This is a genomic window from Arthrobacter pascens (assembly GCF_017052465.1).
Taxonomy (GTDB): domain Bacteria; phylum Actinomycetota; class Actinomycetes; order Actinomycetales; family Micrococcaceae; genus Arthrobacter; species Arthrobacter pascens.
The window spans coordinates 57,479-115,149 of sequence record NZ_JAFHKT010000141.1; the positions used below are offsets into that span (position 1 = coordinate 57,479).

At 63.2% G+C, this 57,671-nt stretch carries 40 protein-coding genes and 3 pseudogenes (1 of these 43 cut by a window edge); 22 read left to right on the forward strand and 21 right to left on the reverse strand.

Annotated features, from left to right (window positions below):
- Window positions 1–3: 3 nt before the first annotated feature.
- The 3 genes from JYA52_RS12450 to JYA52_RS12460 form a co-directional block, all read right to left on the reverse strand.
- On the reverse strand, window positions 4–2,955 hold the full coding sequence (locus JYA52_RS12450; RefSeq protein WP_205653503.1) for a phytase: 2,952 nt from the start codon (window positions 2,953–2,955) through the stop codon (window positions 4–6).
- A 1-nt stretch (window position 2,956) separates the two neighbouring features.
- Window positions 2,957–6,616 carry a discoidin domain-containing protein gene (locus JYA52_RS12455; protein ID WP_205653504.1) on the reverse strand — a complete coding sequence of 1,220 codons (3,660 nt, stop codon included), beginning with the start codon at window positions 6,614–6,616 and terminating at the stop codon, window positions 2,957–2,959.
- Window positions 6,617–7,025: 409 nt separating this feature from the next.
- Window positions 7,026–7,472, reverse strand: a complete 447-nt coding sequence (locus JYA52_RS12460) for a YybH family protein (protein ID WP_205653505.1) — start codon at window positions 7,470–7,472, stop codon at window positions 7,026–7,028.
- Between the two features lie 226 nt (window positions 7,473–7,698).
- On the opposite strand from JYA52_RS12460, the gene JYA52_RS12465 reads away from it, so the two are divergent.
- The 7 genes from JYA52_RS12465 (at window position 7,699) to JYA52_RS12495 (ending at window position 15,258) form a co-directional block, all read left to right on the forward strand.
- The gene (locus JYA52_RS12465; RefSeq protein ID WP_205653506.1) at window positions 7,699–7,962 is read left to right on the forward strand and encodes a type II toxin-antitoxin system Phd/YefM family antitoxin; all 264 of its coding nucleotides are present in this window, start codon (window positions 7,699–7,701) and stop codon (window positions 7,960–7,962) included.
- Window positions 7,959–8,348 (forward strand): type II toxin-antitoxin system VapC family toxin, encoded by a 390-nt coding sequence (locus tag JYA52_RS12470; RefSeq protein ID WP_205653507.1) that lies wholly within the window; start codon window positions 7,959–7,961, stop codon window positions 8,346–8,348. Before JYA52_RS12465 ends, JYA52_RS12470 begins: the two co-directional genes overlap by 4 nt.
- 85 nt (window positions 8,349–8,433) lie before the next feature.
- On the forward strand, window positions 8,434–9,900 hold the full coding sequence (locus JYA52_RS12475; RefSeq protein ID WP_205653508.1) for a DUF3375 domain-containing protein: 1,467 nt from the start codon (window positions 8,434–8,436) through the stop codon (window positions 9,898–9,900).
- Window positions 9,897–10,541 carry a DUF4194 domain-containing protein gene (locus JYA52_RS12480; RefSeq protein WP_205653509.1) on the forward strand — a complete coding sequence of 215 codons (645 nt, stop codon included), beginning with the start codon at window positions 9,897–9,899 and terminating at the stop codon, window positions 10,539–10,541. Before JYA52_RS12475 ends, JYA52_RS12480 begins: the two co-directional genes overlap by 4 nt.
- Window positions 10,538–11,131 carry an ATP-binding protein gene (locus JYA52_RS12485; RefSeq protein ID WP_205653510.1) on the forward strand — a complete coding sequence of 198 codons (594 nt, stop codon included), beginning with the start codon at window positions 10,538–10,540 and terminating at the stop codon, window positions 11,129–11,131. Before JYA52_RS12480 ends, JYA52_RS12485 begins: the two co-directional genes overlap by 4 nt.
- Window positions 11,115–13,931, forward strand: a complete 2,817-nt coding sequence (locus JYA52_RS22950; protein ID WP_205653511.1) for an ATP-binding protein — start codon at window positions 11,115–11,117, stop codon at window positions 13,929–13,931. Before JYA52_RS12485 ends, JYA52_RS22950 begins: the two co-directional genes overlap by 17 nt.
- Before the next feature lie 37 nt (window positions 13,932–13,968).
- Complete coding sequence (locus tag JYA52_RS12495) at window positions 13,969–15,258, forward strand: Wadjet anti-phage system protein JetD domain-containing protein (RefSeq protein WP_205653512.1); 1,290 nt, start codon at window positions 13,969–13,971, stop codon at window positions 15,256–15,258.
- Between the two features lie 28 nt (window positions 15,259–15,286).
- On the opposite strand, the gene JYA52_RS12500 is transcribed toward JYA52_RS12495, so the two are convergent.
- From JYA52_RS12500 to JYA52_RS22820, 4 genes are all read right to left on the reverse strand, one after another.
- Entirely contained in the window at window positions 15,287–15,613 is a 327-nt protein-coding gene (locus JYA52_RS12500) for a type II toxin-antitoxin system PemK/MazF family toxin (RefSeq protein ID WP_205653513.1), read from the reverse strand.
- Window positions 15,610–15,813, reverse strand: a complete 204-nt coding sequence (locus tag JYA52_RS12505) for an antitoxin MazE family protein (protein ID WP_205653514.1) — start codon at window positions 15,811–15,813, stop codon at window positions 15,610–15,612. The genes JYA52_RS12500 and JYA52_RS12505 overlap by 4 nt, the downstream gene beginning before the upstream one ends.
- Window positions 15,814–15,900: 87 nt before the next feature.
- Window positions 15,901–16,056, reverse strand: a complete 156-nt coding sequence (locus JYA52_RS12510; RefSeq protein WP_205653515.1) for a hypothetical protein — start codon at window positions 16,054–16,056, stop codon at window positions 15,901–15,903.
- Window positions 16,053–16,178, reverse strand: a complete 126-nt coding sequence (locus tag JYA52_RS22820) for a hypothetical protein (RefSeq protein ID WP_276208573.1) — start codon at window positions 16,176–16,178, stop codon at window positions 16,053–16,055. The genes JYA52_RS12510 and JYA52_RS22820 overlap by 4 nt, the downstream gene beginning before the upstream one ends.
- 180 nt (window positions 16,179–16,358) lie before the next feature.
- Between JYA52_RS22820 and JYA52_RS12515 the strand changes: the two genes are divergently transcribed.
- On the forward strand, window positions 16,359–16,733 hold the full coding sequence (locus JYA52_RS12515; protein ID WP_276208574.1) for a PH domain-containing protein: 375 nt from the start codon (window positions 16,359–16,361) through the stop codon (window positions 16,731–16,733).
- A gap of 104 nt (window positions 16,734–16,837) precedes the next feature.
- Complete coding sequence (locus JYA52_RS12520) at window positions 16,838–17,620, forward strand: GntR family transcriptional regulator (protein ID WP_205653516.1); 783 nt, start codon at window positions 16,838–16,840, stop codon at window positions 17,618–17,620.
- 188 nt (window positions 17,621–17,808) lie between these two features.
- Here JYA52_RS12520 and JYA52_RS12525 read toward each other — a convergent pair whose 3' ends face one another.
- The 5 genes from JYA52_RS12525 to JYA52_RS12545 all read right to left on the reverse strand — a co-directional run bounded on the left by JYA52_RS12525 (window position 17,809) and on the right by JYA52_RS12545 (window position 23,711).
- Window positions 17,809–18,657 (reverse strand): esterase/lipase family protein, encoded by an 849-nt coding sequence (locus JYA52_RS12525; protein WP_205653517.1) that lies wholly within the window; start codon window positions 18,655–18,657, stop codon window positions 17,809–17,811.
- A gap of 543 nt (window positions 18,658–19,200) precedes the next feature.
- On the reverse strand, window positions 19,201–19,785 hold the full coding sequence (locus JYA52_RS12530; RefSeq protein ID WP_205653518.1) for a hypothetical protein: 585 nt from the start codon (window positions 19,783–19,785) through the stop codon (window positions 19,201–19,203).
- A gap of 84 nt (window positions 19,786–19,869) precedes the next feature.
- Window positions 19,870–21,168, reverse strand: coding sequence for a S8 family serine peptidase (locus tag JYA52_RS12535; RefSeq protein ID WP_205653519.1), 1,299 nt, complete (start codon window positions 21,166–21,168; stop codon window positions 19,870–19,872).
- Window positions 21,169–21,218: 50 nt separating this feature from the next.
- On the reverse strand, window positions 21,219–22,232 hold the full coding sequence (locus JYA52_RS12540) for a nucleoside hydrolase (RefSeq protein WP_205653520.1): 1,014 nt from the start codon (window positions 22,230–22,232) through the stop codon (window positions 21,219–21,221).
- A gap of 42 nt (window positions 22,233–22,274) precedes the next feature.
- Window positions 22,275–23,711: an MFS transporter gene (locus JYA52_RS12545; protein WP_205653521.1), complete on the reverse strand. Its 1,437-nt coding sequence runs from the start codon at window positions 23,709–23,711 to the stop codon at window positions 22,275–22,277.
- Between the two features lie 141 nt (window positions 23,712–23,852).
- Between JYA52_RS12545 and JYA52_RS12550 the strand changes: the two genes are divergently transcribed.
- From JYA52_RS12550 to JYA52_RS22500, 4 genes and pseudogenes are all read left to right on the forward strand, one after another.
- Window positions 23,853–24,725 (forward strand): ribokinase, encoded by an 873-nt coding sequence (locus JYA52_RS12550; protein ID WP_205653522.1) that lies wholly within the window; start codon window positions 23,853–23,855, stop codon window positions 24,723–24,725.
- Window positions 24,722–25,261, forward strand: a complete 540-nt coding sequence (locus tag JYA52_RS12555; RefSeq protein ID WP_205653523.1) for a GNAT family N-acetyltransferase — start codon at window positions 24,722–24,724, stop codon at window positions 25,259–25,261. Before JYA52_RS12550 ends, JYA52_RS12555 begins: the two co-directional genes overlap by 4 nt.
- Before the next feature lie 23 nt (window positions 25,262–25,284).
- Window positions 25,285–25,918 (forward strand): annotated as a pseudogene (locus JYA52_RS12560) (DeoR/GlpR family DNA-binding transcription regulator); the annotation flags it as partial.
- Window positions 25,915–26,260 (forward strand): annotated as a pseudogene (locus tag JYA52_RS22500) (YciI-like protein); the annotation flags it as partial. The pseudogenes JYA52_RS12560 and JYA52_RS22500, both read left to right, overlap by 4 nt.
- A gap of 204 nt (window positions 26,261–26,464) precedes the next feature.
- Here JYA52_RS22500 and JYA52_RS12565 read toward each other — a convergent pair.
- The 5 genes from JYA52_RS12565 to JYA52_RS12590 all read right to left on the reverse strand — a co-directional run bounded on the left by JYA52_RS12565 (window position 26,465) and on the right by JYA52_RS12590 (window position 34,416).
- Window positions 26,465–27,598, reverse strand: coding sequence for a Wadjet anti-phage system protein JetD domain-containing protein (locus JYA52_RS12565; RefSeq protein ID WP_205653524.1), 1,134 nt, complete (start codon window positions 27,596–27,598; stop codon window positions 26,465–26,467).
- Window positions 27,595–31,029 carry an ATP-binding protein gene (locus JYA52_RS12570; protein ID WP_205653525.1) on the reverse strand — a complete coding sequence of 1,145 codons (3,435 nt, stop codon included), beginning with the start codon at window positions 31,027–31,029 and terminating at the stop codon, window positions 27,595–27,597. Before JYA52_RS12570 ends, JYA52_RS12565 begins: the two co-directional genes overlap by 4 nt.
- Window positions 31,026–31,724 (reverse strand): DUF4194 domain-containing protein, encoded by a 699-nt coding sequence (locus tag JYA52_RS12575; protein ID WP_205653526.1) that lies wholly within the window; start codon window positions 31,722–31,724, stop codon window positions 31,026–31,028. Before JYA52_RS12575 ends, JYA52_RS12570 begins: the two co-directional genes overlap by 4 nt.
- Window positions 31,721–33,193: a DUF3375 domain-containing protein gene (locus JYA52_RS12580; protein ID WP_205653527.1), complete on the reverse strand. Its 1,473-nt coding sequence runs from the start codon at window positions 33,191–33,193 to the stop codon at window positions 31,721–31,723. The genes JYA52_RS12575 and JYA52_RS12580 overlap by 4 nt, the downstream gene beginning before the upstream one ends.
- Window positions 33,194–33,789: 596 nt before the next feature.
- Window positions 33,790–34,416 (reverse strand): DUF4230 domain-containing protein, encoded by a 627-nt coding sequence (locus tag JYA52_RS12590; RefSeq protein WP_205653528.1) that lies wholly within the window; start codon window positions 34,414–34,416, stop codon window positions 33,790–33,792.
- 251 nt (window positions 34,417–34,667) lie between these two features.
- Here JYA52_RS12590 and JYA52_RS12595 point away from each other — a divergent pair, with 251 nt between their 5' ends.
- From JYA52_RS12595 to JYA52_RS12615, 4 genes are all read left to right on the forward strand, one after another.
- Window positions 34,668–35,990 carry a hypothetical protein gene (locus tag JYA52_RS12595; protein ID WP_205653529.1) on the forward strand — a complete coding sequence of 441 codons (1,323 nt, stop codon included), beginning with the start codon at window positions 34,668–34,670 and terminating at the stop codon, window positions 35,988–35,990.
- Window positions 35,991–36,079: 89 nt separating this feature from the next.
- Window positions 36,080–36,307, forward strand: coding sequence for a hypothetical protein (locus JYA52_RS12600; protein ID WP_205653580.1), 228 nt, complete (start codon window positions 36,080–36,082; stop codon window positions 36,305–36,307).
- A gap of 671 nt (window positions 36,308–36,978) precedes the next feature.
- Window positions 36,979–38,805 (forward strand): hypothetical protein, encoded by a 1,827-nt coding sequence (locus JYA52_RS12610; RefSeq protein WP_205653530.1) that lies wholly within the window; start codon window positions 36,979–36,981, stop codon window positions 38,803–38,805.
- Window positions 38,806–38,814: 9 nt separating this feature from the next.
- Entirely contained in the window at window positions 38,815–40,464 is a 1,650-nt protein-coding gene (locus JYA52_RS12615; protein WP_205653531.1) for an Hsp70 family protein, read from the forward strand.
- Here the strand turns inward: JYA52_RS12615 and JYA52_RS12620 are convergent.
- The 4 genes and pseudogenes from JYA52_RS12620 to JYA52_RS23105 all read right to left on the reverse strand — a co-directional run bounded on the left by JYA52_RS12620 (window position 40,457) and on the right by JYA52_RS23105 (window position 44,964).
- On the reverse strand, window positions 40,457–43,813 hold the full coding sequence (locus tag JYA52_RS12620; RefSeq protein WP_205653532.1) for a DEAD/DEAH box helicase: 3,357 nt from the start codon (window positions 43,811–43,813) through the stop codon (window positions 40,457–40,459). The genes JYA52_RS12615 and JYA52_RS12620 overlap by 8 nt on opposite strands.
- A 138-nt stretch (window positions 43,814–43,951) precedes the next feature.
- Entirely contained in the window at window positions 43,952–44,164 is a 213-nt protein-coding gene (locus tag JYA52_RS23100; protein WP_372433834.1) for an alcohol dehydrogenase catalytic domain-containing protein, read from the reverse strand.
- Window positions 44,071–44,430, reverse strand: coding sequence for an alcohol dehydrogenase catalytic domain-containing protein (locus JYA52_RS12625; RefSeq protein WP_372433835.1), 360 nt, complete (start codon window positions 44,428–44,430; stop codon window positions 44,071–44,073). The genes JYA52_RS23100 and JYA52_RS12625 overlap by 94 nt, the downstream gene beginning before the upstream one ends.
- 64 nt (window positions 44,431–44,494) lie before the next feature.
- Window positions 44,495–44,964, reverse strand: a pseudogene (locus JYA52_RS23105) (DUF4230 domain-containing protein).
- 1,206 nt (window positions 44,965–46,170) lie between these two features.
- Between JYA52_RS23105 and JYA52_RS12635 the strand changes: the two are divergent.
- The 5 genes from JYA52_RS12635 to pglX all read left to right on the forward strand — a co-directional run.
- Window positions 46,171–46,920 (forward strand): hypothetical protein, encoded by a 750-nt coding sequence (locus tag JYA52_RS12635; protein WP_205653533.1) that lies wholly within the window; start codon window positions 46,171–46,173, stop codon window positions 46,918–46,920.
- Between the two features lie 28 nt (window positions 46,921–46,948).
- Entirely contained in the window at window positions 46,949–49,552 is a 2,604-nt protein-coding gene (locus JYA52_RS12640; protein WP_205653534.1) for a hypothetical protein, read from the forward strand.
- 128 nt (window positions 49,553–49,680) lie between these two features.
- The gene (locus JYA52_RS12645) at window positions 49,681–49,995 is read left to right on the forward strand and encodes a hypothetical protein (protein WP_307869367.1); all 315 of its coding nucleotides are present in this window, start codon (window positions 49,681–49,683) and stop codon (window positions 49,993–49,995) included.
- Window positions 49,996–50,169: 174 nt separating this feature from the next.
- The gene (pglW, locus tag JYA52_RS12650; protein ID WP_205653535.1) at window positions 50,170–54,396 is read left to right on the forward strand and encodes a BREX system serine/threonine kinase PglW; all 4,227 of its coding nucleotides are present in this window, start codon (window positions 50,170–50,172) and stop codon (window positions 54,394–54,396) included.
- A protein-coding gene (pglX, locus tag JYA52_RS12655; RefSeq protein WP_205653536.1) for a BREX-2 system adenine-specific DNA-methyltransferase PglX crosses the window boundary here: on the forward strand, window positions 54,393–57,671 show its 5' portion. 342 nt of this gene lie beyond the right edge of the window; the window shows 3,279 of its 3,621 coding nt (coding positions 1–3,279); its start codon is at window positions 54,393–54,395; its stop codon lies beyond the right edge, outside the window. Before pglW ends, pglX begins: the two co-directional genes overlap by 4 nt.

Below are 57,671 nucleotides of genomic sequence, written 5' to 3' on the forward strand. Positions count from 1 at the left end.
CGCTCAGCCGGCAGGCTTGAGGGCAGTACGCCAGGCGGCGACGGCTTTGGCGCTGCTGAAGGTCCAGGTGGCGGTGCCCGAGGAGCCGGCAGTGGGCTGGGTCCGGTCCGCTTGTTGGGCGACCTGGCCGCCGCTGGTTTCCCAGCGTTCCGTCCAACCAGCGGGTGGCGTGGCAGCGGGGCTGGAGCTGTCGAAGCCGAAGCCGCCGATCAGCAGGGCCCCGTTGCGCGTTGTGGTCACGCTGGGCACGGCGATGCTGGTGGCCGAAAAAGTGGCGTTGACGGCGGTGGCCACGGTGCTGTCCAGCGGCGTGCTGGTGTTGACGCCCGTATAGGCCGTGATGCCGCCGCCCCACTTCACCGCGGTGCTCAGCGTCCACGTGTAGGTCGCGGGATCAGACGCGCCGGCAACCCGGTAGTAGGCGAACGCCCGCGCGCCGCTGCCGATCGAGAGCCCGTTGGTGATCGCGGTCCAACCGGCGGGGACAGCGGCGGTGGGGTTCTTGTCCGCGGTGAACGAGGCGACCAGGACATCGCCGGCGGCCCGGCCGGCGGGTGCGGGCAGGGCGACGGTGGTAGTCACAGTTTCCGTGGACGCGGTCCTGAAGCTGCGCATCGCGATCCCGGGTGACGTGCCACCGCCCGGATCCACGGTGATCGTCCGGGTGCTGGACGTCGAGCCGGCAGCGTTGGTCGCCGTCAGCCTCGCGGTGTAGCTCCCGGCCGAGGTGTAGGTGTGGGAGGGATTCTGCGCGGTGGCCGTGCCGCCGTCGCCGAACTCCCACGCCCACGACGTCGGGTTGCCGGTGGAGGTATCGGTGAAGTTCACCGCCAAAGGCACCGTGCCCGACGTCGGCGACGCAGTGAAGGACGCCACCGGCGCAGTGCCGCCCGGCGGGTCCACCGTGATCGTCCTGGTGCTCGACGTCGAGCCGGCAGCATTGGTCGCGGTCAGCCGTGCGGTGTACGTCCCGGCGGTGGCATACGTGTGCGACGGGTTCTGCACGGTGGCCGTCTCGCCGTCGCCGAACTCCCACGCCCACGACGTCGGGTTGCCGGTGGAGGTATCGGTGAAGCTCACCGCCAACGGCACCGTGCCCGACGTCGGCGACGCGGTGAAGGACGCCACGGGGGCGGTGCCGCCCGGCGGGTCCACTGTGATCGTCCTGGTGCTCGACGTCGAGCCGGCAGCGTTGGTCGCCGTCAGCCTCGCGGTATAGGTCCCGGCCGCGGTATACGTGTGCGACGGGTTCTGCACGGTGGCCGTCTCGCCGTCGCCGAACTCCCACGCCCACGCCGTCGGGCCGCCGGTGGAGGTATCGGTGAAGTTCACCGCCAAAGGCACCGTGCCCGACGTCGGCGACGCAGTGAAGGACGCCACCGGCGCAGTGCCGCCGGGCGGGGGCGCCGTGGCAGGCACGTCCTTGAGCGGGACATACTTCAGGTTTGACGAAGTCCCTCCGGAGTTGGTGTCATCGTGGACTACGAGCAGCCCCTGCTCGAACTGCGGCCCGGCATTCAGAGGGGTGACGTCGACGCCGTCGGAGCCCGTCACCGCGTCGATGGTCCCGTTGGCACCGAGGCTGAACTTCGTGAGAAAGGCGTTGCCGCCCGCACGGTCATAGACGGCTATCGTGGAATCGCCCTGGCTGGAGACGAACAGGCGCCCCGTACCGTTCGGACCGTACTCGATGCTCATCCCCTCGATGTCAGCCACGAGCCGGCCCCCGCCGGCGGTGTCGACAGAGACGCGGGTCTCCCCGGTGTCTGGTTCGGCCCCGTATTTCCAGAGAGCCACGTCCTCCTCACCAACGTAGAGGTGGCCCAGGTCGTCATCAGCGACACAGCCCTCGGTGCTGCTGCCGATCGGCAGCGTCCTGACAAGGGCGGCGTCGACCTGGCCGGCCCCGTTGTCGAACAGTTCGAATTGCTGGATGGTCCCTGACACGAAGGGCGTGACGAATGCATAGAATTTGCCGCTGAGCTTGCTGTGGTAAAGGCAGAAACCATAGTTGGGCGCAAAGGTCGAGATGCTGCGGGCAGCCACCGGCGACAGGGTTCTGGTCACAGTATCCAGGGAATACAGGGCCAGAGTGTTGTTCGTCCGGTTGTTTGCCCCGACCAGCACCATGGACGCCCCCGACGACGGGAAGCCCGTTCTCAGGTCAACGTTGCCGATGTTCCCGTCCCCCCGGAACTGGATCAGACTGCCGTCCATGCCGAACACTCCGATACCGCCGCCCGACGGCACCTTCTTGTCGGCAACCACCACACTGTTGGCCGGATTTTCCGGATCTATCCAAATGGCAGAGTCATCCGAGGTGTCCCCCGAACCCGAAAAGCCAACGGTCTCGACTACCGGCAGCACAGTCGGGATGGTGGGCTGCGGCGGCGAATCGTAGGTAATAACGAGTTGAGGTCGCTGGGAAGCCTCACGGGAGGCCAGGCTGCCCTGTATGCCGGGGGTCGTGTTGAGCCCGAAACTGACGCTGCCGGAACTGGGAACAGAACTGGCCGGCAGGGTTGCACTGATGTACTGGCCCGAGCGCAGCACACCTGACCGGGAAAGCTCCATATCCTGCCACGGAGGCTGGTTTGCCGAAGTCACGGTCGTCTCGCCCCAGTCGTTGCTGGCCGGGTGCACAATCAGGTTCCCGTTCTTCGAAATTCTCGAGTAGACCCTCAGGACCACATTGGTGATGCTGCTCCCCTCTGGCAGTGAAACATTGAAACGCACCAGCACACGGTTCGAGTTCTGCGAGACCGTCAAGGACGTAGCGGAACCAAAGTTGCTGTTGGGCGACGACGTCGACAGATACGTGTCCGCGGCCGCGTTGAGGATAACGGTGGTGGGCGCGGCGACGGCCGTCCCGGGGCCGCCGAGCAAGGCCACGACGGCGACGACGGCCAGCGCGAGCAGCGCCGCCACAGACGTTCTGGTACGGGTGGTGGCCATGTCAGCTGGCCGGCTTCAGGGCGGTGCGCCAGGCGGCGACGGCCTTGGCGCTGCTGAAGGTCCAGGTCGCGGTGCCGGTGGCGCCAGCGGCGGGCTGGGTCCGGTCGGCCTGTTCGGCGACCTGGCCTCCGCTGGTTTCCCAGCGTTCGGTCCAGCCGGTGGGCGCGGTCGCCGCGGGGCTGGAACTGTCGAACCCGAGGCCGCCGATCAGCAGCGCCCCGTTGCTCGCCGTGGTCACGCCGGGAACGGCGATGCTGGTCGCGGTATAGGTGGTGTTGACGGCGGTGGCCACGGCGCTGTCCAGCGGCGTCGTGGTGTTGACACCCGTATAGGCCGTGATGCCGCCGCCCCACTTCACCGCGGTGCTGAGTGTCCAGGTGTAGGTCGCGGGGTCGGAGGAGCCGGCAACCCGGTAGTAGGCGAAGACGCGGGCGCCGCTGCTGATCGAGAGCCCGTTGGTGATCGCGGTCCAGCCGGCCGGGACGGCGGCGGTGGGGTTCTTGTCCGCGGTGAACGAGGCCACCAGCACATCCCCGGCCGTGATGCCGGCAGGCGCCGGGAGGCTGACGGTGGTGGTGGCGGTTTCGGTGGACGCGGTCCGTGAGCTGCGCAGCGTGATCCCGGGTGGTGGTGTGCCGCCGCCGGGATCGACCGTGATGGTCCGTGTGCTGGACGTGGAGCCGCCCGCGTTGGTCGCTGTCAGCCGGGCCGTGTACGTCCCGGCCGCAGTGTAGGTGTGGGACGCGTTCTGCGTTGTCGCCGTGTCGCCGTCGCCGAAGTCCCAGGCCCACGACGTCGGGCCGCCGGTGGAGGTATCGGTGAAGCCCACCGGCAACGGCACCGTGCCCGACGTGGGCGTGGCGGTGAACGAAGCGACCGGGGCCGTCGGATCCGGCGGTGGCACTACGGTCCCCGCGGGCTTGAGGGCGGTCCGCCAGGCGGCAACGGCCTTGGCGCTGCTGAAAGTCCAGGTGGCGGTACCGCTGGCGCCGGCGGTCGTCTGGGTCCGGTCGGCCTGTTCGGCGATCTGGCCGCCGGCGACGGTCTCCCAGCGCTCCGTCCAGCCCGTCGGCGGGGTGGTCCCGGGTGTGGAACTGTCAAAGCCGAGGCCGCCGACCAGCATCGCGCCGTTGCTCGCGGTTGTCACGCTGGGGACCGCAATGCTCGTGGCTCTGTAAGTTGTGCTGACGGCGGTGGCGACCGCACTGTCAAGAGGGGTGGTGGTGTCGACGCCGCGGTACGCCGTGACCCCGGCGCCCCACTTCACCGCGGTGCTCAGCGTCCAGGTGTAGGTGGCAGGGTCAGCCGAGCCGACGACGCGGTAGTAGGCGAAAACCCGTGCGCCGCTGCTGATCGAGAGTCCGTTGACGATCGCGGTCCAGCCCGCCGGAACGGCCACCGTGGGGTTTTTGTCCGCGGTAAAGGAGGCGACCAGGACATCGCCGGCCGTGGCACCGGCGGGCTTGGTCAATGCCACGGTGGTGCTGGCTGTTGTTGCATTTGCGGTGGTTGAGCTGACCGCCGTCACCGTCCCGGAGGACGGAGGCGGAGGCGGTTGCTGGGCAGCGATATTGATGGTTGAGGCGACGCTGGGCACCCCGGTGGCGTCCACGGCAAAGAGCAGGTAATTGCCCGGCACCAGCACACCGGTATCCGCCGGCAAGGCCAGCGACGCGGTGTTGCCCGAGACGGCGGTTGCGGTCAGCGGGATCCGCCGCTGGTCGGTGTTCACGGTGTGGGTCACCGTACTCATCCGCATCAGCGAGAAATTGGTGGTCGGCGAACCTGTGGTCACGGAAATCGTGCTGCCGGGCGCGGCGGTGGCCGGTGCGCTCACAATCTCCGGCCGGACACGCGCGCTGCCGTCGGCGTTCAGCAGGTAGGGCGGGGTGAAGATCTCTCCGTCGAGATGGTTGGTGGTGCACTCGCCGTCGCACAGCCCGCCGCCGCCGACGAAGACCCGGGCGTCCGGGAGCAGCACGGCCACACTGTGGTACGTCCGCGGAATGGCCATCTGGGCCAGGGTCGTCCACTGCCCGGTCTCCGGGTTCCAGATTTCCGGAGCCATCCTGGCACCCGTGTCGGTGAACTGGACGGGGGTGGCCTGGCCGCCGACCACGAGCACCTGGCCGTCGGGCAGCGCGACGCCGTTCGCGAAGGAGCGGCTGAAAGCCATGTCCGCGGTCCGGGCCGCGGTGGCTCCGTTGTTGATGTCGATGGTGTACGCCCGCGCCGTGGCAGGGGTGTTCTTGTAGGCGGTCGCCCCGCCCATGGTGAGGATCTTGCCGACGTCGTACATCACGGCGTCACCGTTCATCGCGTGTGCACTGTCGGACCGCAGCCCGGCTGAGGCGATGCTGCCGGCGCCGGTGGTGGAGATCCAGTTCATCTGGCGGCTCGGCCCGGCGTGGAACACGCGGCCGCCAGGGGCGGCGAACAGCCAGGGGTGATTGTCGGCATGGTGTTCTGCAGGGTCATCGGTAACGATGTTGTCGACCAGCACGTTCGGCAGAGTTCGCCAGCCGCCGGCCTCGGACCATACCTCGCCGTGCTTGTTGCCGATGCCGCCTGACCATGACCCGCCGATGGTGAACACCTCATTGCTGGACGTGGTGACGTTGGACTGGTAGCCCCGGGCGATTTTCATGGCCGGCCCCGCGGTCCAGGTGTTCGTCCCCGGGTTGTAGAGGGTGGTTTTGGAGCTGTTGCTGCCGCCGCTGATCAGGATGCGCCCGTCCGGCAGCATCGAGGTCCCGGGGCAGAACATGTCGTGGCCGGTGTTGGCCACCTGGGTCTGGCTCACGGCTCCGGTGGTGAGGTTCAGGATGGACGTCTGGGTGTATCCGTTGCTGCCGCCGAAGGTGGTGGGCGAATAGGCGGACCAGGTCAGCAGCTTGTTGCCGGGAAGCAGCGCCGCCGCGGCCGGGACGAGCGGGAAGTTGATGGTCGGACCCCAGGATCCCGACGACCCCGTTGCCACTGCCTGGGTTGTCAGGTTGCCGCTGCCCTGGCCGACCAGGTTGATCTCCGTGGCGCTGCTCCAGGAGCCGCGGTTGCCGGCTTCGGTGGTGGCCCGCAGCCGGACGTAGCGCGCCGACGCCGCCGCGAACGTCGCAGTTTTCTCGGCACTGCTGTCCGCCCAGGTGCCGTGGGCCACCGGGGCGCCCCACGTGGTGCCGTTCGTGCTCACCGTGATCTCGAAGCTGCCGATCCGCCCGTTCTCGACGTCGGCACGTGGGAGATAGCGGAAGCCGGTGATGTTTTGCGTCACCTTGGTGTCGATGGTGAGAGTATGCGGCAGCGGTACAGCAGGCGCCGAGCCCTTGCTCTGCCAGAACGTCACGGGGTCCCCGTCAAGGACGTTGGCGGCCCGGCCGCTCCCGCCCGAAACCTCTTCGTCGCTGGCCGCAACCGTCCATCCGTCCCGGGGCAACGGAGGCGGAGCCGGCTCCATCGCGGCGGCCGGTAGTGCAGGGTTGTGCTCGTGTGTGCCGTTCGCAGTCGAGGAGTCGTGCGCCACCAAGTGCGCGTCCGTCCGGCTCCATGCCACGGATCCTCCGAGCAGCAGGGACGCCGCCACCACTGCGGTGACCGGCGCCGTCAGGGCCGACCTGCCGCTCATCCTGGAAACGGCGGACCGAACACGGCTCACAACAGACATAGTCTTACCCCTCAGACGGTAGGCCAATACTGGAACGCATAAGCCGTGTCTGCTGAGCCCAGACGTGGTGGATCGGAGCTTACGGAGTCAGCGAGGCATCGGGCCAGAGTACTCACTACCTGTGTTCGCTCCACCAGCTACTCGCAGATCAGCGTTTCCTACCTGTCGTCGTCCAGGGGCTACTTGGCCTGCACCAACGACGACGTGATACAGCCTTATTGCCCAATTACGAGAGGATGTTCTGTTTCCGGAGCCCGCACCGAGCCCAAACAGAGCACCAAGCCGAAACGGACGTGGTCACCACGACGCGAATCGTCATCGCGGCCACGCCACCCGATTACGGCATCAGCAGTTTCGGCCGGCTCCTCGACACCGCTACCAATGACCCGGGCTTCACTTCCCCGGGCAGCTAGTGGGTAGGGCCTTCCGCCGCAGCGTCGGCAGGAGGCTCATCGGCGGGAACGTAGTCTCCGTGGCGGTGGACGATCTTCCACTCCCCCTCTTCACGGCGGTAGACGTGGGTGACACGGAGCTTCGTGGACTGGGGCGGACCGCCGTCGACCGACAGGTCCGAGCGTTCGAACCCGACAGTGTAGGCAAGATCCCCGCTGGCACCGGCCGCAACAAGTTCAAAACTGTAGGCGGTGCAGTCGGAGAATCGTGAGGCAACCCAGCGGAAGGTCTGGCTAACGGCATCCCAGCCCACATTGGACATACCCATGGCACCGAATAACGTGACGGGATCGGATTGGGACCACAAGGCTATCCGGGGCTCCACGTCACCGTTATGGATCGCCGTTTCCGCCGCTATCTGCCGATCCAGCATGGCCGTCAGGAAATCCTCGAGCTCGCCCATGTCCGCCTCCTTCGCCGGTCCACACAGTCATCGCCTTTTGGGAAGCAACGCGTTGCCGCCAGACTGGCAGGTCGCAGCTACGGCGTCAACGGGACCCAGCTGCATCGGCTCGCTGGTTGAGCCTGGGCCCTCGCCAGCAGGGTTCCCTGACCGAGCTTGCGAGGTTAGGGGGCTGGTGGGGAGCGAAACCAGAGATGCCCTTGCTACGATTGCTACGGAGGCAGCCATGACAACAATCCCGCACCGCGAGCTCCGCAACCAGAGCAGCAAGATCCTCGAGCGTGTGAAGAATGGCGAAACCATCGACGTCACCAACAACGGCGAGGTGGCAGCTACCCTGATTCCCCCTTCGGCCTCACCCTTCGAACGGCTCTTGCTATCCGGGAATGTCCGCCCCGCCTCAGGTCCTGTTGATTTCCAGGGGCTCCGCCGCAGCACGTCCCACGCGGGCACCGCAGAAATGCTGTCCGACGTGCGCGGTGACCGTTGATCATCTACCTGGACACCTCGGCTGCGCTCAAACTAGTCGTCGAGGAAACTGAGTCCTCGGCAGTTGCTGAGTACCTCACGGCAGCTGCGCACCGGGGCGACCGGCTGGTCGCCTCGATGCTCCTGTACACGGAGCTGCATTGCGCCGGGAAACGCCGCGGGCTGCCGGCCGAACTCATCACCACGGTGTTGGGCGGAATCAACCTGGTGGATGTGGCCCGCTCGGATCTCATGTACGCGGCCGCCATGCCGGGCAAGCTGCGCAGCGCCGACGCCATTCACCTGGCGACAGCAATCCGCCTGCAGACCGACGTGCTGGTCGTCTATGACCTAGAGCTGGTCACTGCCGCGACAGCGGCTGGGTTGAGGGTCCTTTCCCCGGCGTGATGCCGTGCCGCTGAAGCTGTCGCTCCGGGCGTAAACTCCTCCACAGAGTTTGTCCGCGGTGCCCTTTAGAGTGGACTGACAGAGTGTGAGCCGCCGCACGAAGGACACGATGGACTACTACGCAATCAACGCCCTGCGTGAGAACCATGCAGGCTGGTCCCTGCTGCGCGCCCAGAACGCCCCGCTCGCAGTCTCGTTTTTCATGGCGGCCTTCACCGGGCCCAACCAGCGCAACCTCGGCCGGCAGCAGCTCATCGACAGCTTGGACGACGTGCTGTTCGGCCTGCGGGATGCCTACGGCGAGGACAAATTCCCCCGGCAGGCGTCGGAGTACCTGGACGACTGGGCCGCCCCGGAAAGGGCCTGGCTGCGGAAGTACTACATCCAGGGCCAGGACGAACCCCGCTACGATCTCACCGCGGCGGCAGAGGACGTGGTGCGTTGGGTGGAGAGCCTGCGCGGCCGGGACTTCGTTGCCACCCAGTCGCGGCTCACCAGCATTTTCGCCGTCCTCGAGCGGCTGGTCCAGCAGTCGGAAACGGACCCTGAGGTGCGGCTTGCGGAACTGCAGCGGCAGCGCGATGGGATCGACGCCGAGATGCAGCGCATCCGGGACGGCAACATCCGGGTCATGACGGCACCGGAAGCCCTGGACCACTTCCAGCAGCTGACCACCCTGGCCAAGGATCTCCTCTCGGACTTCCGCGAGGTTGAGCAGAACTTCCGCAAGCTGGACCGCCAGGTCCGCGAGCAGATCGCCACCTGGGACGGCACCCAGGGCGAGCTCCTCGAATCGATCCTCGCCAACCAGCAGGACATCAGCAGCTCCCTGCAGGGCCGGACATTCCAGGGATTCTGGGACTACCTCATGTCCCCGCAGCTGCGAACGGAACTGCGGGACCTCCTGCAGCGCGCCACGCAGATCGAAGCGCTCGCCTCGATGGACAACCTGCACGCCATCACCAACCTGCACCAGGACTGGCTGCCTGCCGTCGAGCAGACCCAGGGCACTGTGCGCCAGCTGTCCCAGCAGATGCGCCGGCTGCTCGATGACAAGGTGTTCCTGGAGAACAAGCGCATCATGCAGCTCATCCGCAGCGTCGAGTCCGGCGCGCTGGCTACCCGGGAGCAGCCGCCGTCGGGGGATTTCATCGACATCGCGGCACCGTCCGTTGACATCACCCTGCCGTTCGAACGACCCCTGTATGAGCCGAGTCGGCGGGTCATGGTCGAGGACCATATCGAAACCGCCAACGACGCGGACGTGGACGCCGGTGCCCTGTTCAGCCAGTTCCACGTGGACAAGGAACGCCTCAAAGCCAATATCGACGCCGTCCTCGCCGAGGCGGAGCAGGCCACTCTCGCTGAGGTCACCGCCGCCTACCCCGTGTCGCAGGGGCTGGCCGAGATCGTGGCCTACTACCAGCTCGCCACGGAATCGGACTGGGCCAGCATCAACCCGGACGCTGAGCAACAAATAGCCTGGCAACTGGAGGACGGCAGCATCCGCGAAGCAACACTCGAGCAGATCATCTTCGGAAGGCCCGCATGAATCCGGCAGCGAATTTCCCCAGCGAAGCGGAAACGGAAGCACGGACGCCCGAGGAGCTTCCCGGCGTCGTCACCCGGCTCTTCAAGGGCGTGCTCTACGCCGAAGGAGACGAGAAACTCTGGCAGTCGCTGCTGGGCCTGACCTCTCAGGTCCGCGACTACGTTTCCGTGCTGGGGCTGGACCTGATCCTCGACGAGTCCGAGGGCTACGCGTTCCTGAAGTCGCGCGAGGACGCGGACGGCACGCTCCCCCGGCTGATCCCGCGGCGGCAGCTGACCTTCAACGTCAGCCTGCTGCTGGCTCTGCTGCGCGGCCGGATGCTGGAGTTCGACACCAACAGCAGCGAGCTCCGGCTCATCATGACAGAGCAGGACATCGCGGACATGGTGGCCGTCTTCCTGCCCGAATCCAGCAACGAAGCCCGGATCATGGACCGGCTCGCCACCGACATCAAGAAAGTGGTGGAACTCGGCTTCCTGCGCAACCTTCGCGGCCAGCCCGGCACCTACGAGGTGGCCCGCATCCTCAAGGCGTTCGTGGACGCCCAGTGGCTCGAGGAGTTCGACGCGCGGCTGGCGGACTACCGCGCGTCGCTCGCCGGGGCCGGGCTCACCAAAGCGGCGGAGGAGGACAGCAAGTGACCACTGAACTACAGGACACCCTGTTCAGCCTGGAGGAAAAGACAGACGACGGCGGCACTCCCCCAGGCTTCCGGCTGCACCGTCTAGAGCTGCTCAACTGGGGCACCTTCCACCAGGGCGTGCGGACGTTCCGGCTGGACGGCGCCAACAGCCTCCTCACCGGTGACATAGGGTCCGGGAAGTCGACGGTCGTGGACGCCATCACCACGCTGCTGCTGCCCGCGAACCGGATCGAGTACAACAAGGCCGCCGGGGCGCAGAAGAAGGAACGCTCGCTGATGTCGTACGTGCGCGGCTTCCACAAGAGCACGCGCAGCACCGGCGGCGAGTACTCCAAGCCCGTGGCACTGCGCAGCACCGGGGCCCTGACCGTTGTGCTCGCCGTGTTCCACAACGCGGTTCTGGAGAAGTCCGTCACCCTGGCCATCACGCTCTGGGCCACGCAGGAAGCGGGCCAGCCCAGCCGCTTTTTACTCACTCGCCGAGACCGACCAGACGATCGCCGGCGACTTCTCGAACTTCGGCCAGGACCCGGCCAAGCTGAAAAAGAAGCTCCGCGCGGCCGGCGCTGCCGTGCACGACACTTTTGAGCCCTACGCTGCCGCTTTCAAGCGGCAGTTCGGCATCAGCGGCAACCAGGCCATGGAGCTGTTCCACCGGACTGTGTCGATGAAGCAGGTGGAAAACATCACCTCCTTCGTGCGCACCAACATGCTGGAGGAAGACAACGTTGGCGAGCGCATTGGCAACCTGATCCACCACTTCGACGACCTGAAGAAAGCCCACGACGCCGTGCTGCGGGCCAAGGACCAAATCGCCCTGCTGACGCCGATCAGGGAGGGCGCCGCCCAGCACGCGCAGCTGAGCCGCGATGACGAACTGGCCCGCCAGCAGCGGGACCAGCTGCATCCCTGGTTCACGGACCGGAAGCTGCAGCTGAGCCTGGAACACCAATCGGAGCTGGAAAGAACCGGAGAGCGGCTTCGGGATGACAGCACCAAGCTGCGCACCGACATCACGGAAAAGCGGCACGAGCTGTCCGCCGTTCAGGAGGACATCCGCACCAACGGCGGCGGCCGGCTGGCTGCGATCGATGCGGAGGTCGCGCGGCTTGCTGACCAGTCCCGGACCCAGCGGCAGCGCTTCGAAACCTACGCTGCCGCCGCAAAGGACTTGGGGCTCCGGCCTCCGGAGGACCGGGTGCTCTTCGACTCCAACCGCGCCCGTCTCGGCGAGGTCGAAGCGGACCTCGGCGCCCAGTCCGATGAACTGCAGGAGAGCCGCACCGGGCTGACCATCGCCCGCACCGAGCAGACGGCGCGGCTGACCGAGATCGGCGTCGAACTGCGCAGCCTGCAGTCCCGGCCCAACCTGCTGCCACTCCCCCAGCTGGAGCTCCGCCGTCGGCTGTGCGACGGAACCGGCATCGCGGAAGCGGCGCTGCCGTACGCCGGCGAACTGCTCCGCGTGCGGGACGGCGAGGGCGCATGGGAGGGCGCGGCGGAGCGCACGCTGCACGGCTTCGCGCTGTCCCTGCTGGTGCCGGCCAAGCACTACGCCGCCGTGAGCAGCTGGGTGGATGCCAACAACCTGAAAGGCCGGCTGGTTTACCTGAGGATCGGGGAATCCCCCGCGGCCAGGGCGGCAGAGCAGGGCACGCTGGCCGCGAAGATCGCCATCAAGCCGAACACGCCGTTCCGCAACTTCCTGCTGGATGAGCTCGCCACCCGGTTCGACCATGTCTGCTGCGACACGCTCGCAGACTTTCGCCGCTATCCCAAGGCGCTGACGGTCAACGGACAGCTCAAGGGCGGCCGAGGCAGGCACGAAAAGAACGACCGGCGGGAGCTGACGGACCGGCGCAACTATGTGCTCGGCTGGGACAACCACGACAAGATCAGCCGTTTCCTCGCCGAGCAGGACGAGGTCAAAGGCCAGCTCGCCGTCACGCAGGCCCAGCTGACGAAGGTCGACGTGTCCCTGGGTGATCTGGGCCGGCGGAACCAGCAGCTCGGCACCGTCCGCTCGGTGGCCGACTTCAGCGAGATCAGCTGGCAGCTCACGGCCCGGCGGATCGAGGAGCTCAAGGCAGAAAAGCTCGATCTGGAGACCGCCAGCGACGTGTTGAAGCAGCTGACCGCCAAGGAGTCCGCGGTGGCAGCGGAGCTGGAGCGGCTGGAGGAACGGGCCGGCAAGCTGCGCGAGCGGCTGGGCGCCAACGAGAAGGACGCGAGGGACATCGCCGAGGCGATTGAGGAATGCCGCGGCATTCTCGCGGAGACTCCCCTGACGGACGACGGCGGGGTGCTGGCCGCCGTCGAACATCTCACCAAAGCGGCGCTCGGGGACAAGACGCTGACGTACAAGAACACCGGCACGGCGGAGAGCACGGTCCGTTCCGGGCTGACGGACACCATCGATGCGCTGTCGAAGCGGATCGCCCGTGCGGCCGAAAGCACCGTCCGGCTGATGGCTGATTTCCGCAACAAGTACCCGAACGAGACCACGGACATCGACGCCGCGCTCGAGGCCGCGGCGGACTACAACCGGCTGCTGGAGCAGCTGGTCGGCAACGACCTTCCCCGCTTCGAGGACCATTTCAAGGAGTCGCTGAACCAGAACACCATTCACGAGGTGGTAGCGTTCAACGCGTTCCTGGACAGCCGGCGGCAGGACATCGTGAACCGGATCGGCGAGATCAACCAGTCGATGGCCGGGATTGAATACAACCCGGGCCGGCACATCCAGCTGGAGCACCAGAACACCTCGGACCAGGATGTGCGTGAGTTCGGCGTGGATCTGCGGGCGTGCTCGGAGGGGACCATCGGCGACGACGACCAGTACTCGGAACAGAAGTACCTGCAGGTGGAGCGCCTGATCGAGCGCTTCCGCGGACGGGAAGGTCTGACGTCGCTGGATGAGCGCTGGACGGCCAAGGTCACGGACGTCCGGAACTGGTTCACGTTCTCGGCGTCCGAAAAGTGGACCGAGACCGGCGAGGAGTTCGAGCACTTCACGGACTCGGGCGGCAAGTCCGGCGGCCAGAAGGAGAAGCTGGCGTACACGATCCTGGCGGCGGCGCTGGCATTCCAGTTCGGGCTGGCGTCCGGCAAGAACGCGGCTAAGAAGGCGAACAGCGGCCGGAGTTTCCGGTTCGTGGTGATCGACGAGGCGTTCGGCCGCGGATCGGACGAGTCCGCGCGGTACGGGCTGCAGCTGTTCCAGCGGATGAAACTGCAGCTGCTGATCGTCACGCCGCTGCAGAAGATTCACGTGATTGAGCCGTTCGTCTCGCACGTGGGGTTCGTGGCGAACACCAACGGCGACGACTCGCAACTGCGCAACATGACCATCCAGGAGTACCGCGACGAACGGGACCGGCGTGCCTAAGCGGCGTCCCGAGGGCCCCGAACAGAGCCTGCGAGGTTTGGGAAAGGACCTCCGCGCTGACGCACCCAAGACGTGGACCACGATGGCGGGGCTGCGGGCGCTGTCGCTAAAGGCGTGGAACAGCGGTGCGTTGCTGCAGGACGTGCTGGAACCCACGGGCGCCTATCCACGCCGTCGTGCTTTGAAGCGCCCGACGGCGGCGGAACTGCTAAGCGATTACGCTGCGGCCCAGCGGTGGGCTGCTGAGCTGTTCGAAGGGGCCGGTCCCTACACGCTGGAAACAGTGGAGGTGGGGCGCCGCACCGTGGGCTCCAACCGGATTCCGGCCGCGGCGGTATTCCCGACCGTGGACGACGAGATCGGGTTTGTCGGCAAGTCCCAGGAGGCGGCGCGGTTCCGGGAGCTGGCGGCGGAGCTTGATGTGCTGGATCCGCTGCTGCCGGGCTGGGCGGCGCGGCGGCCGCTGAAGCTGCTCGAACTGGGTTCAGATGCCCTGACCTCGGCGCGGGTGGCGCTGTGGCTTCGGGACAATCCGGGCCCGGGAATCTACGTCCGGCAACTGGGACTGCCCGGAGTGCACACAAAGTTCATTGAGCGGCGCCGGCAGGTGATAGATCAGCTGTTGGCCGCCGTTGCGCCCGGCGCCGATAGTGACGAAGTGGAGGCCGACGCCGAAGCTCCCGTGGAGCCTCCCGTGGAAGCAGCCGGGCCGGAAGTTGCCCTGGACGACGGTGCCGGACGTACGCCGGCCGCACGCTTCGCCCGCCGGCACGGTTTCCTGCATCCGCCAGAGCTCGTCCGGTTCCGTATTCTGGACCCCGATATTCCTGCGCTCGGCGGTGCCCGTGACATCACGGTCACCGCCGAGGCATTCAGCACTCTGCGAGTGCCGGTTCGCACGGTCATTGCGACGGAGAACCTGGTAAATTTCCTCGCGCTGCCGGAGCGTTCCGGAACCCTGGCACTCTACGGAGCCGGCTACGGTTTTTCATCCCTCCAGGATGCGGCATGGCTGCGCGAGTGCGAGGTCCTCTACTGGGGCGACATCGACACTCACGGCTTCCGGATCTTGGACCAGCTCCGCGCGGTGCACCCGCATGTGGAGAGTGTGCTGATGGACGAGGAAACGCTGCTCGCGCATCGGGACGCGTGGGGAACCGAGCCGTCGCCGTCGCGGGCGGTGCTGACCAGACTGGCGGCGGAAGAGTCTGCGCTCTACGAAGCACTGGGCAGCGACACCTACGGCAGGTCGGTCCGTCTCGAGCAGGAGCTGATCCGCTGGGACTGGGCGCTGCGGTGGTTGAGCCTGTCGAAACCCGGTGGTTGAGTCCGTCGAAACCCGGTGACTCAACCTGTCAGCGCCCCAGCCCAAGAAAGACGGCAAGCGACTGTTCAACGGCAACCATCGTCTTGGAATCTATTCGACCCATCCGCCGCCCCAGGTTAGCGCGACGGACTGTTGTGAGTTTGTCCACCATGATCTGGCTTACGGTCTCCAAGCCGGTGAGCTGTCCCGGCTCAACCGTCAACCTCAGCAGCGGGGCGTCCGTGAGGTGGGACGTTATCGGCAGGAGGGTGACTGACTCCGACGCTTCAAACAGGTCATCCTGAATGATGAGTGCCGGTCTGCGCTTTTGCGCATATGTTCCGCCGGATACGGTCCACAGCTCACCGCGATTCACTCCGGCCAGTCTTCCGAAATCTGTTCGATGAAATCTTGGTCGTCGCCGGACCGGTCCGAAGCAGCAACCGCAAGCGCCTGCCGCCGCGCCTCATGCTTAAACTTCTCCGTGCGTATGTCTGGCACCCACATTTGAATCTGCCGGAACCCTCGCTCGCGCATGGCAGCCCGGTGCCTGGCAACACGATCCCGTACGCTCATGTGTCTATGTTACATGTAACACCTAGGCGTTGTCCGCGCGGATCGCCGCTCAGATCGCCACGTCTAGAGCCGGGTTGGTTGGAAGATTCAGCCGCCGTTGTAGCGGGCAAGTGCTTCCTTGTAGACAGCGGCGGTTTCAAGGTCGCCCCAGGCGGTGTATTTGGCGATGATGTTCGCTAGGTCGCGTTTGATGACCCAATGCGCGTCATACCGCTCCCGAGGACGGGGAACGTAATCGTTCATGATTTCCCACCCCCTTGCGCCTCTTCACGCTCCAGCAGATAGCGCAGGAATGCCGCCTGGTTGTCGATTTCCCGCTGTTTGCGCGGGGAAACCCAGTCCAGCAATTCTTGGTTGTCAGCCATGGTGTTCACTCCTTCCAGGTATGAATCGATGTTCACCCCGTTCAGGCAAGATCGGCCAAAGTTTCCGGCAAGATCAGCGAAGGTCTTATCGGCGCGAGACACGCCAAGGCGCGGAAACGCGGAGAGATGTCGACCGCCTGAGACACTGAGGGCTGGCCCGAACCAATCAAAGGAGCAGCCTTGGAGGCAGCAGCAGTAACCACGTGGATGTTCGTCGATGAATGTCCGATCCCCAATGACGTTGCGGAGCTTATGCTCCCGGGCGAGCAGCCCGTGGCCGCGTACAAGACATTCCGGGACAGCGCCGTTTTCACGACCAAGCGGATGATCGTCCGGGATGCCCAGGGCCTGACGGGTAAGAAGGTGGAGGTGTACTCGCTGCCCTACTCCGCCATCAACATGTGGTCCTCGGAGAACGCCGGAAAATTTGATCTCGACGCTGAGCTGGAGATGTGGACCCGTGCGGGGCACATCAAGATCAAGGTGGGGAAGAAGGTCGATGTGCGGCGCCTGGACATGCTGATCGCGACTTCGGTCCTCGGCGCGCAGCACTGATTTCGGATGCTCTCCTGGGCACTCTGAGGTAAGGCTTCCACCTTGTCCAACAAACGCGTAGCACTTGTTAGGCTGGATCAACCACAGATCTAAGCGAGGCAAACGTGCACGAGGACGCCGCCAGGTTCCTGTCCCAGCCGGTGGAGGCCCAGACCGGCTCGCCGCTCCGGGTTGCCGTCTACTCCCGGATCGCCGAGGCCATCCGCAACAACCTGCTCACCCCCGGCTCCATGCTCCCCACCGAGACCGACCTCGGCGCGGACATGAAGGTCAGCCGCACCGTGGTCCGCGAAGCCCTGATGCTGCTCGAGGAGGACGGCCTCATCCGGGCCCGCCGCGGCGTCGGCCGGTTCGTCTCCGACACCCTCCCTCGCATCGGCATCGAACGGATCCGCCCCTTCGAGGAAGTCCTCGGCGGCCCCGGACAGCACCTTGAAATCAAACGCATCCAGCGGGAACGGCAGCCCGCCTCCGAGTTTGTTGCCCCCGGCGTCGGCGTCGAGCCCGGCGCCGACTGCTGGCTATGGGAATCGGTCCTGATCCGCGACGGCGAAGCCATCGCCCACCTGCAGGAAAACATCTCCGCGGGGCCGCTCCGTGTCGGCAAAGCCGCCCCCGCACCGCTGGAGATCGACGACGACGGCGGCACCACGCTGCTCGCCGCCCTCAACTCCCGCATCGGCCGGGTTCTGGGGCCGGGCGAATGCCAGATCGGCCTGAGCCAGGTGGGCCCCAGCCGTGCCAAGCTGCTCGACCTGCGCGCCCCGGATCCGGTCCTCGTGCTGACGCAGTACGTCAGGCACGGAAACCGGCCCTTCTACCTGGCCAAGTGCCTGGTCGCGGCACGCGCCGGGCACCTGTCCGTGATGCAGTCGCTCCAGTCCTGAGGCGAATAAGTCCGGCTGAGCTGAGGCGGCCCTTCCCCGCATAACCGGTCCGGTCCCCGGCCGTTCAAGCGGGCGAAGGCCGTTCATGCGGTGGAGGCCACGGGCCGTTACCCGCGACGGCCTTGCAAGCGTTCACGCGGCCATGTGCCCAGCCCCCACTCGTCCGGGCGCTCTGCCGTTATCCACTGCTAAAGGCACTTGGGCTGGTAGGCCGGGTCAGCCGGACCGGACACCTTACCCAGCGCGTGGGCCACGAACTGGTGCACCACGGGGTCGTTTGGCGTCTGGTCATGTTCGAAGACGTCGGCGGGGCACTTGTCCTGGATGGTGATGTTAGTGACCTGCCGCGCCGGACCGTTGAGGAACTGGCTGTTGTAGGGGATGACCACTTCGTCGTGGACCGTGGAGATGACCGTGTAGGAGGGACCTGCAACAGTATCCCCGATGGAGTTGAGCTTCTCCATGAACGCCGACCCTGCCTGCTGGTCGGCGCAGGCGGCACAGCCCAGGCCGGTGTAGTCCGGATCCGGGACAAAGCCCGGCGGCGGGACGATCACACCTTCGGTGCCGTGGTTGGAGGGTGCGACCCCAATGAGCTGATGGACGTATTTGGCGCCGCCGAGAAAGCCAATGTAGTACCGGGGCATCATGCCGCCTTGGCTGTGGCCTACCAGATTCACTTTCTTGGCGCCGGTGGCGGCAAGCACTGACTCCACGAACGGTGCGAGTTCCTGCGCCGATTCGGCCACCGGCGCGGTGGCATACACGCCGTTCGTCTCGCCGTAGTTGAGGGCGAAAACGCAGTACCCGGCGCTCTTGAGGTAGGGCGACAGGGTGGACCAGTTCTTCTCCATGCTCTCGAAAGTTCCAGGCACCAGAATGACCGGATACGGGTGCTCGGCAGTCGGTTTGCAGGACCAGTCATTGGCTCCCGGCGGGGAAATCTCAACGACTCCGGCTTGGGCCGGAGCTGCGGCCAAGGAAATCGTAAGCGCAGCAACGGCGGCAACGGACAGGGCTCTGGTGAGCAGCGACATGAAAACCTCTTTGTTCGTGTGTCAACGGAACCGGGGCAGAAAGTAGAAACTGGTTCGGCGTGCCAACCAGGGTTTGCCCGGGTACTCAAATGTAGGCAGCGCGGAGTCCGGTGCGGCCATGGTTTTGCACGGATGTGCGCGGAATTCGGCTGCCTGGCGAAGCCTGTCTGCGCTGCAGTGACGCTCCTGTCCCGAGCCAAAGCTACTGGTCAGTAACCATTTTCTAGGGCGACAGCCAGGAAAAACGGCCAAACGCGCCTGCACAAAAGTGCAATGGCCGAATGGCAGTGAAGCAGGTCAGGGAACATCGGATGTTGCTGCCGAGGAATTCTCCGGCGAGGCTAGGAGCCGTGCCCTGCAGGTGGTCCGAGGCAGCCTGGTGGGCGCCGTCCGCATCGTGCTGACGCAGTACGTCAGACATGCGAACCGGCCCTTCTACTTGACCAAAATGCCTGGTTGCGGCACGCGCCGGGCACATCTTGCTGATGCACTCGCTGCAGTCGTAGGCCGAACTAATATGCGGGGCCCGCTAAAGGGAAGTTTCTATCTTTCCGGGTCCAGCATGAACGACAGCCACCATGCGTCTCCCCTAATCTGAGACAGCCTCATCTGAGCATCAAAGTCCTTGAGCTTCCCGCGCGCTTCACAGGTGATCCAACTGCTGTTCGTGTACTGCAGCTCGCAGTTTTCCTCGTTGATGACCAGCTTTCCCTGCCACCCGCTGTCACGGATAATCCGTTCCACGTCTGCCCGCGTCATGCCCTGGCCTTCAGGCCCCGACCACTGCCGGTGCAGGGACGGGCAGGGTGCAGTCACCGCCCCGCAGGGAAGGAATGCCGTGGCTTGAACGATCCGCCCTGACCTTCCCTGCACATTCCCGAGCTTGAAGCCCTCAGGAACTGCAAGGTCGTCTGCTTCACGTAGCATCTCATTGGTTCTAGCCGCCTCCAGAAACCCGCTGGCAACCACGAAGGCGGCAATCAGCAGCACCGTTGCACTGCTCAGGATCAAGGCAGTCCGGCGCTTCTTCAGGCTGTTGAGGACAAGAGCAATAACGCCGACAAGAACGGTGACCATGACAGACACAAGGATCACCGGGAAGTTCACTGTGAAGGCAGGGTATTCCATGGGCTCCGTCCGAGCTTAGGCGGCCCTCCCCCGCATAACCGGTCCGGGCCCCGGCCTTTCATGCTGGCGCGGGCCGGTCATGCGCTAGTGCAAGGGGCAATCACCATCGACGGCCTTGCAGGCATTCACGCGGCCGTGCTCCCAGAGGGTGCCCGTTCCATCAATATTGTCAGCGGTGAGTTCGACCTTGTCGCGGACTGCATCGTTATCGATGTCGGCAGATGTGCTCCAGACAAGCGCGGCAACGCCGGCCACAATCGGTGAGGCCATTGAGGTGCCGCTGCCAATGTCATAACCCGTGGACCGGCCATTCTGCGTCCCCAGGACGAAGGGGTGGTTCGGGAAGGTCGAGTAGACATTAACACCCGGCGCCGCGAGATCCACCCATTTACCATAGGTCGAGAACGACGCTTTGACATCCCTGTTGTCCGTTGCAGCCACGGCAATAACGTTGGGATACGCGCCAGGGTAGATCTTGGCCTGCGTACCGGCATTGCCGGCCGCGGCTACTATCACCACGCCTCGGTTCCATGCGTTGTTGACGGCAGTTTCCAGCGTGCGTGACGAGACACGCTGTCCGAGGCTCATGTTGATCACTTTGGCACCGTTGGCGGCGGCCCAGCTGATGCCGTTTGCAATGGCCGAGCTGGAGCCGGACCCGCTGTCATTGAGCACCTTGACATCCAGGATGGTGCAGTCCGGGCAGACACCGGCAACACCTATCGTGTTGTTGGCTTTGGCGGCAACGATGCCGGCGACGTGGGTGCCGTGGCCGTACTTGTCCTCAGGGTCTGCTTTGGGATCTTCTTTGGTGTCCGCACTCACGAAGTTGGCGAATCCAACAACCTGCGGTGCGATGTCGTCGTGGACATTAGCCACCCCTGAATCGAGAATGGCGACTGGTGTGCCTTTCACGGTCGCGGCGGTCCACGCTTCGACGGCATCGACATCGGCGTCCGCTGTGCCGTCGGCCGCCACCGGCGTGCCGTTGGCGCTGGTGAGAGACTGACCAGTGTTCTGCAGGGCGTACTGTTGCGGGAAGTACTGGTCATTGGTGGCGGCAGTAACCTGCTCGTCCGGCTCGGCGTACTCAACTACCGGGTTCCGGCTCAAGGCTTCGATGAGCTGCAGTTCTTTACCGGCGGGCACCTTGATGAGTTGAGCGCCAGTGCTGCCGATACCGGGGCCCTCCCTGAGGCCGTGCTGGCGCAGGGCGCCAGCCGCCGCACCCTTGTCGCGGAATTTGACCATGATCTGTCCCGCAACATGTGATGACTGGGTCGCCGCGTTGCCCGGCGCCACGGCGTTGCCCGGGGCTGCCAGGGTGATTCCGCCGAACCCCATGGCTACCGCGGCGACGCTGGCTATAACGATCTTTTTCATAAAGAGCATCTTGCTTCAATCTGCACCAGCTAGATAGAGCTGTCGCCCAATTACACGGCCGGTGACGTGGCCGCGGAGGCGAGGGCCGGCGTCGTACTCTCAGTGAGCGACAGCAGCACCTCCACCAGGTGTGGCGCGAAGTCGCCGTCGAGCGCCAGCACCACCCGGCAGCGGGCGCCGGCCTGCTCCGGGTAGTCCAAGTAGAGTCCGCGGAGGTCGCAGACGGTCTGGCCGCGGCCGGGACCGTCGGTGGTGTCGACGGCGACATGCACCACCGGGGCGACGGCGGCCTTGACGCCGCCCACCGCGAGAGCCGCAGCGAGGGGGTCGTGCATGGCCGAGCAGGCCCGGCCGAAGATGCCCTCGTAGAACCGGAAGTAGTAGCCGAGCATCTCCCCCAGCGCCTGCGGAACCGGGTGGCCGGCGGCCAGCAGCTCCTGCCGGTGGCTTTCCTCCAGCACGTTGGACATGGTCACGTCCAGCGGCACCAGGGTGACGTTCCAGCCGGCGGCGAAGACATCCGCGGCGGCCTCGGGGTCGTTGGCGATGTTCGCCTCCGCCACCGCCGTGATGTTGCCGGGGGCCAGCGCCGCACCGCCCATGATGGTGATCTCCTCCACCAGCCGGGGCAGCTCCGGTTCCAGCCGCAGGGCCTCGGCGATGTTGGTGAGCGGGCCGATGGCCAGGACCCGCAGCGTGCCGGGCTGCTCGTGGGCAAGCCGCACCAACATCTCCGCCGCGGTCTCGGACGCGAGTTCAGCCGCCGCCGTCGAAAGGGAGACCTCGCCGATGCCGTTGGCGCCGTGGACATGCGGGGCGCCGCCGTGGAACGTGCCGGTCTGCGGGTCGTGGGCTCCGAGGGCGACGGGGATGTGCGCGTGCCCGGCGAGCTGGAGCAGGTCCAGGGTGTTCCGGGCGCCGACGGCGGCACTGACGTTGCCGCTGACGGTGCCGATCCCCCGCACGTCCGCCTGCGGGGAGGCGAGCAGGTAGGCCAGGGCGAGGGCGTCGTCGATGCCGGTGTCGCAGTCGAGGTAGAACGGGTGGCTGATGGACGTGGTCATGGCGGTGGTTCTCGTTTCGTTGGTGCTGGGGTTGGCGTGGGGCTAGAGGGATTCGCCCTTGGGGGCGGCGACGAAGAGGCTGACGATGAACGCGGCGGCGGTGATGGCCACCGAGATCCAGAGGGCGGTGGCATAACCGGCGGAGGTGGCCTGGGCGGCGAACGGCGCAACGAGCACGACGCCGAGGCTCGCGCCGATGCCGAAGGAGGCGCCGTTGATGCCAGGCAGGGCAGCGGGGGCCTCCTTGGGCGAGAGCAGGACGGAGAGTCCGTTGATGGCGGTGAGGAAGAAGCCGTTGTAGAAGATGCCGAGGGCGGCGACGGCGATCAGCACGGCCACCTGGTTGTCGGCGAACGTCGCGGCGATGATGGCGCAGGCGAGGCTGAGCCCGGTGCCGGCGCGGAGGGTTTTGATCCAGCCGCGGCGGTCGGCGAGCCAGCCGGCGAGGGGCGCGGCGAAGACGCCGATCAGTGCGGCGGGGGTCAGGAACAGCAGCGCGGACAGGGAGGCGCTGAGTCCGAAGCCATTCTTGGTGTCCTGGCTGAGCAGCACCACAGTGAAGTTGATGATGGCGAAGATGCCGGCGAGGGTCAGGACGGTGGTGGCGATTACCGGCCAGACCTGGCGGGAGCGCAGGTGGTGGACGGCGATGAGCGGGTGGCTGCGCTTCTTCTCGATCATCCAGAAGGCGGCGAAGGACGCGACGGTGCCGGCCAGCAGGGCCAGGGTGCTGGGCGCGGTCCAGCCGGCGGCCGAGCCGCCGGAGACGAAGTAGGTGATGAAGACCAGGAACAGGGACAGGGATCCGGCTCCCCACCAGTCCATCGCGCCGCGCACTCCCTGGGGGCGTCCGGCCGGGACGGTTTTGAGGATGCAGGCGGCGGCGATGGCGGTCAGGACCAGGACGACGACGAAGATGGACCGGAAGCCCAGTGTTTCGGCCATGAGGCCGCCGACGTAGCCGTCGACGCCGCCCACTCCCCCGTTGATGGCGGCGATGATGCCGACGGAGGTGCCGAAGAGGCGGGCCTGCAGGTTCTCGCTGAGGACGATGTAGGCGAGGGCGAAGACGGCGCTGGACACGCCCTGGAGGAACCTGCCGGCAATGAGCAGAGGCAAAGTGGGGGCGGCGATGCAGAGGATGGTGCCGGCGCCCATGATGGCCAGGACCAGGAGCAGGGCCGCGCGGCGGCCGATAAAGTCGCTCCACCGTCCGATCACCGGGCCGGCGATGGCGCCGGCGAGGAAGAACATGGACTGCACGGGTGCGGCGCTGTCGGCGCTCTGGCCGAAGGAGGCCGCGATCTGCGGCAGCGCAGGCGTGACCATGCTGGCGTTGAGCTGGAAGGACAGCACGCCGAGCAGCAGGGTGGAGATGAGGAGGGCGGCGCGGCGCCCAGCGAATTGCGGCTGGCCTGCGTTTGTTTCGGCACCGACGACGGCTGGCGGCGGGGCGGTTGCGGTGGCTGGGGTGTTCACATCAAACTCCTTTGTTCTGCAGGCTGGTCCTGCTGTTGGGATGTGAGTTGTTATACAACCACGTATGACGCACAAGTACAACCATGGCGTACACTATTTCCTGATTCAGCCGCCCCTGGCTCGACCTGATAGGACTTCCTCATGAGCACTCGACTTCCTGCCGTCACCGTCGTTGGCAGCATTAACCTGGACATCATCGCCACCACGGACCGGCTCCCCACCGCCGGGGAAACCGTCGGCGGCGGTATCCTGCAGCAGCAGCCCGGCGGCAAGGGGGCCAACCAGGCAGTGGCCGCCGCACGCCTGGGCGGGAGCGCGAGGATGATCGGCGCTGTGGGCGACGACGCCCAGGGCCGCCTGATGCTTGATGCCTTGGCCGCTGCCGGCGTGGACACCGCCGATGTGGCAGTGCTCGACGGCGACGCGACCGGCACGGCGCTGATCGTGGTAGACCGCGAGGGCGAAAACCAGATCGTGGTGTGCCCGGGCGCCAACTCTGCGTTTTCGCTGGATGGCGTTTCGTTTGCGCCGGACGAGACGGTGCTGTGCCAGCTCGAGGTCGGACTGCCCGTGGTGCTGGAGGCCGCCCGGCGCTCCACCGGGTTCTTCGTGCTGAACGCCGCCCCGGCGATGGACCTGCCGGCGGAGCTGCTGGAGCGCTGCGACCTGGTGATCGTGAACGAGACCGAGTACGAGCTGATTCCGGCGCTGGCGGAGGCGAAGCTTGTCGCAGTGACGTACGGGAAGGACGGTTCGGCGATGTTCGAGCACGGACGGAAGGTGGCTGAGGCACCGGCCGCTTCCGTGGCTGTGGCCAATACGATCGGCGCGGGTGATGCGTTCTGCGCCGCGCTGGTTCTGGCACTCGGGGCTGGGCTAGACTATTCCGCGGCGTTGGCCGTGGCCAACGCTGTGGGGGCCGATGCGGTGAGTGATCCGTCATCGCAGCCGGCACTGGCACCGCTGGAAGAGTACGTTGCCCGGGTGGCTGAAGCCAGGGTTGCTGCGCGGTGAATCTGGTTTTCAGGCCGGCAACGCCCGCCGACTATTCGGAGGTCCGGAGAATAACCCGCGAGGCGTATCTCCATGCCGGGCATTTCACTGCCGACCACCCGTACATGAGCGTGCTGGCCAACGTGGAACACCGGGCGGAGCATGCTGAGGTGTGGGTGGCCGAAACGTCCGGCGCGGTGGTCGCGGCAGTGACGCTAACCTTCGCGGGACAGCCATACAGCGAGATCGCGATTGAAAATGAGCTCGAGTTCCGGATGCTCGCGGTCGATCTGGCGGTACAGGGCAGCGGGGTTGGCCGCACTGTTGTCCGCCGGATTATTGAACACGCGCAGTCATTGCCGGCTATCAGCGCGATCAGCATCACGAGTGCGACCTTTATGGAACGGGCCCATGGTCTCTATGAATCCCTGGGCATCCAAAGGGTTCCGGCCCGTGACTGGTATGTGCCCGGCGAGAACGTTCTGCTTTGGGTATTCCGGCTAGAGCTGTCGATGGTTGAGCTTGTCGAAACCGTGCCTGACAAGAGCGGTGGTTGAGCCTGCCGAAACCCGAAAGGCATGGCCGGCTGGCCCGCACCTACGGCGGTGCCATGGCCCTGGGTGCGCACCACCCGGAGGCGTCGCTGCGGCAGCGCACGGGTGAGGCGTTTGAGCAGAAGCATGCGATCGCCCGCTGGGCGGCGTCCGTGATCCAGCCCGGGGAGAGCATCCTGCTCGACGCCGGCTCCACCGTGGGTGCCCTGGCGCATGAGCTGCGCGGCTTCGAGAAGCTGTCCGTGACGACGCCGGGTATCAACACCATGCAGGAGCTGGCCGATTCGGAGGGCATCGATGTGGACTGCCTGGGCGGCCGGCTGCGGAGCCTGAGCCAGAGCTTCGTGGGCCCGCTGGCCGAGGCGGCGCTGGAGCGGATGAGCTTTGACCGGGTGTTCCTGGGCGCCGACGCCGTCACCGCCGAGGACGGCATCTGCGAGGCTAACCACGCCCAAACCGTCTCAAGGAGTTCATGGCGCGGCGGGGCCGCGAGGTCTACGTGGTGGCGGATTCGTCCAAGCTCGGCCTCCGGCCTTTCCATGCGTGGGCGCGCTTGGCTTTGCCCTGGACCTTGTAACGGACGACGGCCCGGACGCGGGGCAGGTGCGGAAGTTTAGGGATGCGGGGGTTCAGGTTGAAGTGGCCGCGGTCACGGGTTGAATCCCCGTGGGTACGCTACTTCTAGCAACGAGCGAACCCACGGGCACGCAGTGCTCGCATACCTCTACGTCGACAACTACCTTCAGACCCGCGAAAAGTACCGCTCAGTCCACCTCATGGCGGCGTGGGAAGCAGTCGAACGCGGCGATCTTCTGCTAGGTGGAGCCGTTGGTGACGGACCCTTCAGTGGGTTGCTGATATTCACGGGCGAAAACGCACTCGAAGCCGCACGAGCTTTTGCAGCCGCCGATCCCCTACGTCACCGGTGGCGTCGTGACGTCGTGGACCGCTCGCCCATGGAGAACGGTGGTGGGAAAAGAGGCGGCGACACCCGTTCGCCCCCAAGCCCATCAGCCCCATGTCACCGCAAGGCAGGACGTGCTGCTGAGGGTGTTTACTCGGGAGCTTTGATCGTGGTGGCCTGCTTTAGGCGGGGATTGAGCCCCTAGTTGAGGCCACCCAGTCCGAGCTGGCGACGACTAGATGCAGCTGGCCGGACAAAGATGTCTGGGACCGCTGGAACGGAAGTAGACCAAGCGCAACCGGTCAGCGCCGTGTCGAGATGAGCACCGCCATGGCGGTCATCCAGTCGATCCGTTCCTGTTCTAGACGCACGTTGCCGCGTACCGCCAGCTGTTCCACTACGGCAAGCTCCTCCGGCAAAAGGTGCTGCATGAACCCAACGGCCGGTTTGGGCTCGTGTCCCCACAGGTCTTTGAACGCCTCCAACGTGGCCACGTCCATCAACACCGTGACGACGGCAATGTTTTGGGCCCGCAAGCGGTTCAAAATGCCAAACCCGTGGCTGTCTAGATCGCCCCAATAGACGACGCCATGGTCGCGGATCCACGGGATGCGGGCCAACCTGTCCACTGCGTAGCCGGAGCCATGGACCACCACAGCGCCCGGCAGAGGTGGCATGGCCAACACGGACTCCAGATTCTCAAACACGTAGACCACCTCGGGGCTCAGGTCCATAGCGGCCAACTCCGTGACCGGTGCAGCCAGATCCGCCAATCCGCCCGGCGCCAGAGCGGGGTCGAGGAAACGCACGCGGACCAGGTCCGGTTTGTCCGCCAGTCCCAACCCACTTCTACCGGTGGCTGCTTCATGCAGTCGCGTGACGAGGGGCCTGTACTTCTGGACCCATTTGGTGTCGACTCCGCGGATGGGCAATTGGCGGATGTACAGTCCGGACGCCGGATGCACTCTGAGCCATTCCAGTACGCCGGCGAGCCGGGTGAAGTCTTCGGGAGCCAAGGCGGCAAGTTCCACAGCGCTGCGGCCCACCGCGCTCGCAAACCGGTCCGAAGGGGGCAGCGGTACCGAGTCGAGCAGTGCTTTGGCCCTGAAGGATGCCCGTTGCCAGTGGGTGGTTTTGCCGGCAAATGCAGCGACAGCCCCGGGGGTGTCGAGTTGCACACGGTCGGGAATCCGCTGCTGGCCCAGGCTGGCCCAGCGGCGTTCCGTCCACAACACGTCGGCGGCCCCTTCCCATGACTTGGCCCAGTCGACGGCGGCGGACACGGAGGCCAATGCCTGTGCTTCGGTGGGCGGATGCAAGGGGATGCCAAAGGGAAGCGACGCGTCGTCGCCTACGGACCACGAGCCAACGTGGCGGTTGTATTTCTTGAGCGCCTGCGCGGCCGCCCCGGCAGGTGTCACCGGCGTGGGGCTCAAAACAGCGCGCCCGTCTCCGCAGGATCTTCAGCATCCAGGGTTTCCAGCAGCCCTGTGCCGGCCGGCTGCTCCCGGACCGGCACCTCGGCAGGCGGTGGCGCAGAGTCCGGACCCTCGCCGTCGTCCATGGACAGGGAGCCGATGCGGGAGTCCTGGAACTCCCGGCAGGTGACCACGGCCATGCCCCCAATGTAGTCCTCCAGCGTTTGCAGGAGTTTCAGCGGGGTGGCGAGCACCATGTGGAAACCGAATTCAGTGAAGACATCCATGGCGATGCGGGTGAAGTTGCTGTCCGCCTTATCGAACGCCTCGTCCATGATGACGGTTCCGTAGCGCGGCACGTCCTCGTCATCGCCGGCCAGCTGGTAGCGCAGGGCCGCGGCCAGGCAAAACGTGACAAGCTTTTGTCGCTGACCGCCGGAGAGACCCGCGCTGGAATCGTATACATTGAGCTGCCTGCCGGCGGAGTCCACCTCTGTGGCGGTGAAGCGCACGTGCAGCCGGGTGTCCAGGCATTGGTTCCGCCAGGAGGTGTCGCCGGGTTCGCTCGAGGCGAGTTTCTCCATGATGCGCCGCATGACTTCGAACTTGGCTTCGGCATCGTCGCGGCTCTGGGCCACCCATGAGCCCGTACTGATGTCCTGCAGGTCGCTGAGGAACTTCCTGCCCAGCTCGCCCCGGTTCTCCTTTACAACGATCTTCAGGAACCGCCCGGCGTCGAAGGCAGACCGTTTGAGGGAGCCGTTGATGGGGGCCACCCTGTCGCGCACTTCCAAGGGCGCGCGGCGGATCTCATTGGCCAATGTGGCCACATTTTGCTGCGACTGGCGTTCCATGAGTTCGAAGAACCGGGTCTCAAAGTCCGGCAGGCGGTCCGCGACAAGCTGCTCCAACAGAGCAAGATATCCGCCGCCATCCTCCACCTGGTCGGTCAAGTCCCCGGCTTTGGCGGGCCAAAGACGCCGGAACTCTCCTGCCAGCGAGGCGAAGGCTGTTCGGGCGGCTGCGGCCTGGGACGTGGCCTGCTTTTCCTCCGCGCTCAACCCAGTGGCCACCGTCAGTGCGACTTCGTCGATCACCTCGTGGACGATGCTGCGGCGCTGCCTCAGGAACCGTTCCCGCAGACTGGCTGCAAGCTCCTCAGGCACGTCGGCCGACGCGGCAACACGCGGTTCAAGCCCTAACACGGTGCGGTCCAATCCCGCCAGTTGTGTTCTGACTTCAGCCAGCGACTCCATGGCGGCCTGCTGGGCCTTCTGCGCAGCCGCCCAGCGCGCCCTGGCCTCCTTCGCGACAGCTTCGGCTGCTCGAAGGTTGCCACTCGCCGCGAGGATCTCCGCCAGCCGTTCTTTGTGGCTCTCCACCCTGGCGCGGGCCCGGCCAGCATCCAGTTGGTCCCAGCCTTGGGTTTCAGTCAGTGCCAGTGCCTCGGCGCGCAGGCGTTCGACCTCGCGCCGATTCTCAGCGGCGTCGACCCTGTCGGCGAGTTGGTCAGCCGTGGCTCGGGCGGCCTGGACCAGTGAACTCAGTAGCTCCAGTTTGTCGGCGTTGTCGAATCCGAGCACCCACGTTGAGCGGTCGTCCACCCGTGACCGATCGTCTTTTTCGTGTCGGGTGCGTGAGCGTTTGACCTGCCCGGCACGAGTGACGGCTTTCTCCGAACCGCCGAGTTCCGCGGGCGAATCGACGCATTCATAGTCATAGTTGCCTGACAGAACCGCGTGCAGCCAACCGGCCATAGGACCGTCGGCAACCTGGACCCGCGAGACCAAGGACCGCTCGGTCCGTGCGGGCCGCGGCGGCTCTGACCGGCTGGGGACGGACTCGAAGACGAGCCGCGCGCCCAGAAATAGCCCGTCGACGGCCTCGCGCACACGGTCAATGTGCTTCTCCGGGACGAGCATGACGGTGGCCAGCGGACGCAGCACCCGCTCGATGGCTCCGGTCCAGTCCGCGAATTCCTTCCGGACCTCTAACAGTTCACCGGCGAACGGAAACGCCGACGCCGGCAGGCCCGCCGCTTCGGCTACTACGGACCTCGCTGTGACCAGCCTGTCGCCGAGATTGGACCGTCGGCCGCGCAGGGATTTGAGCTCCGTTTCGAGGTCGCGGACTTTCGCTTTGGCGGCACCGCGGGCCTCATGAAGCTCATTGACGGTCTGTCTGCTAGCCGCCCGGGCGGCCTCCAAGCCGCTGCGTTCGGTGCGGGCCGCGGCCCGAAGTTCCTCGTACTCTTCGAAGCTGGCGGGGAAGCTAATGCCTACCGCCTCCAACTTTGAGGCCAGCTCCGCGCGCCGGCCCAGGACATCGCGTTCGCGTTCCTGAGCCATGTCCACCTGCGTCTGTTGGTCACGCACGGCCTGGCCGCCATGGCCGTCCACTTGCCGGCGGGCGGCCGAATGAGCCTCTTCCAATTCCTCCGTAGTGGCGGTGGCTAAATCGACGTCATGCTGGGCGGTGAGCGCGGCAGACTCCGCGGCCGCTTTGGCGTCCTTGGCCAGCTTGAGCTTCCATTCATCCCTAAAGCTGGTCAACGCCGCGGAAAGTGCGGCGGCCTCGGTGGCGCGCGCGCTGTTCAGCCCGAACGCGCGGGCCGGTTCCTCCATCCCCCGCAGATGTTCCACTTGCTCGCGCGCTTCCACCACCAGCCGGTGGGCCTCGGACAATTCGCCAAACTGCGCCACTGCGGTAGTGGCGATGTCGAACGTCTTTGGCCTGTCCAGCATGAATTGGCGGAATAGGTCATCAAGGCTGCCCAGCGACTTGGCCGATTGCGTCTTGTGCAGCAGAAGCACGGCATTTTCGCCGGAGATGCCCATCAGGCGGCAGAAGCGGCTGGCAAAGGCCGAATGCTTGTCGGTGACGTACGCGGCCGGCCAGGTGCTCTTGATGCGCCGGGTCTCGATGCCGTTGCGAAGGTAGTCGACAAACTCAGTGAGTTGAGCATCCTCCTGCAGGAGGATGCTCAATTCGCTGACGTCAGCGGGCGTGTTGGAGCCTCGGCGCAGGTGGTACAGCTTGAGCAACAGCACCGGCTTAGCCCCTGTGTTGTCGTTGTAGCGCAGCAGGATGCCGCTAAACGTGGCGCCGGTCCGCAGATATTCCGCACGCACTTCGCCCGTTTCGTCATCTGCGCTGCGCCGCCACGCGCCGCGGATGTAGCTCACAATAGTCCGGTCTTCTCCCCGGGCGGAGGCGTCCTGGGCGGCCGCGTTGAAATGCAGCTTTCCGCGGGGCGTCAGCACGGCTGAGATGGCATCGACCAGTGACGACTTTCCCGAGCCGGAATGGCCAGTCAGCAGGAAGCCCTTTCGTGCAATGTCCAGGCCGTGGTGGCCTTGAAACGTCCCCCAGTTGAGCAGCTCTACCCGTTCCAGCCGCCACTGACCGGTCCGGATGCCTGGCGCCGTGGCCGCCATCGTCATGCTCATTCTGTCTCCTCATCGGTGTCGGGCAGTTCTGCGGAATCGGTGTCGGGCAGTTCTGCGGAGCCGGGCTCCACCTCCGCCGCCAGCCGCCGGTACTCCGCCTGCACGGCTGCAATCTCCTCCGCACCGAAGACGAGCCTCAAGACGGGCGAAACCTCGAAACGGCCCTCCGTGCTAGTTGCAGCCAACAGCCCGTATTTGACCATTTTTTGCCAGGACGAGTTGATGCGTTTGGAGAATCCCGCGATGTCGGCATTGTCTTTCCCTCGGTAAACCTGCAGCTGATCGGCCACCTCGTCCGCGCCGACGATGGTTTTCCGACCGCCGCTTTCCTGCAGTAGCGTCTGCCGCAGGTGGAGCAGCAGCGCCGTGTCCAGGAACGTCAACGTGGCGGTGCGCATGACCTTTGGCGCGTCAACGTCCGCGGACGTGTTGCGGACGAAGGCGACCTGTGCGGCGTGATCAGTGACAAGGTCCAAGAACAGGTCGGCCAAGCTGGACCGGACGGCGTCCTCGTCGGACAAGAGCGCCGTCCAGAGGTTCCCGTGCCGGGAAGCGGAGAGATAGGGGCCCCGCAGAAGCTGGACGAGGACGCGGCGGGAAGGCTCGCGCAGGGTGCCGTTGTCGCCATCCCACAGCACGACGTCGGACACCGACTCCTCGCCTCCGGCCGGTCCGGGTACGCCTGATTCGCTCACGGGTGGATCCTTTCGGTGAAGAGGTAGCGGCCAACGGTGCCGCGGCGCGTGGTGCCGGAGCCGTTGGTGGAGGGTGCCGGAGGCTGCCAGGTGACGTCTTCACGGCCGCTCAGCGCGGTGGCGTGCTCTTCGGCGAGCACTAGGAGTCCGACGACGCTTGCCACACCTTGGGTGGCCGGACGATCAGCCAAAACGTCGGCAATGGTTGCAGAGCTTTGCCGACTCAGCACGGCATTTATATTCCCGGTCAATTCGATCATGTCGATCTCAGAGGCGCGGGCCAAAGCCCGGAGTTCCTCAATGTCCACTGTCTCGGCGTCATGCTCGGTGATCTCGCCAGCGGCTTCGAAGTCGGCCGGATTGTGCAGGTTTAAAGCGGCCACTGTATTGAGCGGAACACTGGTCAGGTCCAGCGACAATTCCGTCTTGGCATAGGGCTTCACCGATTGCGAGGTCTCTAAAGCTTGCCGCAATGCAGAACGCAGCCGCTGGTTGATCAGCCGGTCCTGTTCGAGTTCCTGGGACTGGACAAAGCGGCGCAGGCTGCGGCTGAACGCAGTCATGACGGCATGGATTTCGGAGCTACGGTCCTGGAGCGTGGGCAGAATCCGGCGCAGGGTCCTCACTTGCGTCGCGGAGAGCCGGGACGTGAATTCCCTGTCCATGATGGTGTCGATGCTGTCCTCGAAATCACGTCCCTGTTCCGGGTCAAGCAGTAAAGCGTAGAAGCCGGAAAAGCTCCGTCCAGCCTCTGACGCGGCCAAGAGATCAACACCGCGGAAGATGTCATCCAGGACGCTGCCGCGCGGGCCATCCTGTTCGATCAGCCGTTCCCGCAGGTCCCTGTTGAGTTGCTCAAGCTCGGACCGGACCCGGGCAAAATCACTGGGTATTTCTTCAATGAGCGACAGTACGTCGCGCAGCCGTTCAGCGGCCTGCTCTGCGGACAGCACGTCGACGTCCCCGCCGGCGGCACGCTCGATCTGGGCATCGATGCGGGCGCGTTCCTCATGCAGTGCCCGCAGCCGCGACGTACTGTCCGGGTCTGTCTCGCGGGCCAGCACGCGCACCCTGTCCAGGATGGTGGCAAGACGCGATTCGGTCACGGCCTGTCGTGGCTCAGACAACTCGGTGACAAAGCGAATGGCCTGCAGGGAACCGAGCGACAACTCAAAGGTCTCCTCGCGGGATCCCTCTGCCGTGCGACGGATCAGGATGCCGTCATTACGCCATGCCGTGCAATATGCCTGAGCCGTCTGCGGCAGGTCGAAGCCATTGCCGCGCAGCTCCTCCAGGTCCTCCTCAACCTGCTCAAAGAGCGCCGGCGCCGCCAACCGCCGTTGCTCGCCGCCCAGATGCTTGCTCAGCACAGCCACGGCGATGGCTGCGTTGTTTGCACGGAGCAGACGCCACGCCGGGTCTTCGCTCAACAGACGGGAGGCCGTGAGGGCGGCGCGGAGAACAGTCATGCGTCTCACACTAGTCAATGCCGCAGACAATGATTCCTTGCCAGATAAACCCGAAGTCCTCAAGGGTAAGCGCCATCGCCGCCCCTGTTGCTGCCGGCCAACCGGGTGATACAGCAGTAAGTTTGTAAGGGGTTTGTTTTACCATTGCGGGACAATCCGTGGAGGAACTCTTCGCCCGGTTCGAGGTGGGGGGCGTCCGTGATCGAACCCTGCGGGAACATCCTGCTCGACGCCGGCTCCAACGTGGGTGCCCTGGCCCAAGAACTGCGCGGGTTCGAGGAGCTCTCCTGACCACGCCGGGCATCAACACCATGCAGGAGCTGGCCAATTCGGAGGGCGTCGAGGCCGGGAGTCTACGTGCTGGCCGACTCGTCCAAGCTTGGGCAGCGACCCTTCCACGTCTGGCACGGCTGGCACTGCCGTGGACCCTGGTGGCGGACGACGGCACCGACCCCAATCAGGTGCAAAAGTTCCGGGATGAGGGATGCTGTTGAGGTGGCTGAAATTCATTTTGGAGGCCACTACGGCGTCCTGCTCAATAATTTGAAGCAGCTGATTACGCCGAAGCCTGCACCAACCCGGTCGATCAGCATTACCTAGCTAGATGCGCCGCCCTCAAAGGTAACCTCGTATCCGAGCGACCCGAACAGACCAGTCAGCATGCTCTTGGTATTTTCACCTGCTCGCTGCCGCAGCTCGGACTTCTCCGCAGCGTCAGCCATATCTGATTCGGCGAGGAGATAGAGCTCCGCCTGCTGAGGCGCCGTGAAAGCATCTACGACTCGGTCAGCGATGCCACGGTCCTGGCTGTACACATAGGACCGGTCGTGGTCAATATTGGGCTTGTCGAGCTGCGGCTCGGGAAGCCGCAGCGTCACCGATTTGCCGTCCGCTGACAGAGTAAGGTCCTCTTCGGCGAGACCTGCAAGGTCGACATAGGCATTGACGGTCCCAGCGGCCACAAAGAGCGTCCGTCGTCCTGCTATGAAATCGGGAAGCCCCCCGGTGCTTTCTTTCTCGTCCAACAAAAGCTCAAAATTACCGACCGCAGCGTGGTATTGGCTTACGTTTTTGACGGACTCCAGAAGAACGGTTTGGTTCCGCTCGCTCTTGCTCGAAAACGGGCCGAACCCAAGCATGCTCGCCACCAACAGTGCAGCCAGAAGCACCGCCACGGCAGATGCAACGAGCGCGACGGGCTTGAATGATTTGGCTTCGGACATTGGACCCCTTTTGCCTTGAAACGGCGGAGGTTCCGTTCCTGGTGATTGCTTCCAGAATTACTGTCTGGCTGATTCAGGATCAGTGTAGCGGGACTCGCCCGACGGTTAGGGTGGCGACACTTTCAGAAGTTCTGATCTCTATGTGGGACGATAACGACCGGTGACAATTGGGCAAGGATCACGTTCTTGGCTCCCCCAGGCGCCGTCGCTAGCACCGCCCAGGGCGGCTTCACTTCATCGAGGGGAAACAAGTGACTACTACTGACAGCAAGGCACTCGTACCGGTGTGGACACTGGCTACAGAGGCGGTCAGCGTGTCTGACTTGCTTGGCACCGAGGGCCTAACGCCGGCCCGCCTTGCAGAACTGCGGACGGTTTTGGCAGCACTTGCGGACGCCCCGATCGCAACACTCGAGATGCATTCCATGCCACCGACTCGTGACCGTAAAGGCGGGATCCCACTTGACGTTGCAAGCCCGCTGGCAAAGCAATTGGCGCAGCTGGTAACCCAAACAGCGAAATCCGCTCCCCCGCAACTGAACGTGGCCGATACCGGAGAGGTGCTGTACCGGATGGTAGTCCCTGCCAAGGTTGCCGCACAGGTGGGCAAGGGGCTTGTGCGGCCCATGGCGGCCAAAGGAGTCGCAGGAGCTATTCATGGTCCTCTGATGGGCTCGACCAGAATCGTAGGTGCGGCGAAGTTCGTGCCTGTTGCAGGCAAAGCCGCAGCTGCAGGCACTGCCGGCGCTGCAACTGGTTCGGCAGCGACGGCTGGCGTTGCAGTAGCCAGCGCTGGAGCTCTGACAGTGGCCGCGCCACTCGTGCTGATGGCTGTGGCCGTCAGCGTCAGCGCATATGCCGAGCACCAGCGCCAGGAAGCAATTGAGCGGATCACTGACCTCTTGGAGCAGTTGCACGAGGACAACCTCGATAAAGAACGCAACGAGTTGGACGGTTGCCGTGAAGCGATCGACAAGGCGACGTCGATCCTCCTTGACCAGGGCCGGATTGGCCTTTCGCTGGGTCTGGATTCCTCCGTGCACGGCATCAATACCGCTATCGCTGCCACTCGGCGGCGGCTGAAGAAGTGGGAAGCGGCACTGGATGCGCTGTCCGACGGCGCAGTCGAGGTAAGCGAATTGAAAAAGCCGTTTCCCGGCATCACCGAGGAAGGTGGAACCTTCCGGGCGCACCTGGAGATTGCACGGCTGGCCATCGCTCTCAAGCGGCGGGTGCTCGTGCTTCAAGCAGTCGAGCACGCCCAGCAGGACACCGGCAATTCCTTCAAGAGTTTCATCGGGACGCTCCACGACGACGGGCGCAGCACCGACGAGTTGGAGTCAGGTATCAACCAGGTGCTCCTTCGACTCTCTGCGCTCCAGGTGAAGCGCGACGGCGGTTTCCGCCTTCCCGCGTTTACGGCTGGCGAAGTAGACCAACTGCTACAAGCCTCGTACCGACTTCGCGCTCTGGGAGACGAGCTACAGGTATCTGGCCACCGGGATGACGTTGCAATTGAAATTGAACGGAAGCGTGACGGATCCCTCGTCGTATTCCCTGGAATCGCAGCCTAATCAACTCGGGTGAGCAAAGCGCTTACTACCATTTGCAGCATACTCAGCTCACTAAGACAACAACCCGCCTACGATTTTACGGAGCAACCATGGCCGGAAAAGCAGCCAAAGCCGCTGCTGTTATGAAGGACGGCGGGCAGAAGGCAAAAACTGCCGCCGCCAAGCTTTACGCTCTCGCCAAGGACCCCGAGACGCAGGCCAAGGCAGAGAAACTGCTTGAGGACGGCAAGAAGATATATCATGCAGCAGCAAGCCCCGAAGCCAAAGAGGCCTACCGCAAGGCAGCGGAAGTCATAAACAAGATGCGGAAGAAATAGCCGAGGGCTGGATTCCCACCAGGTCACCAAGACGGCGTTGATCCCGCCGATCCCGCGAATTACTTGTGCGAGGAGGGTGTCGAAGCCCTGATCCACCAAGTCCTCCAGTGCCATCCGGCCAGTGATGAATGGTTTGAGGTCCACCTTGCCCTCCTGCACCATCTTGATCACGGCAGGGTGTTCGCGGACTTAGGCGATGGTGCCGTGCAGGTCGATCTCCTTGAGCACCAGCTTCTGCAGGTCCAGCGTGGCCGGTGCGCCCCAGCTGAACATGTTCGCCACCATTCCCCCGGCCGGACGGCGTCGTTCGACAATAAGGCTATGCCGACGCAGGTGGGGCCAGTGATCACAGTTCGGGGCCCCTACGAGAAACATTCCAGCGCCCGCGCTCGTGGAACTGATCGCTAAGGTCAGGTTGAAGCCGCTGCTGTGGATAGAATACGCGGGTGAAAGCGCCTCAAGTGGTCTTGGACCTCGATAAGAAATCTCGGGTGGTCCTTCGAGAGGGACTCCTAGTCGATCGCAAGGGCGTTGAGGTCACAGTTCTTTGGAGTGACGGGTCAACCGATGATGTCCGACTCGGTCGCCATGGGGACCACATACTGCTTGCTACCGCGGCTGGTGGGCTAGGCCACCGAAGGCACGTCGACCCGGCTGGCGCCTCAGAGCTGGTGCGCTCGTCGCCTGCACAGGCTTTCGCGTTCGCCCTTCTCGACTCATTAAACCCGCTGTCGAGCAAAGACCTCATCGCGCGCGTCTCGCAGGTATTCAGCGGCGATGTCAGCGCCCTTTGGAAGCAGGCTCGCTCGACTTTCGAGACGAACGAGAATGTCAAGGCATCGGGCAAGGGGACTGGCCTCAAGTACGTCTGGGTGGGGCAAACTCCGCCCGATGCATTTTCGGCTGGCCTAGCAGCCCAAATGCGCGGGCGGACAGCCATGAAAGAGAACACCGTGACTGCGGGACTCCATGCCGGAAATGCAGAGCGAGGCCGTGACGTTGCTCCGCAGGTCGCCGATGGCGCTGTCGACGGGCCAATGGATTCGGGAAACCGGAACGAGGGCCGAGGCAGCGCACGCAGTGCTGAGGACGGGCAAATACACCCGGCTGTCGAACTCGTCCGCGCGACATCAGTCTCAGGCCAACTGCCTGAGAACTGGGCTGGGGTACTGGGCAGTGTCATGCGGAATCCTTTGGCAGCTGGGCTCGCTGTGGACTCGCTGTCCGATGATGCGCTTCAAGCGGCCGTTCCGGCGCTCGGTCAAGCTGCTTTGATCCTGCAGGCCCTGCCGAGGGACAGCAAGGCTCTCAAGACAATTGATGCGGTGCAATTGGCGGGACCCAAGGGCGCGGCCGCTCTGGTAGATGCGGCAGACGCCGAGTTGCGCAGTCTTGAGCCGGCGTCTGCTAAAGCGCAGGAGCTACGACGCGCCAGGGAATTCCTGATTCGGAGGCTGTTGAACTCGCCCTCGGTGGGTCTCCTCAGCCTGGACACTGTCCTTCGTGCCACCCGCGAGATGGAATCGCCGAAAGATGCTGCCAAGAAGGGCGAGTGGGTTGCTGAGGTTCTGGCGACCGTCATAGGCGCGATGGATCAGGACTCTTGGAAGAATCTCGCGCTCCAGGACAAGTCTGCGGTGGCCCGGCAGCTCACGTCCGTCCCACTGAATGCGCCCGGCTCAAGGGCACGCGTACTGGGGTGGATCTGGCGCAATCACCCAGCAGATCTCGCCGACGAAATGTGGTGGCGGGGCGTGGAGTTTGAAGATCTGGCTTCGGTCGCCACCACGCCCTTGGCCAGCGCGCTCGAGAGCGATGCGATAGCGTCCGCCGTAGTCAAGCCCTTGGTGGTTAAGAGGCTCGCGTCAGCCACGACGAGGCGCCAGCTGCTCACGTCGCTCGCCGCCCCCACTGCACTTGCTCGCCTCATGGATGAAAGTGCCGTTCAGCAAGCGTTCGACCGAGTCCTACTGGATGACAACATCGGCCGGGCCTGGCTTGTGCGCCTCAGGAATGAGACACGGATATCCGAGCTTGCTCACCAAGTAGAGGCTCTCACTCGCCAGGCGAGGGAGATGACGGAGCTGCTTGGCAAGGCCCAGGAAGCCGTGCGGTTGCGTGATGACCGGCTGCACCGCGTGGAGGCACGACTTGGCGAGGCCGCCGCGAGCACCAACGAGCTTCGCGAATCTCAGTCGCGCCAGATCAGGATCGATGTCATGCGCGCCTTTGCGGGGCTCTGCGCGTACGTCGACGGGGCTGCCGACAGTCAGCCCGCCCAGCGCGTCCGGGAGCGGGTACGGCGAATGGCCGCCCGCGAGGGACTGACTCCGTCGGGTGCCCCGGGCCGGACGGAGCCCTATGACCCACAGCGTCACGATGTCATCGGGGAGCCGCCACTGCCCAACACACCAGTGACTGTCACCGGCATCGGATATACATGGGGCGAGGGTGCCGATGAGATCGTTCTCGTGCGCGCGATCGTCGAACGAACTTAGGAGTTTGAAGTGGCTCGAGAGCAGTTCTTAGGTGTCGACTTTGGCACGAGCACGACACTGATCGCGGAGAGCATGCCGGCGGGCAGGCCGACAGTGGTCCCAATCGGTCACGCCGAATCGTGGATGCCCTCCGCAGCTGCGGTCAGCGCTGATGCCTTGGTGGTCGGCGAGGACGCACTCACGCACAATCCCGCCGCTCTGATCACTTCCGTCAAGCGCTGCATCACCGGACGCGCAGTAGTCGCGCGGAGCGCCGACGGTTCCGTCGAACGCGACGCCGACGAGGTCATCGGCGCGGTCCTTCGCGAGATCGCAAACCGTGCCCGCGCTGATCGGCTCCCCATCTCCGATAAAGGAGTCACGCGACTCGGCTGCCCTGCAATGTGGGACGCGGATCAGCGTGAAAGGTTGCTCGGCCTCGCCGAGACGGCGGGCTTCAACGTCGGCCCCTCGACTCTGATTGATGAGCCGATCGCCGCTGGACTGAACTGGATCGGCCAACGAACGGAACAGAGGGAGTACTTCGACGAAGAGCGCGTGCTCGTGTTCGACATGGGCGGAGGAACGCTCGACGTCGCCGTCCTTGACGTCACGACCGGTCCGCTCCGGGATCCTGAAATCTACGTCCTCGCCTCAGACGGCCTCAATGAGGCCGGTGACGTGCTCGACGGAACGATCGCCGCTGACCTGGAGATCGCTCTCCGCGACCAAGGGATCGAGCTCGAGGCGTTGCCCGACGCTGATCTCGCGAGGGCTTATCTGATGCGCGCAGCAGCTGAGGCGAAGGTTGACCTCTCGACACACCACGAGACGCAGGTGCACGTCGGCTATCAGGCTGGCGACCTTCCCAGCCTGCACTACACCCGCGAGCAGCTGGAGGATGCCATGCGTCCGCAACTGGATCGCGCCTGGTCCCTGATCCTCTCGACCCTGCGCGCGTCATACCTGACCCGTGCCGAAGGTGCGGTCACATCTGCCCTGCGCCAGATTTCGGAAGAGAGCCTCGCCTCAAACGTTCATCACGTTCTCCTTGCCGGGGGCATGAGCCGTGCCTCCGCGGTGGAGAAGTTCCTTAGCAGGAAGCTACCCAGCGCCAGGATCCACACCTTCCCCGGCAGGAACGGTGCGCGGGAGGCGATCGTTGCGGGGCTTGCCGAGAACACTTCCTACGAGCAGGTGAATCTGCATCGTCCCGCCTTCGACTTCGTGCTCGAGTTCTCGGCGGGAGGCGGGGACCTGACCCGGGTGCCGCTCTACCGAGCACACACGAAGCTCTACGATTGGTGGCAAGCACTGAGCCGGGACCGGGTCAGGTACGAGTGGCCAGATGGCGCCACCGCGGTCAATCGCGATTCAGCTCGATCATTGCCAGCAATTGGCTACGGCCGCCTCGCTGTCTATGCGATGGACGGAACGCCGGTCGCTCTGCGGCATAACGAGACCGATGTGCCTGGATTGAAGGTTGCCTTCGGCTATGACGGTGTCCGCTTCGACCTGTCCACGGAGGGGCACGTCAATATCACCGATGGCCGCGGAACGAGTCAGTCATTCCGCGTCACGCGCTGGCCTGTGCTCACGGGGGGGTTCGCCCGCCTTGCCCTTCCTGTCGAGGCGCCGGACTGGCAGCCAATGGAACGCCGTGACTGGGACGTCAAGTAGCAGGACCGAGGAGCTCAATCACTGCGACCGTCCTGCGGCTCATCGAGAAGGCCCGCTTCTCCTCCAGCTCGGCCTCAAGCTGCTCGAGGTCCTGACCGAGGTTGCGGATGCGACCTTCTGCCATCCGGATGACCCTCGGATCGCGTTCCCGCTCCATAACGACGTCCAACGTGGCTCTCGCCTTAAGGATCTTGACCTCAAGACTCGCCTTGCGCGCGTCGAGGCGGGCCCTTACCAACGCCTCGTTGTCCAAACGTCTGCGTGCCTCCTCCTCACGGTGCCGAGCCCAGCTGACCTCCTTAAGCGATATGAGGAAGTGCTCCATCGGCGTTGGCGTGGCTCCAGTAGCTTCCTCCAGCGATCCGCTCGCCACGGCCTCCAGCAACTGAACGCCGATGTCCGGCGCAACGGCCCCGGTCTGGATATCGATCGCCGTTGACCACAATTCCTTGGTTGGCCTCACTCCGGTCGACGCTACCAAGTCCACCGTGACGGCATAGCGAGTGCCGGGCGGCAGCGTTGCAACCCTGCCTATGCCATAACGATGCAACCCGAGCCTGTCCTGTTCCAATTGGTGCAGTGCCACGTCAACGATGGGATGTCGGACAGATAGGAGTTCCACGTCTCGCGTGCTTGCCAGGTCGGCGTCGAAGGTCACTTCGATTGGTTCTCCGTTGCTGATACGGCCTTGGAACAGTAACGCTGACCGACGGCTCGCTCCCTGGGTGCCTCGAAAGCGATAGATGAGGTCGGAGAGCTCAATACTTCCCCGTAATAGCAGGATGCCGGGATGCTCCGACTTCTCGAGCTTGCCTCCAGTGGCTCGCAGTATGTGCTCAATGAGGGTGCGCACTTCTGTCGTTCCGACATACCGCCCGTCCGTTGGCCCTGATTCCGAGAGGCCTTCCACCTGCATCTCATCAATCGTGGACAGAGTGGCGCGCTCCTCATTCAGTCGCCGAAGGTTCGCCGCCCTCGTCTCGATGGCCGTTGCGATTTCTTCCGCTCGCTGCCTTCGCTGGGAATCGTCCAGTCGCGGATCAAGGATTTGGTTAGCCAGGTCACGGAAGTCGTCCCTGAGGATGGGCTCGAGGTCTCCAATTGAGTTCTGAAATACGCCGATTCGGGTGTATAGGCGTTCCAAGATGTCGGACTCGATCGTCCCCGGCACATGCATGTTGAGGATAAGGACCTTCTCGTGCTTTTGGCCGAATCGGTCCAGACGACCGATTCGCTGTTCGACTCGCATGGGGTTCCAGGGTAGGTCGTAGTTCACCAGTACGTTGCAGAACTCGAAGTCCAGACCCTCCGATGCCACCTCGCTCGCAATGAGGAAGTCGAATTTCCCATCGCGAAAGGCATCGATGATCGGCTGGCGATCCACCATGTGGATACCGCCGTGGAGCTGCTGGACCCGGAAGTCTGAACTCAGGCGTTCTGCCAAGTACGCGATAGTCCCCCGAAAGGTGGAGAAGATTAGTGCCTGACGCAAGCCTTGTTCGCGCAAGTGCGTGAGCTGCTCCAGCAGGGCTTCAAACTTCGAGTCCTCGCCATGCCACTCGAAGGATGTCCGGTCCTCGCGCATTTCCGCCAAGTCCTCTTCGCCGTACTCCTCGTCGTAGTCCTCCACCGAGCGGGCGAACTGGTCTGCGTTGGCAGAGAGTCGCGCCTGCATGGCCGGCAGGCAGCTCGCGACCTGTCGCAGCGGCATCTGCATGGCGAAGCCGGGTGGCGTTCCGTGCGCGCGAGCCCGGGACATGAAGTGGTCGACGACGCGGTCGTAGAAGCCCTTCTCATCCGGCGACCAGTTCACGACAACCTGATGGGGTTCGCGCACTGCCTTGGCGTCAGGTACATCCACCTTCCGGGTCCTCGAGAGCACGCCGCTCAAGGTGTTCAGCTCGGAAACGAGGCGTTTGACTTCTGCCCGTTTGCCCGCTTCCAGGGGTGCAGCAGTGTCAAGAAGCTCCTCTAGGCGCGCGTAGTCCGGGCGGTTCGAGACGGCGCGGCCGAAGGGCAGTGTCTTGATCGACCGCAGGTGGTAGCGCAGTGCTGCGCCGGATGAGCCGTGAGAGATGCCGCGTTCGATCGCGTTGAGGTGCTGATTCGGCTCGAGCTGCATATGGAAGATTTGGGAGTCCTGGTACATGCCGTCGTCGAGCAGAGTCAGCAGGTTGTACAGGTCGTCAGAGCGCAGGTTGATGGGGGTGGCCGACAGGAACAACAAGTGATCGGCCCAATCGGACAGCAACCCGCCTAGCAGGTTCGACCTCGTGCCGGTATTGCGCAACACATGGGCCTCGTCGACGATGACAAGATCAAATCTCGGTCGGATCCGGGTCAGCTGCTCGAGCACGTCACTCGCACTGCGGAGGGATTCCACCGAGATGATCGCGTGGATTTCCGGGTCTCGACCGGCGAGGAGATCGTCGGCGAGGTCAGCCAGCTTGCGAGGCTTGATGACCTCGAGGTCACGGTCGAAACGCCGGCTCATCTCCATGCGCCATTTGTGAGTCAAGGAGGAAGGCGTGACCACAAGCGTGCGACGAAGCGGTGACCTCTGCTCCAGCTCGCTCCACACCAGTCCCGCCTCGATCGTCTTTCCGAGACCCACCTCGTCCGCCAGAAGTAGCCGCCCGGTCGGAGAGTTGAGGATCTTGAGCGCAGGGATGAACTGGTAGGCACGAAAGACCGTTTTTGTCGCTCGGTAGGAGTACAGGGTGTTCGAGAGCGGCTCGCTCAACTTCGTCCACGTCAGAGTCATTGCGATCTCCCGTGCCGAAGCGGGTGCCGAGGTTACCCAGAAGGCTGGATCGCGTGGGTCTCCATCCACCTTCTGGAGAGACTCTGGCGCGACGTGCTGCAGCTCGCCGTCGACACTCACTTCAATCACGTAGCCAGCGCGCGTGCGAGTAACCCGCCGCACCCGACCAATGCGATCGGACCCGAGCACCTTCACGACGTCCTCGGGCGCAAACGAACTTGTGCCGACGAAGGGCAGACCGTCCTCCCACTGCTCAACCAGGTCCTCTCGAGCCTCCGCGAGGTGACGCATCCCTCCGTCCGCAGTGAATCGATGGCGGGCGGTTGCACTTGGCCTTTCTTGGCCCTCTCCACGGACGACGAGGGTCTCCCATCGACCCTTGCGGTAGACCCCGTACACACCGTTGAAGAGATTGCCGCCGGAATATCCGGGCGGGAGCTGACGGACGTCGGCGTCGAGCGCCTCCAACTCTTCGACGTCCGGCCCCGTTAGTTCACCGCGAACGAGGACCCGCTGGGCTCCGATCTCTTTCAGCCAAGCAAGCCCAGATTTCAGGCCCCGATAGACCAGGTCATCCATCGACATCAGACGCGGACCTCTCTCGTAGTGATCTGCCCCGAGTTTGGTTGATCTTGAGGAGATCGATGTCGTCGTGTGACCGGCAATTCCATACAGCCATCTTCCCCTGCAGACCACTGAGAGCAATTTTCGACACTCTGTTGTCTATAGGAACATCTCTACTGCGTGGTGCGCCACGGACAGCGGCTCGATCAGCGCCGCCTCGTCCAGCGGGATGTCGCCGATGGGGTGCACCCACCGCGCGTCCACCACTATTTTCTCGCTCAGCACTCCCCCGCCACCGGACAGCCCGATGAAGCCCATCTGCCGGCACAGGTGGTACTTGCCCGCCTGGCACATGTAACAGTCGCCGTCCACAAAATAGGGCTCGACGACGACGTTGTCCCCTTCGCCAGGCCCGGCACCCCTTCGCGCACGTCAGAGACAGTCCCGGAGAATTCGTGCCCGATGGTGATTGGCGCGTCCTCGCTGGACAGCGGGGTGCGGATGCCCCGGGGCGGGCACGAAGATCGGCCCCTCCAGGTACTCGTGGAGGTCCGAGCCGCAGATGCCGCACCAGGTGGCGTCGATCGAGGGCCGAATCGCTCGGCGGCTTTTGTAAGCGGGGTGGGGTCGCCGCACATTGGCACACATTGGCCCGGAAATAACCTGCGGGAGACATGCACCGCAGCTCGTCCCTTCTGTTTGCTACGCGAAAGTGCGGGTCCATAGGGTTGAGCGTGCACTTATGGAAGCACGCTCGCGGAGCTCGAACTTTTCAGCCGCAGCAGCCATTTCGGTCTCAGCTCGGAGGAAAATCGCCGCCTGTGCATGCGACCCAAAAACGTCAGCGATGCGGTCAAGCACTCCGCGGTCACTGCGATACACCTGGGAAGCTTCATGGTCCAGGTTGGGTTTTCCAGTTGGGCCTCAGGCAAACGCAAGGTGGCAGACTTTCCGTCTGAGGATACCTTCAGGTCGCCCTCTTTGATACCTGAAAGATCGACGTGGGCGTCTACCGTACCCACCGCTAGGAAAAGGGTTCGCCGCCCGGAGATGACATCGGGCATGGCTGCGTTGTCGTCGCCAGTGTCTACGACCAATTCGAAAGTCCCGATAGCACTCTGGAGCTGCGAAACATCCTTGATGGACTCCAGGATGACTGTATGGTCAGCGATTTCTCACTCCAGGGGTACTCGTTGAATCCAAGGAGGCCGGCTCCACCTTTCATTCCCAGCACGGCGACGGCCAAAAAAGTGACGCCCTTCAATGCCTTCAAGGCTGCGTTCCACCCAGGTATGCGAAACGGCTAACTCGCGTTCCGTCAGTGAGACCCCGGCCAAGAAAAATATCCGGTCAGAAAGTCTCTGGCTGAGTGTAACCGGGCTCACCGACGCAGTCAGACGAAACGCCAGAGGTACCAATTAGCATCGATTGGGCTGGCCCGCCGTCCACGTGAACGCTTCAGTGACTCACCCGCGGAGGGACGGAGATCCAATGCATCGGAACGGTGGAAGATGGGCCTGGATCTCTAACCGATTCCTTTCCAGGTCGTGCCGCAGTCGAGCACTGGCGCCACTGTTCTTTCAGCTCCACGCTGGGCACTGGGCTTCTGCTGTAGGTTACGGAGCAAGAACTCATAATCAGAGTCAAGGAATTCTATGCAACTTGTGAAGGGCCCAGTTTGGGGCGGAGGGCTCGACGGTCGATACCCCGGACGATACCCGCTATCTGTAGAGCGCCATGTGCTCCGTTCTGTGGCAGAACTTATGCCTGGCGTCACGACTGTAACGAGGAATGCGCGCTACTACAGCCTGCATAGCTATATCGCGCACTATGCGTTGGCACGAGGATTGACGGAGGTGGAATCACTAGAATTTCTTCGCCGCTCGGAAACGGTAATGGCTGCGATCTCCATACTCCATGAGGGGCAACATGCATGGCTCCCGCGACCCCATGGGGCGGACTACCTCGAAAGCAGGATTAAGGACGGACTCGACCTTGATCGGCTTTCTCAGCCAGGTGCATACGCAGGGCGTTCCATTGGCTACAAAGGTCAATATCAGGCCTCCGAAGCTCTCTTGGGGCTCCTGCCTAGTGGTAGCAACGAGCAAACTCCGGCATTCGATGCGACCCGGATGGACCATGGGTTCCGTGGACTTTTTGAGATAACGCGCCATGATCATATAAGTGAAGAGCAGCTGCGAACGAACAGCCACCTCTGCGTCTGCGGCTCCCGAACCGAATCAGATGGGCCTCTGCTCAGGGAGTTGCTGTTAGCAAATGAAGCGGAACCGGGGAGCGATCACGACAAACGGCGACAAACCGTGCGGATGATGCTCCGGCTGATACAAATGAGTTCGCCCTCCAACATCAATTCCGAAATGACTGACACACTGAATTTCTCCCCCTTGGTCGGCCAGGATGAGCTGCTTTCTCAACTCGATGTCGTAAAGGCCTGGCAGGGGGTGGCACTTCGGAACCGCTCCGTTGGAGCGTGGCGAGGACTGTGGGCCGACCTCGTAGAAGCCGTCCCGGGGCTTTGCCATCGATCTGAGTTCTCTTCCCCGTTGGTCGACGCCCTACCAAACGTCTCAGTCGGGCAGTACGTTGGCTCGTTTCCCCCCGTCTGGGCATCCGATGGAACAGCTCTACCCGCGGAACTGGACCAGTCCGCTGCATCCGAAACAGCAATGGAAGCACACATGGCTACGCTTTTCGTCGGATCCATGCGCCTGGCAGGGATTCCCGTCCATGTCAGACCCTATTTCGAGTCGAAGAGTGACTCACTCCAAGAGCTATCGCCGACTTGGCTATCTGCCCGAGTTCGCGAGTGGGACGGGCGCCCGCTGCGGGACTTCGCACAACATGTCGTCGAGCTGCTCCTGCATAGGGCGAACAGGCTCTCGCTGAGGAAAGCGAGGTTCGACGCATCGCAGGGAAACGTCAAGATTCCGACTCGGATCTTCTTCAGGGACGACCTAGTCTTCAAAGACTCGAACGAGGGCGGCGGCAACGTCTCTCTCCGGTGGGCCCCGCTCGTGCACATTCTCTCCGGCATCGATCTGACCATCCGAGACGAAAACGAGCACTGGCAGATCACCGATCGAGGAGCTGAGGCACTTGGCGAGTAATTATCAACAGATTCCAAACCCTTTTCCGATGCTTCTCGAGGAGGAACGGACTGGGCAGGTGCAGGCGAGAGAGGCCCTTTTCCTGACGTTTAACGTTGATCTTGCCTTCTTCGAGGCCCAAGTCCTTGGCACCTGTCTGGCCACGGGTGCGCGAGTGTCCGTCATCGCAGATGGAAACGTCTGGGCACCGGATCCGCGGGCGGTGCGACATGCGGGGCACTCGTACAGCGTCGGCCTTGTTACAGGACGCGCCGCATTTCACCCCAAGGTTGTCATCCTTGCAGGCCAGGAGAGAGTTCAAGTAGCTATAGGCTCGGGTAACCTGACGCTTGGCGGATGGCAATATAACGATGAGGTCTGGATCCAATTTTCCGGTGACAAGACGTCGCACCCAGTGATATTCCATCAGATTGCCGAGTGGCTCCTGGGGTTCGCGGAATTCCGGTGGCTCGACGCCGACTCAAGCGATTCGGTTCGAAGAACGTCCGCACTTCTACAACGTCTCCTCGATCAGGGCGCGGCAGTTGATACTGGCCACGTGTTTATTACTTCCGCCGAGGAGCCGATTCTTCTTAGCCTCCCATCTGGGCCAGTGTCGGAACTCCGCCTACACGCACCGTTCCTGGACAGTGCCATGGCTGCGACTTCAAAGTTGCACGAAAGGTTAGCGCCTCAGAAGTCATCCTTACTTCTCCAACCTGGTCTGACGGTCTTCGACCCTGCCGAAGTACAAAAGTGTGCGGACAAATTGGGAATTGACGTTCAGGTGCAAGAAGGCGACCTCAAGAAAAAGTACCGTCACGGAAAAGTAATTTGGTGGAGCTCCGACGGAGTTCCTCAAGCCCTTGTCGGCAGTCCAAACCTTTCAGGCGCTGCGTTATTAAGAGCTTGGCCATCTGGCGGGAACTACGAGACGGCAGTTATGGGACCTGCTTCCTCCCTCACCATTCCAGATGGACGCTCGACCGATGCGACCACCGTGAGTCCAGCAAGTACCGGAACGGCTTACCCCTCACTACCGATGGGACCTTCAATCAGGTCAGCCCGAGCCGTAGATGGTGATTTGATGATTGCGCTGTCTGGCCCGTCGGCGACAATTTTGGAATTGGAAGCGTCCGAGTTCAGGGACCCTCCTGAACAATGGCGGCTGCTCGGATCGATCGAAGCAGGGCAAGTAGAAGTCCGGTTTGCCGGTGCGATCAGTGCCGTGAGCAGGGTCCGGCTTTTTTGGCATGACGCAGGGACGAAAATCAGCGGACCGCTCGTGTTCGTCATGGATCCACTCAAGATCAGCGCCGCTCCCAGGGTCCCGTCGAGCGCAAAGTCGTACAAATCGCCCACGCTGGGTGAGCTATGGCAGGATGCCGGGCGCGCTCTCGATTTCTTGGACAAAGATTTCGCGGCGCTTCGGGAAGTATCCCTGCGCTCTATTGGTCCAAGGCCGACGGTGGTTGGAGAAGGCGCGCCGTCCAGGCAGCCTCTCCCCGCTGAAGAGAAAGTGAACGTCGAAAGCCCGTGGCTGTGGGATCTTGAAGCGGCATCACGCATTCAAGGCCCACTCTTGACTGCGTTCGTGTTGGGTTTACCTCCAGCCCCCGCTTCGAGTGACGAGGTGGTAGCACCACCCCGATGGGCTGACGTCCTAGTGGACGACAACGAGGCTGTCCTCGACGACGAACACGATGATACGGTCGCCGATGTCATCACGGAGGTTTCGGATACGGAGGCGTCAGCCCCGGACCATTCCAAATCTCCAGAAGCGGATCGACGACGACGTAGAAAACGATGTGCTCAGTGGGTGGCAAGCATCGATGATCAGCCCCCGTTCGTTCAGCTCGCCATGCTTCGCATAGTCACGAGTTTCTTTAGCGCCGGCAATTGGGATTCGTCGGATGTAGAGCCTCTGCGGCTCATGACTACCCTCGTCCGGCACCTAGCCGGAGAACCGATTCCCGACGAACTCCAAGCCTCCGTTTCCAGCATGACGCTCGTAAGTTGCGCCGTAATGCGGGGCGCAACCGACCTCCGGACGACAAACGAATCAACGATCACATATCGAAGCATTCTGGAGAGCGCAGCGACTCAGCTTGGGCACTTCGACGAAGACTTGGCTTCGGAATACTGCCGAACGTTAGTCGGTCACGGCTCTCAGACACTACGTCTTGACCATGTGCAGCATGTAATCGAGAGCGATCTGACCGGTGATGAGTTCAGGGAGGCTCGTGCGGCGTCAGTGCAAGCGGGGTGGGAATTCCTGAGCCAAGGTGGAACCAGGGTCTTTGTGCAGGGCAAATTCACAAACCCAGAGTTGGCTGCCATCACCGTCGCCGGCTGGATTGATCGAGACGATCCTCCACCAGTCTGGGCCATCAGCCAGAATGGAAACTGGTGCATGTGCATATGGGAGCGTCCCAACCTCATCATCGCGGATGGCAGGGGTCCCAAGCCGATCTGGAAGCATTTCCGTCTCGCGCCCCATATGTCACCCGCCGCGTTTGCCAATCAGCGGCGCTCTGACGACTCGTATTCGAACGGCAAGCAGCGGGTGGCTCGCCCTTGGCTGCCATTCCCCGAGGCCGAACGAGCACTGGATCGGTGGAACATGGCCGGGCCAGCCCCGCTGCTGCCTTGAGTTCCCCGACACGATCTTCACCACCTGTTCGGTACAGCCTCCGCTAAGGCGCCAGCGCGACGCCTCGTGACTCCCTGGGTCAGACCCGTGGCAGAATTGAATACCCGCGAAAACCAAGAGGACGCACCGTGAACGACAGTACGTTTGATATCTTCAAGGAGCCCGACGCTCCGGCCCCGCTACTCGCCGATCTGCCCATAGATGACGCACAGGTGCAGCAGCTCCGAGAGGCGTTTGCTGCGGCCGGCATCGTTTCCATGGACGATCGCCGAGAAATCATCGAGAGCTGCACCGTTCGCGCGGTCGCTTCAATTCGGGAACTGTTGGCAAAGGACGTACGTCCGATCCTCCGCCGGATCGAAGAGTGGAGCCTTCCGCCCAAACAGACTTCCGGCTCGGCGTGGGATAACCGCGAAGAGGACACGTGGATCGACAAGCTCTAATCGGAATCGTTCACTAGCGCATGACCAGCCCAACAATGCCGGCGTCGCTGCGGGCGCCCGGTCATAGGTTCGCTAGGATCAAAGCAGCTTCAAGTAACACTTATGCAGCCGAATCTCTCGCATATCGTTGTGCGGAACGAACAACCGGCTTAGTCTCGCTCCAGGGGGTAAATAGTGGATCCGGATTCCAACCATTGGTTTGAACTCGGCGATGCAGCGACCCCTGCAGAGCGTCAGGCCCTGGAAAAGTTTAAGGCACTCCTGCCCAATGATTCAGTCACCTACGCGTGGTCGAATCTGACGTTCATTGACGCCAGTGGCCGCACCAATGAAGTGGATGTCCTGCTGCTGACGCAGCAAGGCCTCTTCATCGTCGAGCTCAAGGGCTGGCACGGAACACTGACTGGAGACCAGCAGAGCTGGACTCTGACCAGTCCGACTGGCAGCAGCAGCGTGCGCCCGAATCCGTACATATTGACGGACAGCAAAGCCAAGCGTCTGGCGGGCCTCTTGAAACTGAAGGCCCCCAATACAGCAGCAGCCAAGAACGTCCCCTTCATCAGGCCCATGGTCGTCCTGCACGGACAGGACTCTGTCGTAAAGCTGGATGAACTGGGCGCAACTGGAGTCTGGGCACTCGATGGATACAAAGTCTCCGGACTGAAAAACCGCTCCGTCAGTGATTTCCTTAGGTCTCCGGTGTCTAACCACCATGACCTTGTAGACGTCCCTCGCGCCAACAAGATTCGGACGCTCATCCAAGCGGCCGGGCTCAAGCCCACCCCAAAATCCCGCTTCGTTGGCCAGTACTCCCTGGAGAAGGCCGATCCCCTAGGCGAAGGCCCGGATTGGCAAGACGTGCGAGCCGTGCACCCGGCCATTAAGGCGGTGCGCCGCATACGATTGTTCGATCTTCCACCGGGCGCATCGGCGGAGGTCCGCAAGGAAATCGAGCTCTCCGCGAAGCGCGAGTACGCACTCACGCACGGGATATCCCACAGTGGCATCACGACGCCGCTAGATTACCTTGCTACGGATTCCGGTCCGGCCTTGGTCTTTGATCATGACGACGAGGAGCTCGCCTTGGGCGAGTTCATCCACCGAAGCTGGGCCGACCTTGGAATCGACGAAAAAATCAGTCTCATCAGGGCAATCGGCGAAATCCTCCAGTTCGCTCATTCGAGGCGCCTGGCTCATCGGGCTCTAACGCCCCGGCAGGTATTCCTCCGGGAATCCAAGTCTGGTCTTCATGTGTCCATACGTGACTGGTTCACAGGAACGAAGTCGCTCAGCTCAACATCGGCCGGCCCCTCCGAGTCGAGAACTTCCTTCGGCGCCGCAGAGCCTCAAAACCTCATCAGTGCTGAAAACTGGGTCTATCTCGCCCCCGAGACACTGACGGCCCGCTCCGAGCTGCCCCCGATACCTCTGGACGTATATGGTCTCGGCGCCCTGTCCTTTTTCATCCTTAGCGGGCGAGCGCCCGCCAACACCTTGGCCGAACTTCAGGAGATCTTCGCCAACCACTCCGGCCTGGATCTTGGCGCCATCGGTGACCTACAAGGGCCTTTCGTTGAACTGGTCCTGAACGCGACTCGGCAGTCGGAGGCCGATCGCACGGCGAGCATTGATGCCTTCCTCAAAGAACTGGATGCCGCAGTTGAAAAGCTAACCCGGCCTGATCCCAACAACCGTCCAAAGGCCAGCACTCCGCAAGAAGCATCCACAGGTCAGATGATTGGCGACCGATTCGAGGTCAAGGGACGTCGCGGGAGCGGATCCACCGGCACCGTTTTTGAGGTCGACGATTACGAGACGGGCAGAGAAGGCCTCATCCTAAAGGTTGCTAGAGACGACGCCGCAGCGCTCCGTCTTCGTGACGAAGCTGACATCCTCGCTGCGCTGGATCATACGAGGCTTGTACGGCTTGTCGAAGGACCGCTTAACGTCGACGGGCAAACCGCTCTGCTGTTGACTGATGCCGGCGACGAAACTCTTGCCCTCCGAATTCAGTCAGAAGGCCGAGCCACGATCGAACAGCTTGAAAGCTATGGAGCTGATCTATTCGCGGCCGTGGCCTATTTGGATTCAGTGGGCATCTACCACCGGGACATCAAGCCGGCCAACCTGGGAATCGTTCGGGACTCATCTACACGGAAACCCCGGCTGGTCCTCTTCGACCTGTCGTTGGCACGCGAACCTCTCGCCATGATTGGATCCGGAACGCGTGGATACCTGGACCCGTACCTCGGGCCTCCGAGGCGCAGGCAATACGATAAAGCTGCCGAGCTCTACGCCGTCGCCATAACACTCTTCGAGATGGCCACCGGCTCCCTCCCTTGGTGGCGGGACGGCGACGCAGGGCCCAGCAGCCCTGCCGACGAAGTTGTGCTGGTGCCACAGTCTTTCGAATCGGCCATTGCCGATTCATTGATCGCCTTCTTCAGGGTTGCACTGTCCTCGGATGCGTCCACGCGTTTCTCGGACGTGCACGCCCTGGCTGCTGGCTGGGCCGCTGTCTTTCGTTCCTTGGACGAGGCACCAGGTGGAGACGACGCAGATGAGGCCCTCCGTGATGCTGCGGCGGATGCCGCAACCCTTGACACGCTACTCGCTGAAGCAGGGCTAACAGCGAGGGCTATTTCCGCCGTCAACAGACTCGGCGTCGCGACGGTGGGCGAGCTGCTCGGCACCTCACCGATGCAGGTGAATTCGATCCGCGGCCAGGGCGAGAAGACACGAAAGGAAATTCAACGACGCATCCGGGACTGGAAGTCCAGGCTGCTGACTGGCGGCACAACTGCCGCTCCACGCCCCCTCGGCAACCTCGACAAGAGTATTGACACCCTGCTCGGGGGTCTGGTCCCTGTACCAAACAAAGCGAACGGTACAGAGGTCTTCGTTCTGCGCCTGCTTTTGGGCATTCGAACCCCACGGCCCGGCGGCGACCCAGCAGAACTGATTGCGTCAAGTGCAGCTTGGCCGACAATATCGCAGGTGGCCGAGCTGAGCGGAGTCAGCAGCGGCAGGGTCTCGCAAATTGTTACCGCCGCGGCGGCCCGATGGCAGCGAAGCCGTGTTCTAGCTGAGGCCCAGGACGAGGTACAGAGCATCCTAGCGGCCGAGGGAGGCGTAGCAGAGCTAGCCGAGGTTGCATCCGCGCTCCTGATCTCCCATGGCTCATCCTCTACAGGAGACGACCGTTTAAGACTGGCTCAGGGACTGGTCAGGGCGGTCGTCGAAGTAGACGCACGCTCATCGAACGCGCGTTTGGCTCAGCGACGGCTCAGCTCCACCGGACGAATCCTCATAGCAGCGCAGATTGACCAGGATGAGGCCCAACCCAGTGATCCGGAATCGTTGCTGGTGCTGGCGCAAGAGTTGGCCGCCAAGGTAGACAGCCTTGTGGACTCGAGGGACGGATCGTTCAGGCTGTTGCCCGCGGCGACGGTGAGGCCGGTCTTACGGGAACTGGACAAAGCCGCGATCCTGCACGACGACAGGATACTGCGTCTGGCCGTTGCGGCCTCACACACTGCGGCCCTATCCGGCCGCGGAGAGTTGTACGCTAAGACACTCCCGGCGGAGAAGGCCCTTGAGTTCACGCTCCGGGACGTCGTGGTGCGGGAGCTTAGCGAGTCGAGCGCACAGAAACGGGTGACATCGCGTTTCCCCACAGTGAGGGAACTGCCTTCACGGCCAGAGCTTGACGGCCTCATCGAAGCAGCAATGCCGGGCATGAGGTGGCGGGACGGAAGCTACACCCGAGTAGAGCGCTCCGAATTCGCCTCCGTGGCAGGGTCCACTACGCATACAAAGCTGTCTTCCACACAGATACTTGAGATCGAACGGCAGCTTGCCCAGTCGCTGACCCGGAAATCGGCGGTGACACTTGCTGTTCGCCCCAGGGACTTCATCAGGACTTCGAAGGCACTGACCCAAGTCTTTGGACTCAAGCTAGTGGACGTCTCAGCCGAAGTGGTCAAAGCAGTCCGCGCCACCGCACAGTCCAAAAATGTCGATTGGGATGTGGTTCTGCGGGCGGATGCCAAATCCGCTTCGCCGTCAGACCATGCGAACCTGGCCCAGCTGGTCAGGATGGCAGTCGCACCCTTGTGGGTGGAGTTGGTAGACAATCCGAATCCTTTGCTGCTCACTAATATTGGTCCTCTGCTGAAATTTGGGTTCGGCGCCGAAGTGGCCAGGCTTTTTGATATGTCCGTCCCGAGGCCGGCCGCTCGCTGGGTTGTAGCACCGAAACGCGGTTCTGCAAATACCCCGTCCTCAGACGGGCGCGTCCCTCCCATGGGTCCGGATGGATTCGTAGATATTTCGCCCGGGCTCGCCTCGGCTCTCAGCAAACGTGAAAGCACCATAACGTCCGGAAAGGACATCCTGTGATCGATTCCAAGCTTCTTCTCGCAGATCTCAAGAAACAGCTGAAGCTTCTGGAATCCGATCTACGAAGTGAAGCTAAGCGCCCTTCGGGTGAAGAGTCCGAAAGGTGGGCAAAGGAGCTCCGCGAAGAGCACCAGCATGCTCGCGACCACGACCGCACAGCACGCACTTTCGATGACTGGCTCGAGGGAGAAGTCTCCCAAGCCGCTGTTGCCTGGATTGTCGCCAGCGTCTTCATCCGCTTTTGTGAAGACAACGCCCTCCTAAATGATCTCTGGATTGCGGGACCAGCCGATCGTACTCAACGGGCCTCTGAGGCCGAGATGGCCCACTACGCGAAACTACCCACCGACAATGCCCGCGATTGGCTGAAGACTGCTTTCGGCGCCCTCGCGGATTTGCCCGCTGGCCGGGCGCTTGTTGACCGAAGGCACAATCTGGTGTGGCGGGCGCCCATCAGCGCTGAGTCAGCCAGCGCTCTGCTGAAGTTCTGGCGACAGACCGATGACGGCGGCGCCCTTCTGCACGATTTCACTGACCCCGAGTTAGGAACACGATTTCTAGGTGATCTCTACCAGGACTTGTCTGATTACGCGAAGGACACGTTTGCTTTGCTTCAGACGCCCGACTTTATCGAGGAATTTATCCTCGATAAGACCCTCACTCCAGCCATCACTGAGTTCGGCATAGCAGGACTCAAGCTGATTGACCCCACGTGCGGCAGCGGCCACTTCTTGCTGGGCGCCTTTGAACGCCTCCACGACGAATGGGAAGCCTTTAACCCCGGACTCTCCAGACGCCAGCGGGTCCAGAACGCTTTGGACTCCATCTACGGGGTCGACCTGAACCCGTTCGCGGTGGCCATAGCAAGATTCCGGCTCACTGTGGCTGCCCTTCGGGCCTGCGGCGAATCATCCCTCGTCACAGCCCCCGCTTTCTCCTACCACTTGGCCGTGGGCGACTCACTGATCAGCCAACAAGGCCGCCAGGGAGATCTCTTTGAAGATGCGGAAGAACCCTACTCATACACTTCCGAGGACATCGGTGAATACAAGGGAATTCTGGAACCCGGCACCTACCACGTGGTTGTTGGCAACCCTCCCTACATAAGCGTGAGGGACAAGGCCCTGAACGCGTGGTACCGCGAGTCCTACGAATACTGCAAGGGTAAGTACCAACTTACGGCGCCATTCATGGAGCTCTTCTTCCGTCTCGCGATCAGGGGCTCATCTGAGTCCGGTTCAGGACATGTCGGGCAGATCACATCCAATGGCTTTATGAAACGCGAGTTTGGAAAAAAGCTCATTCAGGAATTCCTTTCCGGTAAGTCCATCTCGAACCCTGTGGATCTCACGCACATCATCGATACATCGGGTGCCTACATACCGGGCCACGGCACTCCCACTGTGATTCTTGTGGGCCGAAGGCGCTCCCCTGCGGAAAGCAAGGTTCGGGCAGTCTTAGGGGTACGAGGAGAACCTGGAAGACCCAAAGACCCTGCTAAAGGCCTGGTGTGGAGCGAGATCACAGCCCATGTGGACGATCAATCATTCGATGGGAAGTTTGTCACCGTGGCTTCGCCTGCGCGTGATTCCTTTGCCCATCATCCATGGTCACTCTCAGGCGGCGGCGCCGGCGAGCTGAAGCAAATCCTTGACAGCCAGGCAAAAGGGCCGTTGGGGGAGATCGCCCAACGTTTGGGTGTATTCGGAATCATGGGAGCCGATGACGCATTCATGACTACTTCCAGTGAGCAGAAGCGACACAATGAACCGTCAGCTTATATGCCTTTAGTGGTCGGCGATCAGATCCGAGATTTTCGAATACGCCAATGTGATCCTACGTTTTTCCCCTATGATAAGGGTCACAAATTGCGGCCCCTATCAGATTTCCCCTCGACTGCCCGGAAGTTGTGGTCACTTAGGACGGAGCTGGGGAACCGAGCAACGTTTACAAAGGGAACCTACTTTTCAGACGGACGACCATGGTACGAGTGGCATCAGTTACCGAAGGATACGGGAGTACACAAATGGACCATAACTTTTGCTTTCGTAGCAACACACAACCACTTCGTCTTGGATCGAGGCGGAAGAGTATTCAAACAATCGTCACCAGTCATCAAGTTGCCATCAAACGCGACTGAAGAGGAGCATCTCGCCCTTCTCGCTATTCTCAATTCCTCCACGGCGTGCTTCTGGCTCAAGCAGGTCTGCCACGACAAAGGCAACGGGGGTATCGGAGGAGGAATCGCAGACCAAGAATGGGAACGGTTTTTCGAATTCACGGGGACCAAGCTGCAAGAATTTCCGCTGCCCAGCGAGCTGCCTGTTAACCGTGGCCGGGTATTGGATGAGCTCGCGTCCAACCTCGAAGGCACCTCGGCCAAAGCGACGGTCAATAATTTCGTCAACGATGTGTCCGGAAAGACATTGAAGGGGGAACTGAGCCGTGCCTTTGACACATGGACCTCAACGCTGGCCAAAATGCGGTTCGAGCAGGAGGAACTAGATTGGGAAGCATATCGTGCGTATGGCTTAGTCGGGACTGATCTGACCTACGAGGGCTCGGGCATGGGAAACGGTCTAGACCGAGGCGCGAGGAGTTTCGAGCTACTACTCGCACAGCGACAGGCCGCCGGAATCGAAGAAACGGCTTGGTTCGAGCGTCACGACACTACTCCCCAGACCTCAATCCCCTCGATCTGGCCCGATGACTATAAGGACCTCGTGCAGCGCCGTCTTCGGGAGATCGAAGACAACCCGGAGATCCAGCTTCTGGAACGTCCCGAGTTTAAGCGCCGATGGGCTACTGAAGCGTGGGACGCACAGCAGCAAAGGGCGCTTCGTGAACTCATTCTGGATCGGCTCGAGAACCCCGCCCTGTGGAAGGACGCCCAAGGCGCATGCAGCAAGTCGGTGGCCCAACTGGCCGACGTAGCAGGGCACGATGCGGTCCTGGTCGAGGCCCTGCAGGTTCTGACTGGATCCTCACATGTTGAGCTTGTTCCGGCTTTGACTTCGCTTCTCGCGGACCCATCCGTGCCCTACCTCGCGCAGCTCCGGTACAAGGAATCAGGCCTCACCAAATATCGCGGCTGGCAGGCTGTTTGGGATCTGCAGCGGCGCGAAGACTCCGGGGAAAAGGTCGACGTCCCCGTCCCGCCCAAATACAAACCTGTCGACTTCCAGAAGACTAGCTATTGGCAAGCACGGGGCAAGTTGGATGTCCCTAAGGAGCGGTTCATCTCCTACCCTGGACTCCTGCGCAGTGGCGACACC

Bases quoted from the DNA above. Each gene is read 5' to 3' on its own strand.
- JYA52_RS12540 (WP_205653520.1), bottom strand. From the start codon at position 22,232: ATGACCACGTCCATCAGCCACCCGTTCTACCTCGACTGCGACACCGGC.
- JYA52_RS12620 (WP_205653532.1), bottom strand. From the start codon at position 43,813: ATGTCGATGGATGACCTGGTCTATCGGGGCCTGAAATCTGGGCTTGCT.
- JYA52_RS12510 (WP_205653515.1), bottom strand. From the start codon at position 16,056: ATGAACGATTACGTTCCCCGTCCTCGGGAGCGGTATGACGCGCATTGG.
- JYA52_RS12465 (WP_205653506.1), top strand. From the start codon at position 7,699: ATGACAACAATCCCGCACCGCGAGCTCCGCAACCAGAGCAGCAAGATC.
- JYA52_RS12570 (WP_205653525.1), bottom strand. From the start codon at position 31,029: ATGAGCATGACGATGGCGGCCACGGCGCCAGGCATCCGGACCGGTCAG.
- JYA52_RS12535 (WP_205653519.1), bottom strand. From the start codon at position 21,168: ATGAAAAAGATCGTTATAGCCAGCGTCGCCGCGGTAGCCATGGGGTTC.
- JYA52_RS12450 (WP_205653503.1), bottom strand. From the start codon at position 2,955: ATGGCCACCACCCGTACCAGAACGTCTGTGGCGGCGCTGCTCGCGCTG.
- JYA52_RS12525 (WP_205653517.1), bottom strand. From the start codon at position 18,657: ATGTCGCTGCTCACCAGAGCCCTGTCCGTTGCCGCCGTTGCTGCGCTT.
- JYA52_RS12455 (WP_205653504.1), bottom strand. From the start codon at position 6,616: ATGTCTGTTGTGAGCCGTGTTCGGTCCGCCGTTTCCAGGATGAGCGGC.
- JYA52_RS12480 (WP_205653509.1), top strand. From the start codon at position 9,897: ATGAATCCGGCAGCGAATTTCCCCAGCGAAGCGGAAACGGAAGCACGG.
- JYA52_RS12590 (WP_205653528.1), bottom strand. From the start codon at position 34,416: ATGTCCGAAGCCAAATCATTCAAGCCCGTCGCGCTCGTTGCATCTGCC.
- JYA52_RS12550 (WP_205653522.1), top strand. From the start codon at position 23,853: ATGAGCACTCGACTTCCTGCCGTCACCGTCGTTGGCAGCATTAACCTG.
- JYA52_RS12580 (WP_205653527.1), bottom strand. From the start codon at position 33,193: ATGACTGTTCTCCGCGCCGCCCTCACGGCCTCCCGTCTGTTGAGCGAA.
- JYA52_RS12640 (WP_205653534.1), top strand. From the start codon at position 46,949: ATGCTTCTCGAGGAGGAACGGACTGGGCAGGTGCAGGCGAGAGAGGCC.
- JYA52_RS12530 (WP_205653518.1), bottom strand. From the start codon at position 19,785: ATGGAATACCCTGCCTTCACAGTGAACTTCCCGGTGATCCTTGTGTCT.
- JYA52_RS12625 (WP_372433835.1), bottom strand. From the start codon at position 44,430: ATGTGCGGCGACCCCACCCCGCTTACAAAAGCCGCCGAGCGATTCGGC.
- JYA52_RS12635 (WP_205653533.1), top strand. From the start codon at position 46,171: ATGACTGACACACTGAATTTCTCCCCCTTGGTCGGCCAGGATGAGCTG.
- JYA52_RS12460 (WP_205653505.1), bottom strand. From the start codon at position 7,472: ATGGGCGAGCTCGAGGATTTCCTGACGGCCATGCTGGATCGGCAGATA.
- JYA52_RS12505 (WP_205653514.1), bottom strand. From the start codon at position 15,813: ATGAGCGTACGGGATCGTGTTGCCAGGCACCGGGCTGCCATGCGCGAG.
- JYA52_RS22820 (WP_276208573.1), bottom strand. From the start codon at position 16,178: ATGGCTGACAACCAAGAATTGCTGGACTGGGTTTCCCCGCGCAAACAG.
- JYA52_RS12600 (WP_205653580.1), top strand. From the start codon at position 36,080: ATGGCCGGAAAAGCAGCCAAAGCCGCTGCTGTTATGAAGGACGGCGGG.